This is a genomic window from Niabella sp. CPT15-335-S11, assembly GCF_058792415.1.
Genome location: NZ_JBYTEI010000001.1, coordinates 403,701 through 461,371 on the forward strand (window position 1 = coordinate 403,701; position 57,671 = coordinate 461,371).

The following is a 57,671-nucleotide window of genomic DNA, read 5'->3' on the forward strand; positions in this document are numbered from 1 at the left end:
GTCCTTCAGTACTTTTTCATCCACGTGCGCGATGGCGCCGGAAAGATTTTCTTTTCGTTGGGTTCCATATCCCACTACGACTACTTCATCCAGTGAGGAGTAATTTTCGTCCATCACCACATTCACAACCGACCGTCCTGAAGTTGGAACTTCGAGCTCTTTATAGCCTGTGGCTGAAAACTGAATCAGGTTGTTGGCGTGTTCAATAATGAGTTCATAATATCCCATCGAATCCGAGAGTGTACCTCTCTCAGTATTCTTCTCGCGGACATTTACGTTAGGAATTCCTTTCCCGTTCTTATCGATAATAGTACCAGATATCTTCTGAGAGTAACCGGATATATACGCACCGATACATAGAACAACTAAGCAAAAAACTTTTCTCATGTTTGCAATTTGCTGCGAAAGAAAAGAAAACTTGTTACCAAATCCTTAACGGGTCATTACGTAATCGTTAACATACGGCATTTAAATATATTTATTATTTGAATACGTTCAATTCGTTGAAGAGCATCTTCCATCATCAGGTTAAAATAAAGACACGAAAAAAAACTAATAGGTTCTTCGAACTCGATTTTATTTTTTCAATTAACATACAAGGGGTTATTGGCAAGGTTAATTTTTTTTGAAATATGTGGATATGCGCGTATATTTGAGTTATAGCTCATTGCAAAACTATCCATAAGAAATAACGGTTTGAGCGACCTTAAAAAACTCACAAACAAACGTTATGGCAATAGTTAAAGTCGTTGAAGTTATTGCTTCTTCAGAAAAAAGCATAGAGGGCGCTATTGAATCTGCAGTTGCAGAAGTTTCAAAAACCATCCGCAATATAGATTCGGTGTATGTGAAGGACATTAAAGCCCACGTTAAAGACGGGAAGGTTTCTACCTATGGGTGCATTTGTCAAATTTCATTTCGAGTAGAATCCGTTTAAATAAAATTAGTTGTTGGGAATAGGGCTATTGTTCTGACCTTTTACGACCATATTCCAAACTTTAATAGCAAGTTTCGCTACCTGGGGCGATTACGACTGAGGCTCTTCCCATCTTAAAAGTATTTCTTCTGAAAAAATCTGCCAGCCACCCATCTTTCCGATCAAATTGACTACAATTCGAAATGCGATTTTTAGGCGACTGCTGCCTTTGGGTGTATGATTTGACAGAATTTTGCCGCAGGTTATTTTGTTTCTGGCGAGGGGGCGAAGCCATGAAGTAATTTGCCCGGCAGTTTCAAATTTCCTGATTCCTTCAAACCTATTTGGTATCTTCAACATCTTTTTTTTAATCGCCTTTTGCTACTGGCCTGAGGTATTTTGAATACCACACATACACAAAGCCGCGAACATTAGCGGTCATTGTCGAACTACAATCACAAAAGAATGATAACGATAGACAATTACTTAGACAGTCATTACATAAACCGGAGCAACTGGTTGAGGGCTGCAGTGTTGGGGGCAAATGATGGTATAATCTCTATCTCCAGCCTTGCAATTGGCGTAGCGACGGCACAATCAGACAGACAACCTATTTTATTGGCGACCGTTGCAGCACTTGTTGCCGGCGCTTTGTCTATGGCTGCCGGAGAGTATGTTTCTGTTAGTTCTCAATCGGATATTGAAAATGCCGACATTGAGCGAGAAAGACAAGAACTTAAAGAAATGCCCGAGAATGAATTGAAAATATTGGGCGAGATCTTTGAGAGAAGGGGTTTAAAAAAAGAGACGGCATTGCAGGAATTGTTGAAGGCATCCAGGGCAGAAAATCATCCTGAAGCAACTTTATTTGCAGAGCAACTTATGGATCACGCCAGAATGGAGGAGGTCGTTTCTTACCCGACAGCAATATTGATTGGGGAATATTTAAAGCTGAAGCTGAAATAAATATCACGCTTCACATAAATCACTAAAACAACGGGGTGTTAATTTCGGCTTGGTAATATGGTGGATCGCCAATTATTTATTGCCCTTTAAGTTTTTAAGTTGTCTAACATCCTCCAGGTCTTTATTTCGCCCTAGCGCCTCTTTGTCCATGATAAGGTCCGGGTAACCTATCACATTTATTTCTATATCTTCAAATTTGATGATATCTCTTCTTTTATAAGCATCCATGAATTTTACAGACGCCTTAATTTGCGGGATAAGATCTAAAGAAAAATCATCAAATTTCAGTTTAAAAAATGAAGAAAGCGGGTTTGGGCTTTTTTCACTTTTATATTCAGAAACGTCATAACCCAACTCTTCTATAACCCCAATGAGCTTAAAGTAATTTTGGAAGGAGGGATTATACCAGACGTCAATATCAGGTTTCTCTGTTAACTCTTCGGAATCATTTATTGAAAGCCGGAAATACCCATTTAATGCCACCGCGGTTCCGCCCACTAATAAATACTGCACCTGGTGCTTTTGGAGCAATTTACAAACAGTTAATAGACTATCGGAAGTATTATTTGCCATTTAAAGTAGCGGCTTTGGATGCAATACCTTTACCCGTTTTGGCCATATATATCTTATTTACAAGCATCTCAAAACTGGCATGCTTTCTCAAACTCGCTTTAGTATCTGAAGCAGCTTTTTCAGCGGATTTTAGTCGTTCAAAAGTTTCATATTTTTCAATTGTTTTCATCCAGGTAAACGAGTATCTCTCTAATGCAAAGTTAATAAAAATGTCCGGAGGAAATTGATATTTGAAATTTTATATAAATCCCTTATTGCCAATGCTTATCGTAAAAAATCGTATTCCTTCAAAGGGTCGGTCCCAATAAATATAGGCAAAATAAACTCTTGTCGCATTTGTCCCCAATTTTCAAATAATTCTGCTAATGAAATTACTGTAATGTCAAATAAAGAAAATAAAGCCAACCGGTAATTTGGCTTCGGGAGGAGCTACACATACATCAAAAATCATATCCTAAATAATAGCGTCGCCAGGGATAATGAAATCTCCTTTGCTGGAAAAAAAGTAGGCTTTCTGTTTGTCATACGAAGGCCTCAAAAAGGTTTTCGTTCCATTCCGATATCTGCCAGATAAAGTAAGTCAGGGCCGCAGATTGTCTTCTCACATACTTTCTGATAAACCTCAAACCCTCTGCTACATATTGTTTGACGGTCAAAGGTGTCACTCCCAGCAGACCAGCGGCTTCCGTGTATGTTTTTCCTTTGAGCTTACACATTTCTACAGCCATCTTTTTTCTTTCAGGCAAAAGCGAGAGTGTATTCCAAAATAATTTCCGGTAATCCACTTCATCCATATCATGGCTTTCCGCAATGAGGGATTCCGGCTCTCTTAAAGTCTGCGTATATTCTTTCTCCTCCACGGTAAACTTCAGATAGTCCAAAGAACTCCTGTTGCTTGCTCTAATTAACCAGGATTTAGCATCCTCAACGTGATGAAATTTATCGCGGGTGTCCCACAGACCAAGAAAGACGTCCTGCACGATATCTTTGGCCTTTTCTTCTTCCTGCACCAGTGCAAAAATATTATCCAGAACTGGGTTGTAAAAGTGATTGTACAAAGTTTCAAACGCCGCCTGCTCCTTCCTCAAAATATCTCCCGTCAGTGCCTTTTCCATCCGATAACCTTTTTGGCCAAATCTAGGGAACCAGATGGTATCAAAAGCTATCGGCACTATAAATTATTATTACCAAATCATTAAAAAATTGTTATCCCACCAGGAGATTCGAGGGGCATGCTCATTATTTAACAATCATGGGTGGGGTGCCGTCGAGGCTTTATCATGAAAAATCCTGTCATTTCCACTCAAACCACAAACAGGTTTTCGGCAAAGCGTTCACTGACTAAAGATCTTTTCCCGTCCACTTCAATTTCCAGGGAATTATCAAATTTCTGCCGATGGATCAGTTTTATTTTGCTGCTGAGCCCCAGTCCAACCTGTACCACATACTGCAAAAAGGTATGGCTATTATCTTTTACGGCAACGATTTTGTAGGTCTTTCCAGGCTCAGCCTGCGCCAGTGTTATCCGTACATGCGTTTTAAGCACACCCTTAGCATTCGGGATCGGATCACCGTGCGGATCAAGTTCAGGAAAGTTTAAGAATTTTTCGAGCTGCGCGATCAGTTTGGGCGATTGAATATGCTCTAACTGCTCCGCCACTTCATGTACTTCGTCCCAGCTAAATTCCAGCTTCTCGTACAGGAAGGTCTCCCAAAGGCGATGCTTTCGAACCACTTCGATGGCAAGTCTTTTTCCAGGATTAGTTAAAGAAATTTTACCATATTTCTCGTAGTTAATCAATTTCTTTTCCTTCAGCTTTTTCAGCATGTCATTGGCGGTCGCAGGCTTCACGCCTAATGAACCAGCCAGCTCATTGGTACCCACTTCCCGCTTTTCGGCAGTCTCCGAAGTAAGGTGAAATAAGGATTTTAGATAATTTTCTTCGGTTTGTGACAACATAACCCAAAATTAATCAAATTTCTTGAACAATTTTGTTAGGTCAGTCTAACTTTGTATTTTCGCCTGTTTAACTTCTACTATAGATGAAAAGTATATGTTCCATTTTCGTTTTTGTTTTTTCCATGCTGCCGGCAGGCGCTCAGGATATCGTTATCACCGGTATGGTATCTTCACTGGGGGTGCCTGTACCTGGCGCAACCCTGACGCTGGCAGGAACCCGTTTTGGAAGTATTAGCGATTCCCTTGGGAACTTTATCATTGATGCCGTTCCGAAAGGGAGGTACACGCTGAAGGTCACCGCGCTCGGCTTTGAGGGTTTTGAAAAGCACATATACTCATTCAGCGGAGACACAATATGGGTGCTACTCTCATTAACTACCGAATCCACGCTTTTGAATGAGGTGGTCGTCACGGGCGTTTCAAAAGCTACGCGCATCCGGGAAAACCCCATACCTGTCGCCAGCGTATCGACTGCACAGATAGAACAGGGTGCTGAAAGTAATCTCGTCGATGTACTGGCGAAGAATATTCCCGGTTTAACTGTGGTGAAAACGGGTTCAAACATCTCCAAACCCTTTATCCGCGGGCTGGGTTACAATCGCGTACTGACGCTGTACGATGGTATCCGCCAGGAAGGCCAGCAATGGGGCGATGAGCACGGCATCGAAATTGACGCCTACAACATGGGACGCGTAGAAGTCATAAAAGGCCCTGCCAGCCTGATGTACGGCTCTGATGCCCTGGCCGGGGTCGTGAGTTTTATTCCTGCTGTCGCAACTGGTGGAATCCAAAAACTAAGCGGTAAGTACATCACTGAATACCAGACCAATAATCGTCTTTTGGGGAACGGACTACGTGTGGATTACGGCCATGGAAATTTTCTATTTGGCGTCCGCGGCTCCTACCGGCGTGCAACGAATTACCGAAATCCCGTTGACGGCCCGGTCTACCTCACAGCATTCTCCGAAAAGAATCTTTCTTTTCTTGCCGGGCGCCGCTCGGAGAAAGGCTATTCAAACCTCAATTTCACCTTGTACGACAACCGTCAGGCTATTCCTGATGGCAGCCGCGATTCGGTGACTCGTAAATTCACCTATCAGGTATTTGAAGGTGATGAGGACGATATTAAGAACCGGCCGTTAGTATCGCAGCAAATGCTGATCTCTCATAAAATACCGGTTCTTTCACAGCATATTCAGCACTACAGGTTATACCATCAGAGCAATTACCAGGTAGGAGGCGGTGGGATCCAGGTGTTGTTTGGTTTGCAGCAAAATATTCGCAGGGAATACAACCACCCTACCATGCCACAGCAGCCTGGTATGCATGTAAGGCTAAATGTGCTAAACTATGGGGTGCGTTATAATGCGCCCAAATATGGGAATCTTGAAAGCACAGTTGGTGTAAACGGCATGATCCAAACCAACAAGAGTCTGCATGCCACTGATTTCCCCATCCCCGATTATCGTTTAGCCGAAGGGGGTATGTATATTCATTCCAAATGGAAAAAGAACAAATGGACGGCCAGCGGCGGCATCCGTTATGACCTGCGCCGCATCAGTTGGGATGATTTTTATACTGCCACCGATTCCCGGACAGGATTTGCAACACATGTTGCCCTACCCGACGCTCCGGGCGCAGAGCTTTTGTTCCCGGCCTACAGGAAACTGTTCCACGGCCTAACAGCCAGTGCCGGCGCCACACTGCAGGTGAACAGCCGGATCAGCCTGAAGGCCAATATTGGAAGGGCTTACAGAGCCCCAAACATAAACGAAATGGCGGCCAACGGCCTGGATCCTGGGGCCCACATGATTTATCTGGGAAACAGAAACTTCAACCCGGAATTTTCGCTGCAGGAAGATATCGGTCTGATCGCACGCTTCAAAGACTTGTCGGCAGACCTGAGTCTGTTCAACAATCATATTCAAAATTACATTTACCTGAGCCTTGTAACCGGCAACGATGGCCAGGCGATCGTAGATGCACAGGGTAACAGAACTTATCAATACATTCAGTCGGTCGCACAACTGTACGGCGGCGAATTTTGGCTGGCGGTACATCCAGCGGCAGTTCAGGGTTTTCGTTTCGACAATAGCCTGAGCACCGTCTATGGGTTCAACAGGAGTGCGGAAAACCGGGGCAAAAAAACCGATGGAGAATATTTACCCCTCATCCCTCCGTTCAAATTGTTGAGCGCTGTTTCGCAAACCATCAAACCCGGCAGAAGGGATCATCTCTCGCTGACTCCAAAATTGGAACTGGAATACGCTGGGGCGCAAAAGCGCTATTTTGGGGTCAACAATACGGAAACATATACGCCATCCTATGTCCTCTTCAATATCGGTATATCATCAGCAACCAGCTTTGGCGGAAAGCATGACCTGTCTTTTCACTTGCAGGTGAATAATTTGCTGGATAGAGCCTATCAGTCGGGATTAAGCCGTCTTAAATACTTTGAGCATTACGCCTCGTCTCCAAATGGCCGAACAGGTATTTACAATATGGGAAGGAATATCTCATTTAAAGTCATCCTCCCATTCTGACCTGTTCCGTAATCAGCGGATCTCAAATTGATAGCTGGTATGTGACTTAAACTTTTTCCCGGGCAACAAAACAGTAGAAGGGAAGTTAGGGTGATTGGGTGAATCGGGAAAGTGCTGTGTTTCAAAACAGAGACCTGCATATTTGTCAATGGGCTTGTCATTTTTTCCTTTATCCAGCCCCTTAAAACTATTAGCGGTAAAGAACTGAACACCCGGCTCGGTTGTATATGTTTTCATTAAGATACCAGTCACCGGACTAAAAGCCGAAGCTGCGAGTCGCGATTTCCTTCGCGGGGTTGCCAGCACGAAATTGTGATCAAACCCGCCGCCGGCAATGGCAAGCTGAGGGTCATTCCCACTTATCCTTTCGGAGACCTTGACGGGCTTACGAAAATCGAACGGCTGTTTGTCCGTGGGTTTTATTTCTCCGGTCGGCACCATCCGATCTGTTACTGGCGTGAAAAAACCAGCGTCGATAAACACCTCATGATTGAGGATATTCCCATCACCGTTCAAATTAAAGAAACTGTGATTCGTCAGGTTAATAATGGTCTTCTTATCTGTTCTTGCCTCGTATTGAATACCCAACCGGTTCATTTTATCCAGGCTATAGGTCACGCTTACCTGCAAATTCCCCGGAAATCCCATTTCACCATCTGCTGAAAAATAGGCTAGCTTGATTTTCTTTTTGTTCGCTTTTACTATTTTCCAGATCCTTTCATTAAATCCTTTTGGCCCACCGTGGATATTGTTCCCATTATTATTTTTCTCAAGCTGATAACTTTTCTCATCCAGCTCAAACCTGCCATTGCCGATCCTGTTTGCGTAACGGCCCATCACGGCCCCGTAACCCCGGCTGCCTTTGGCATTCAGATACTCGTCGATCGTATTAAATCCGATAACGACGTCTACCGGCTTGCCCTCTTTATCATTAACGACGAGGCTCACGATCCGCGCCCCAAAATTGGTAATAGCCACTTTAGTACCCTTCCTGTTCTTCAGGAAAAGCAGGTCTGTTTGTTGTCCATCCACGGTTTTTTGAAAGTCCACCCGGGCGGGCAATTGAGCGAACCCCTGCGTAATTATTAGCATGGCCGGAACAACGGGTATCAACTTGTTTAGAAGGTAACTTCTCATATGTGCAGACTAAAATATTTCCGGCAAATATAGGTCAACCACATGAAAACACCGGGTTGTAGCTTCAATTCTGATGCATAAGGACCTATTCTATTTGGGTGAGCGAGACAAAATCATAAGTATTTCTTCAATTTCAGAAAATTGCACCAATCGATATATGCACTCGGTTTCAAATGTATTCCATCCATCGTGAATTCAGGCTTGAGTATACCATTTTCATCCTGAAATAAAGGGCATATGTCTATAAAAGTGACCTTTTCTTCGGCCGCCAATAGTTTCAACTTCGCGTTCAGCTCATGCACTAGTATATTGCGACCCTTTGTATAGGCTTCTACGGTCATCGATTCGTTAATGGGCAAAGCCGTTTGAATATAGATTTTTGTACGCGGAGATTCTGCTTTGATTCTTCTGATAATTCGGCGATAATTATTGATACTCACTTCCTGCGGCAATTTTCTGAACTGATCATTAACGCCGTCCATCAAAAATATAGCTCTCGGGCGAAACCGCAGCACCTCCCCCAACCGTGCCAGTATGCCAAAAGAATTGTCGCCCCCAATGCCACGATTGATAATGGGATACTTAACTTTTGCCAGTATCTCCTGCCACCCACCTCTTTCAGTAATGCTGTTCCCTACAAAGACGATCGCTCCTTTGATCGCGGGCATTCTTTCAAAATATTCCAGCCTCTGTAAATAATACCAATTAGCATAACTGGAATCAACTGCCGGCAATTCCTGCGCTCGGGCCGATGTTAGCATCACCAAAAGCGCTGTAAAAAGTATCACAGTTTTCGACATTTTTTTATTGTGTTATTCGAATTTAATAATACAGTTGTCATCCATAGGTACCACTTTAAAACATTCTAGAACTCCATTTAATTTAGTTCGACAGGTATAAAAATCAGCGGCGTCGGAAGGCATGAAGCCCCGGGAGGTGAATACGTAAGTTTCAGCTCTTGTATTTCCTTAGTCAAATCCGGTTTAAAAATTTGAACGAGAATAGCGTCAGGATCAGCCTTTACGCGCAATTCATTGGAAGGCAATTGAATGATTCCCCCAGGAAACTTACCTTCACTAACCACCATTGTGTTTGCCATTCCCCCACACCATTTGTTATCACCGGCGCGTGAGTTCCAGGTGACCAAAGCCAGGCCCTTACCATCTGTACTTTTCCATTTCATTTCTATATGATATAAAACACCATAATTACCAGCGTTTCTGGTCGTTATACCGGTGCTGCCTTCTGTTCCTTCGATCCAGGGATCAGACTCACCGTCCGCAACGATTAACTGCCTGGTGCCCCCAGCTGTTACCAAAGTATCCTTAGCACGAACCAGATAGTTCGATACGCCAAACAGTCCGCGGCCAGCATTTGTACCCTTTGGTGGGTAAACCGACTTAATTCTTACCAATGCCGTTGGGCCGCTCGTACCCGGATCAGTCTGGATTACACTCACCTGCGCTGGCTGATCAACCAAAAATTCATAAAATCCATGGACAAGCTCATCATACTTAACAACGCTCTTCTCAAGTTTAGGGTCAATGGGTATCGCTGCTCCCGGCTTCACTGTATAAACTTTCGTGACCGTCACCGGATTGAAAAAATCACGCAGACCATTCTTGCCCGCTAAGAAATAATTTGTAGTTGGACTCTGAGAGGAGTAACGTAACATTCTCAGCTGCATTGTCTGTTTTCCGAGATTTCGAATCACCGCGGTTATCTTTCTGTCAATTTTCTTTGCTTCCTGAACGCCATTTACATTATATAAGTAGAGCCGCACCGTTCCCGGGTTCACGGCCTCCTGCAGGACAATTGCTTCTGGCACCCTTATATACTCCGGGTCATCAGAAATTAAAAATTGGGGTCCCGGCTGAACAATTTTTTTATACGCGACCTTTGGCAGTTTCTCAGTCAGGAAATTTTCCAGTTGCACAATAGTTCCCTGCGCTGCAGCATTCAGTGACTTTTGCATTTGATTTGTCACCTGCTGTGAATGAACGGTCGCAGACATAAGGGAAGTAGTAATCAGCGCCAATAAGATTTTCTTTTTCATAACTATCAAGATTTCCAGTACAATTTCCTACGGGTAAAAAAAACTGTAATTATTGAAACAATAAGTGTAAAAATAACCCCTCTTAAAAATCCCTGAAACGCATTAGCTGCCAAAGCATTAAACGCGAAATAAAGTCCCGTTAGCTTCAATACAGGTAAGACCAGCAGATTTCCCGCTGTATAAGCAATCATTGGATTCTTTCCGTTAAGTGACAAGTAGCCCACAATTTTGCCAAAAAACCTTTCTTTTTCGGCAACCAAGAAAAAGGACAAACAAAAGAATGCGAGCCCGGTTGTCACAAAATAGTAACTATACCCTGACGGGTCCTTTTTTATTCCTCCCTGAAATGCTTCAAAAAATAATCCCAGCATCAGCAAATAAACGCCCGAATTAACCAATCTTTTCAAAAACACATCTTTACTAGTTCTTGCTGACAGAAGAAGCAACACTATACAAATACCAAGACTAACGAACAAGTTTGGCAATAGTTGCCTGGAAAAGAGTCCTATGATATTTGTTACTACGAGGGTGAATGACAGCACGGCAATCCACTTGTCCCCTTTAGCGTAGTCAACCACCCTGCCCGACCCTTTAAGCAACCAATCACCTGCAATGGTTCCGGGGATAATAATAAACAAATACTTCAGAAAATGAAACTTGTAAAGCCAGGGGGCCGGAGAGTAGTGGAAGACCCAGCTATTCCATGAGTCTGATGCGTCGGATGCGAGCATGATCGCCATTATGAATGGTAGTAGGCCAATACGCAACCAAGGTCGTTCCCGGGTAAACATCCACAGCAAACTTCCAAACAAAGCCATGTTGGCCAGAACCAGTATAATAATATCATTCTTCTGTAACTGAAACCCTCCGTTATAGAAAGGATAACTAAAAAGAAAAATCAAGGCCATCAAAATACCAACATACTGCAATATCGCTGCAACTCTCCCTTTGACGAGTTTTCCCCAATTGCCATAAATCAAAAACAAAAGAATGAAACAACCCAACGACAAAAGCTGCTCGGTCGCTGTTGGGTCCTTCTTCATTACCCATGCACGTGCATGCATGGTGAAAATAGCAAAAAATGAAAGCAGGGCAAATCTCTTTACGATGTCGATTACCGTATTTAATCGGCCTTGCTGCATAATCTTCTTTTGCAAGGACAACGGCATCGCCATACCCATTGAAAACAAAAAAAGAGGGAACACGAGATCTACCCAGGAAATACCGGGAATTGAGGGATCAAAAACATGATTGGGTGGGGGCACCTGCGCATGATACATCCATGCCGGAAGAACGCCACCAAAAGCAATACTTCCCGACAAAACCATTAGCAGAATCGAAGCGCCCCGCAACGCATCCAGTCCTAAGAATCTCTCGGAAGTCATATTGTTATGTGTCGTCATAGGTTCTGCTTGTACTCCTGGTAGCGGTTAAAAAGATGATGAGCCTGTAAATATGCACTTTGTGGGCTCATAAAATGTGAAAACTCAAAGGTGATTGCTTTGTCATACCCTGCTCTTGCTGCGGCCTCAAGCTTCAGCTTCAATTTTTCAAACTTAATAGGCAAAAACTTAATAGGCATATCGCGATCGAAAGTCTCTGCGTTAGTCCAGCATTCAAAACCAAATTCATCTGCCAGTTTTTTATTCACCGAGAAAAAAGTATCCAGTTCATCATAGTCAATATGCCCGTCCTGAAAGGCGACCGCATCTACCGCACTTTGCAGCCCGCTAAAAATTTCGCGCCATTCCCTTTCATGTTCTTCGACGCTTACCTTTTCTGTTTTTGTAAGGTCGGATGACGAAGCTAATACCGCCTTCTTTCCATCAATCCATGGGGACATGAATGTAGGGAGTCCATTGCTCATTTCTTTACATTGTACCCCTAGTGCCCGGAATGCTTCTGTAGCACCAATTGTACGGCGGCTTATTTCCATACTCAAATACCACCCCTTAAACGAAGGGTGATGCCCGTACTCCTTCCAGGCTTCTTCGATAACAAACTTGTTGTCTTCGATTTCGTGCTTCAGATCCCCAGTATCCCAATACATGCCACTGTCATATAATCCGAAATAAAAGTTCATTTCATACTTATCAGCAAGTGAGAGAAACAAATCGATTAAATCAACCGGAGGTTTGAAACAGCCTCTTTTCTGAATCAGATATTTCGATGGATATGTAACGAACTTCCGGTAGCCGCAGCGAATCACAACTACCGTATCAATTCCCGCCTGTTTCATAAGCCGGAAATCCTGCTCCCACTCCTTAACACCCCAATTCTGATGCGGGATATCATGGCTTATTTCGTCAATAAATGTCCCTGTAATAAGCATCTTCTACTTTTTTAATTCATTGTTATTTTCACATCGGGCTAGCCAACCAGCCGACCCTCAAATAAAAACCCCGTCCAACTTTAGTTCAGCGCCCAACTACTCCCTTTGGTTCATCTCCATTGAAGTTGCAAAATCATTGGGACTGGCAGACTCCGCATGGTCAAGCGCCTCAATTTCTGACTTTGACTTTAAGGGCACCAGCCAGGAAACGACGAATGCCGGAATAGTGCAGATGAGGACCCAGATGAAAAAATTCCTGTATCCCAAATAATCACTGATGACTCCACTTAACATCGAGGGGATCATGAATCCCAGATTCATAATCCCACCCCCAAAAGCATAGTGTGCCATTTTATATTTTCCTGGTGCTACATTTTGCATAATAAACAGAATGAGACCAATAAACCCAAAACCATAACCGAAATATTCAAATCCTACGGCGGTTCCAATGGCATACATGTTTTGAGGTTGTGACCAAGCCAGGAAGGCATACACAGCAAATGGAAGATTGAACACTGCACAAAGTGTGAGCAGCGTTTTTCTTGACAATCCTTTGCGCGAAACATAATAGCCCGATATGATCGAACCGAAAACAAAAGCTACTGCGCCGATCGTCCCGTATAAAAAACCAATCTGATCTGTCGAGAGCCCAAGTCCTCCTTCCGCCCTGGTCGCTTTGAAAAATAAGGGTGCTATTTTGATAGCATGCCCTTCTGCGAATCGATAAAATACGATAAATAGCAGCGCAAACCAGATATTCTTCTTCTGAAAAAATGTGACAAACACGTCTCTCAGCGTCTTTGCAATGTCTTTAGAACTTTCTTTCCTAACGGCTTTACCTCCCGTGGGTAGCACTCTGCTGTTATAAATACCCATCAACAACATAATTCCCCCAAACACTAACATGATGATGACCCAAGCCTGTGTAATGCCCGCGCTTTTCTCGAGCATCCCAGCGAAGTAAACTAAAACGCCTCCGGCAACAATTTTTGCAACATTGTAAAATGCCCCCTGCCAACCCGCGTATCTTGCCTGCTCCTTAGAATTCAGTTCATTTAGGTACACGCCATCTGCAGCTATGTCATGTGTTGCCCCACTTATAGCAATGATTTGCAATACGGCAATTGAAACGGCGAAAAATGCACTCAGATGGAGGCTCAACGCAACCAGACCAAAAAGCACTCCCGTCAAAATTTGGGTACTTACTACGAAAAACTTTTTGGTTTTGTAGAGCTCCATAAAAGGACTCCACAACGGTTTGAAAGTCCAAGGCCACATAATGACTGATGTCCAGATTGCAATTTGCGTGTCGCTGATCCCCATGCTTTTGTACATAATGGCCGCTGAGGTTGCCAATGCTACAAAAGGAAGCCCCATTGCAAACCAAGTGGAGGGTATCCAGAAAAATGGATTTCTTTTTTTTAAGTCAGACATCAATTTCACTTTACCAGGCAAATAAATTCGTTCAATACAAGTTGAAAAATCTTACTGTAACGCTTTATCAATACCTTGTTTCACATATTGCCACTGGTTTGCCAGCTTCAGGTGGATCATATCAAACAAAAAATACCCATCACATTCATCCATACATGCTTTCACTGAGCTTACAATTGCCTGATTTTCCTGTTCCTGTGTAGCGTTGTTTCCTGGATCCCAGTTGCCCACGTCTGGCCCGGCTGCAACCATCGGGCAATCATTGTAGATTTTCTCCTTTGCCAGTCTGGAAAATCCCTGCATGGTCCATTCACCAGTGCCAAAGACCTTTAATGGCGATGCATAAGCACCAATCAGGGTTTGATCCATCAGAGCCGCATACCCATACTTATAATAATTTGCGCTAGCCCATTTATAATACCTTGAAGGATCATATTTTGAGCTAGCCCAATTTACACCCACGTCGTAGTATGAGGAATACCATCCCCCCACATAGACACCAAATTTTATTTTCGGATTCACCGACTTGATGCCATTCCGTGCCTTTTCCATAAACTCATATATCGTTTTTACTCTGAACTCCAGCCATTTTTTAAAGAGAGGCGGATAAACCGTCATTGCCGAAATGGTTGCCACGGTTGCGCCAGCCGGCATAATATCACCGGGATAGTTGGTAACGGCTGCACCCCCATTAAAATCCTGAAACTTCTGCTTGCTAATCTCTGAAAAGTCTGCATCGATCCCGTTATATCTGCCCCGGTCAATAAATATCCCATCCAGATCGTACTTCGCAAGATCTTTCAACAAGCCAACCAGGTAATCCTGAACCTGCTCGTTAGCCGGATTCAAGAATTTTGTACCTGCACCTAGGTCCATGGTGTTCATTATACCTGAACTTGTATTCAGTGAGGTTGCCCACGATTTTTTTGCAGCCTCTCTAAACAAGATGCCCTGACTGCCAAGTCCCGAACTCTGACCGCCAACCATCGTATTAAAGCCTGCATGAACCTTCAACCCAATTGTTTTGCCGGCGTCTAGAAATGCCTGGAGGTAATCCCAATCCGCCGTGCGGTTCACTTTTGTGTAAACCCCATTCACCCAGGCGGGCAACCATTCTACTTTTTGCACTCCTGGGACCGCGGAATTATACAGAATGTCTCCTGAGGTAGGCCTTATATCTACGACAACATCGGTAAACCCAGCGTTCTTCGCTAATGTGAGATCCCGGGATATTTTATTCTTATCGTTTGCGAAATCATTGAAATTCGCAGCAGCATCAATCCAAAGGAACCTTGGTTTCTGAGTATTAGATTTTGGAGGGTCAGGAAACGTATGAGTTGGAGCGCTTTTTTTTCCACATGAACCAGTCAATACTCCAAAGACTATTGAGAAGAAAAATGCTAATACCCCCGACTTGTTTGTCATAAATAGAGCCATAATCAAATCCATTTAATCTATCATCACATATCAATACAATCGTACTGAACACAAACTACCTGACCATTAGTAAACATAAAGTACAGGTACAAATAATATCCATTCTCCGAAACCTGCAGCGCTACATCACCCGTCCCATTTGCATTCTGTCCGCCATTGTCCTTTCCGCCGTAGGTACCAATGGGAGCACTCCAGATCGGTGAACTAAATGCGGTTGTTGAACTGGCATCGTACAAGTACACAGCATCATCGCTTCCCCAGGTAAATGAATTGACTGAATTCTGAACTGCATAAGCGTTGTTATTGAATACCGCGAAATCAACCGCGTTTGATAGCCAATTCGAGCTGAGCGCAGGTCCCCAGGCTTTAACTGTATTTGTTAATCCATTCACCCATGCAAACTTATATGGCGTTGCGTAATATGCTACAAAATAATCACTGGTAATATTCGTTGCACTCGTTTGAACCACGTCGGCATTATTACCCCATCCGCCTCCAATACCGGAAACAGCTATAATGTCCGGCGTCTGTGATTGCAATACACCACCTACAACCCTCCATCGTGCGAACTTGTTTCCCGTACCCAATATAGTGCCGGTGATGATGGCGTCAGCATCCAGGCTTCCTTTTACTGAGAGTTTCCTTCCGATCGCCTGTCCACCGCTCCAGTCTATATACAACTCCGGTGTACCAAGAACATCCTTTATGCGCCAGACTTTAAAAGATCCTGCATTCGGAGAAAGATTACAAACCAGAATATTATTGTTTTCATCTGCCGTACTATAGAAGTTAGTGAGGTTTCCTGCAACTGAACCCAGATTTACACTACCCGCAATCTCTCCCGTTCTTCGGTCAAGATAAATACTATTTAGCGTTCTAGTGTTTACCACCAGATAATTTTTTGTTGCGGCAATTCCAGTGGTCAGATTCATTACATTAATGCCCAGTTCAGAACCCAACTTCTTAGCCCAAAGAATTTTAGCGCTTCCGGGCCGCATTCCAAAGGCTGTCTTTTTAGGCACTGCCTTTCTAACATTATAAATACTTTTTGTAACCCCGTTTTGAGCGGTAACCGTTAATTGGAAGTGCGCATCGTAGTCTTGGGCCGTTGTCGCCGGATCGGGACTTATTGACGCTCCATGAGATATAACAACCTTTGCCAGAGCTTTCCCCAATGCATCAATCGAAATGATAGAAATAGTTTTCGAGTTTTCGTCAATGATTCCATTCAGTCCTAATCCCGGAAGTTCAAACCCCGTAATTTGTGCCTTGTCGCTCTTTCTTATTTCAGCAACAATTTTGTATTTCCTTGAAATTTTTGTCTGATCGGTTACGTTGACAAAATTTTCTTTTGTCAGATCCAGGTACAGCAATCCTGGAGACAATGTCACGTTATCATCAAGATTTGCCTTGACTCTAACGTTCGTCAGATCGCTCATTTTCAGAACATTATTTGACGTACGTGGATAATTATAAGGAAACACAATCGTAATCACTTTCTTTTCATGATCAATCTCGCTCGAAAAAGCATTTTCTGAGCTTTCATCATTCGTAAAGCTGGCAGTGATGCTGTTGATTCCTTCCCTCGAGGTTGAAGGTGTAAGGTCTGCAACCTTTTGGCAACTATAAAATCCAAAAAGTAAAATGGGAATCAAAAAAGAGATATAAAATTTTTTTGTTTTCATAACGCTGTTTTTTTCTTTATTTCCATTGATCTACCTGCTGTATCAGCGAATTGTTCTCAAGCTCGCTCAAGGGAATGGGGAGGATATAGGTTTTTTCGAAGAACTTCCGATCTTGATAGTCAACATCAATATACTCGTAATTCGATCCTGTAATCTTGAAACCATGGGCCCGGTAATTGTTGTATTCAATATGAGCCAGCTTCCATCTTCGCATATCCCAGAACAGTTGCCCCTCATAGGCTAATTCCACCTTACGTTCATTCCGGTAATCCCGGAAAAACTCTTCACCTCCTGAGGTTTTGGCAGGTAAGCCGACACGGGCTCTGACCAGATTCAAAGCAGCCCTTGCTTCCGTCATCTTATTCAGCTTATAGGATGCCTCGGCTTTATTCAACAGAACCTCAGCAAACCTTAGCTCCACCCAGGTCTGCGTGCTGGGCTTACCCTTGACATCTATTAGACTTTCATCCAACAGTTTCCGTAAAAAATAACCGGTCGTTGTATAGCCATATGTATAAGGTTGCGCCCGGTATGCCATAAAAGTCCCATTGGTGCCGTTCACAGCGTTTTGCATAACTTTCCCTTTCCACTGGGAGCCCGGATAAATAATAGTGGCTTTAAATCTCGGCTCCAGATCTTCGTAAGGGGGCCGACTGGCACTTGCAACATGGTAGGGGGCCCAATCCATTTTTGTTCCATCAGCTTTCTCGTAACTCTCTACCATCTCCTGTGTGGGCGTACCTAATCCGCCAAATTCATACCCATCACTTAAGGGAACATAGTCTTTATCAAATGTGTGATTTGGACCTGTAGTACCGTATTGGAACTCCAGGATCGACTCACTATTGCCGCCCTTGTACGATTGTTTGTAGTCGTTCACCAACGAGTATAGACCGGAATTCACTACTGAATCCGCTGCATCATTAGCTGCCTGCCAACGCTGTGCGTACAACATCGCACGTGACTTGAAAGCAAATGCTGCGTATTTACTCACCCGACCTTTGCTGGCCGCAGGCCACACCGCCGGTAAATTAGCAATGGCAAAATCAAGGTCTTTGGCCACCAGGTCCCAGGTTTCTTCTGCAGTACTCAGTGGCACATCCTTCTTCATATTTGCGATATCCGTATAAATAATTGACCCGCCGTGTCTTTTAGCAATTTGGAAATACATGAAGGCCCTAAAAAACCTCGCCTGCGCTTCCCACTGATTATTTTGACTTTCGGTATATCCTGAGTACTTTTTCATGGAGGCCAAAAATTCATTCAACCGTCTGATTTTATTGTAGCCATCGGCCCAGTTATCATAAAAGCAACCCGCAGGCGTTATAATAGAGGGATCAAAAACGTAATTATTCGGATGACCCGCCTTGTGCCCCAATGCATAAGAACCATATTTAAATGTGTTTGTGAGGCTCTCCGTCAGGCTGCCCTGAAACTGTTGATTTCCAAACTGCCCATATTGGTGCAAATAAGTATAAAACCCGTTAACATAAAGATTGACGTTATCCGCGCTTTCCCAGATTACCTTATCACTGAGTTGATCACGCGGCGTTAGGTCAAGCCATTTTTTGCAACCAGAGGATGTGAATGCCACCACAGTCGCCAAGAATATTATAGATATTGTTGTTTTCATATCATTCAATTTAAAGAGTCAGATTGATACCGAAGGATAATGTCTTTTGTTGAGGATAGTACCCATTATTGACACCGGGCTGTTCCGGATCAATATTATACTTCGTCAGCTCACTAAAAGTGAGAATATTAGAACCCTGCAAAAAGATCCGGAGTTTTTCGATTCCAGCAGCCCTTATAATTTTTTTATTGAATGTGTACCCCACTTGAAATGATTTCAGTCTCAAATAATCCCCGGATCGGTACCAAAAGGTTGAAGCGAAACCATTATTGTTGCTTACATTCACTAATGACAACCGCGGGAATTCTGCATTTGTATTCTCTGGCGTCCATGAATTCTCGGCCAGAAACTGAGGAGAATTTCCTCCGTGATAAAATAACTTTGTGAACGCAGTATTATCCATCACGCCGCTAGAACCCGATGCCGTATAAACGCCGGTTAGCGCGACATCCCTTCCGAATCCGGCCTGCAACAAAATATCAAAATCTATTCCCTTCCAATCTCCATTAAGATCCATCGAGGTTTGAAATTTGGGATAGGGGCTTCGACCCACATAGGCCATATCCTGTGCATAGGTGATCTTGCCATCGCCATTCAAGTCCCGGTACTTGATGTACCCCGGCAAAACTTTGTACCCTTCCACTAGCGGGGAGGCATCGATTTCCTCCTGCGACTTGAATAATCCCTCTGAAATGAATCCTAACTGTGCTCCAACTTCTTTACCGGTCAGTTTTCGATAGTCTGGTGTGTTTTCAGAATCGCCAGCGTAATACAGCCATTTTCGTTTTACGTAAGATCCGACCAAACGCACGCCATACCTGAAGTCGCCCAAGCGCTTATTATGAGTCAATGTGAAGTCCAAACCCCGGTAATCAATTTTATTCACATTTGCGGTTGTGAAATAGTAACCACCCATTGAAGGGGGATAGGCTCCTGCTATAGCACCTAATAAATCATACTGATATTTATAAAAAAGGTCGAATTCTAAGCCCAGTAGGCCCTTCCATGCAACAAGATCCAAGCCAGCGTTATAGGATATCGCTTTTGCCCAGGTCAGATTGGGATTTCCCAAAGTTCCTGAGTACACCATACTCTGGCTTGATCCGCCAATGATAACCTGATTTGAAGAAAGCGTCATCAAATTCAAATATTGGAACGGGCTAACCGCCGAAGTCGCCGTCTTACCAACTCCTCCCCTTAGTTTTAAAGTGTTAATCCATCCCGACTCAAACCAATCTTCATTGTCTATTCTCCAGCCCAGAGATGCAGCAGGTAAATTAACCCATCTTGCTCCATTCATCCCACTAAATAGGTAGCTGCCGTCTCGCCTGACAGAAAACTCAGCCAGATACCTGCTATCGTAGTCATAATTCACCCTGCCGACATAACCGATGAGGCGCGATTGACTGCTTGAACCACTTAACGATGGAATCTTCTCGCTGCCATTTCCTGAAAGATTTGTGATCTTACTTAGTTCATCCAACTGCAGAAAATCCAAACCAAAGCCAGTTACGCCAAGTGAATTCCCAAAAGCATTTCTTGTTTCAGCTAATCCAAGGAATGTTACTTTATGTTTTCCAAATGCCCTTTCAAAATTGGCACTTGATTGGGTGACTACGTTAGTTGAGTTGTACGCAGATTCTGTCAATGAGACATTTCCGGAATTGTCTGTAAACAACCGGTAAGCGATGGATTGGCTCGTTGCTGTCGGAAGACTAGCCAGCATGGTTTTATAGGGGATAGCCAAAGATTTGGCAAACTGAAATAGCTTGTCGTAAGCTCCCATAAACTTCAACGAAAGACCTTCCAACCAGGGTGCATCATACTCAAGTGTAAAGTTCGACTGCACAAAATTATTATTTGATCTGGCATAGCCCGATTCATAGATAGCCGCCAAAGGACTCACTGGCGAAGAGGCCGTCGGTGTCGATGTGAAATACCCGACTCCGTCAATTGTCATTCTCTCCGGAAAGTAGGGAAGTGCCCTCACAACCTGTTGAGGAATATTGTGCCAATCGTTAGGATTTGCACTGTATCTGGGATTGTCTCTATTCTCAACCCGGCCACTAATGCCAAGCGCCATTTTGAAGCTCTTTGAGATATTGGCATCGATGTTCGCCCGAAGGTTGTATCTGTCGTAATTGAATTTCGCTACATTCCCATTCTGAGTGAAAGCGCCTATTGAAGTGAAAAACTTTATTTTTTCATTGCCACCCGCCGTTGTGACGTTGTGTTGGGCCGTGTTACCCGTTCCAAAAACTTTCTGATACCAATTCGTATTGCCCCATCCATCAACTCCGTCTTTCATTTTCTGAACCATATCTGCGTTAAACAGGGGCTGGTCCCCATCAAGAATTCTTGCCTGGTTATAGTAATAAGCATATCCTGGTCCATCGAGCCATTTGAGCTGGTTTGCGTTTTGACTGGTACCATAAGAACCATTGTAAGAAATATTGAGCTTCTGTCCCAGCCCTCTCTTTGTGGTAACAATGACAACGGATGTCGCATTCAAGCCGTACACGGAAGCGGAAGTCGCATCCTTCAGGACCGAAATAGACTCTATTTCATTTGGATCTATTTCATTTATGCTACGCACGACTCCATCTACTATGTAGGTGGCACCCTCACCACGAATCAGGAGTGATGCCGCATCGCTTCCCGGCTGTCCGGATTGTTGCAGCATGGCTACCCCCGCAACCCTCGATCCCAAAATATTTGTGATTCCGACGGGAGGGGCCTTCAGTATTTCTTTGTCCGTAATAGAGGAGATGGCTCCGGTAATACTTCCTTTTTTTTGGGTGCCGTAGCCAACGACAACGACTTCAGCCATCGATCTCCCCCCCGGAGCAAGCGTTACAGACACGTTTGGGCCATTTACCGTAATTTCTGCAGGAGCATAACTAACGCTAGTAACCTGCAATACCTCGCCAATTTTACTCAGGATAGTAAAAGCTCCCTGCTCGTTACTTGTAGTTCCGATTGTAGTGCCCTTTACAATAACCGAGGCCCCCGCTACAGGATCACCCTCTAAATTTGTAATTTTCCCGACGATGTGCGCTTGCTGCGCAAAGACTGGCATACAATTCCATAGAACTATTAAAGCAAGAATTAGTCTTCTCATAATCTATGTTTTAATTCAGAATTTATTTTTAAAGTAACCGTTATAATCTATTTCCTTTTTAAATGGATCGAGAGTCTTGTCTAATAGTACTGCTAACTCCGATCTCTTGATCATCCTTTTGGTATCGAAATTCTCTAATCCCCAGGAAAACCATTTTTCCCTGATGCCTTCCACGGGATAGTTGAGTAGTCGCAAGACATCGATAGCTTCTTCAATCGTCAGATACTGTCTGCTAGAACTATATTTAAAGGAATACATATCCTGCAGGTTCTCCACAAACTCTTTCGTAACCACCGATGAATCAGGATAAAACCAGGTTTGGTTGGCCCATTTGTATGGAATACCTGTTCCTCGCAAAATTCCGGTCGCCCCAATTCGTTGAATAGACTCAAATAAGGGATGAGCCCTCGGGACATCAATATAGGGCATGATGTATGCGCTCGCAGTTAATAATTGCTGTTGAAGCGCGCGAATTCCTACATCTCTTGGTGCGATTTTCCCTGTTGAGCTCATTGCAGCCAGTATTCCAGCAGCCTGACCGGTTAGCAAAACACAAGGTTGCAGGCGTGTAGTTCCGTTTACAACATTGCTCACGGAAATCCCTTTCTCGGCGACAATCAAATTTGAAACATTTTTCGGGATGATGGCTCCCAAGGGAACATTGAATGATGGGATGGGGTGAAATTCCAGGTGTTGGGGCGCGGACAAGTTCTTTTTATGATGATGATCAATTGGATAGTCTCCAACTGAAATTCCGGTTCGGTACAAAGGTTCCTTATAGTCGAAAGGCCTTTCAATGTAAGGCATCGTGAATCTAACTAATCCCTTTGCCCGCCTGCCTTCCCGGTAATAAGGGATGATTGCCAGCTTATCCTTTGTGGGAAACTCATCGTCTGCCAAACCCAGATTCTTGTAACCCAACTCATGTTGGATAAAATATATAAATCTCATGGTGGTTTGACGGGCCGCTTGCAATGCAAACTCCCGCTCTTCACCAGTCATCTCGATCACATTCAAATACGTATCATTCCCCCGAATCGGCCAATTAATCATGTATTTACTTTTTGGCAACTTCCCATACTCCAACATCTTTTTCGCGTTTACGGTGGGAGCCTTTATCGTCTTATCATGATAATAATCTGTATTGGAGCCATCAAACTCCTTAGGGTTGTATTCAGTGGGGCGAGGAATGGTTTTATCAGCGTCCTTGCCAAAATCTTTCAGGATCGCCACGTAGGTCAAATCCTGAATGATATCGTTCGTTTCATTCACACCCACACTCTCTCCTGTTTCCGACCCCGCCTCCATTCCTATATCAAATGGAACTCCAGCAGCTTTGAGCACATCGCCAAGCTCAGTAGCATCAATAACAATGGGTGCCTTTACGATCGTCAATGTCCTGTTCTTTTTATTTTTGAAATATACAGCCGCAATCTTCGTCCCGTCCATCGTAAGTCTTTCAAAACTATTCTCATAGAGAACGGTCAGATTCTTTTCTGCAGCAACCATTTGCTTAAAAATGCTATCAGCCACATGCGGCTCAAATTGTGTCTTACTTACCCATCCCGTCTCTACTTTAGCGGGGCCACCATATACTTTATAGATCTTCTCTCTGAACTCATTCCAAAGACCCGATGCTAACGCATGGTTGCCATCAATTGCACTTACACCCGCCGAAGAAATCATTCCCCCCAACCACACCCCGGGTTCTACAATTACAGTCTTAGCCCCTGACCGCGCACTCTGAATACCTGCTGCGGTTCCACCCGTTCCGCCTCCTACCACTAATACATCTGCCTTGAATACTTTTGAGGGTTGGCAACCATATAAAAAACTTGTCATAAGTATTATGGCGGCAACTGCGAAAAATCGTCCCGGCAAGTTGGCAAAACATATCATGTCAGACATAATATTTCTCTTCATTGCATTTGTTGTATAAAAATACAATTATTTTAATAACAGCCAAAACTTTTTAAAATATTTTTTTAACTGTCTTTCAGTAATATTTTTATCCTACTTTTATTGCCTGATTATTTGTTTGAATTTTTAAGTGAAAAAATGCACCTACAATTAAAAGATGTTTATTCCTCCAGTTCAGAGTCTGCAGGACTGGCTAAAAAAAATAATGCGCTGAAAAGAGCCATCCTTGAGTATTTGGACAACAATGATCAGGCGACAGTTGCCGATTTAAGCAAGGAATTGCATATTAGTTCCCCAAAAGCGATGGCTCTTGTGTTAGAGCTTAGTGAAGAGGGACTGATTACCGAAAACGGCAAGATGGGGTCAACTGGCGGCAGACGAGCTTCCAGTTTTAGCCTGAATCCATCCGCTGCTTTTTTTCTTGGAGTAGACGTAAGAAAGGACGCGATTAACATGGGCTTGATTGATTTTAGAAAGAACGTTGTAGAAGTAAAACTGCAAATCCCTTTCCAGCTTCAAAACGATATCGTTTCCTTCAACAAGCTGGTAACAATAATCCGGTCCTTCATTAGAAAATCATCTGTATCCAAAAAAAAGATACTTGGTATAGGAATAAATCTGTCGGGAAGGGTTAATATAGAAACGGGATATAGCTACAGCTACTTCTACTTTAGAAAAGAACCGGTGGCAATTACGCTGGAGAAACTTTTGGGAATACCTGTATATATTGATAATGACTCCCGCTCCATGGCCTATGGTGAATATTGCCTGGGTGGGGGAAATGAAAAGAATATGCTTTTTATCAATATGGACTATGGGCTAGGTATGGGTGCTGTTGTAAACGGAACTATTTACTATGGTAAATCAGGTTACGGTGGCGAAATTGGGCACATCCCTTTTTTTGAAAACGAGATCATTTGCCATTGCGGAAAAAAAGGTTGCCTGGAAACGGAAGCATCCGGATATGCATTGCTTAGAAGGTTCAAAGAAAAGCTTCGCTCAGGTTCCAAATCACAAATTTCAAAAAAAAATATAGATATTGATGGTATTTTACTACAGGATGTCGTTAATGCGGCCTTAAACGAAGACGTGCTGGCTATAGAACTATTCGCCGAAATAGGTGAAAAGATCGGAAAAGGCATCTCTGCACTAGTAAATATATTCAATCCTGAATTAATAATTCTCGGCGGTGTACTAGCTCAAACAGAGGATTATATACGCTTACCGATTATTACTGCCTTAAAAAAATACAGTATAAATCTCGTGAACAACGACGCAAAATTAAAGATGTCAGTGCTGGGTAAAAGTGCCGGAGTCATTGGCGCATGCTTCATTGCCCGATACAAGGTCTTAAGCTTCCGCTTATTACCTTAATAGGCGGAAGTCAAACTAATGTTCAGCGAAGATTTGAAATTCCGGGCCAACTTCGCCCAGGTGAATCAGCCTCTGACACCAAAGTTTTTGCCTGCCGAATGATTGGCGGTCACTTAGCGCTGTTGTCTAACGATGAGGTTCCCATTTAGTGGTAAAACGTCAATCCCTGGGTTTGACCGGTAGAACCCGATCCTTTTAAGTTCCCCATATGAGGAAGGTAATATGCTCACTTCCGCCCCAGGTACAACCCCACTTCCGCAAGCGTTGGGTTTAGTCGGGATGATTCAATATCAATCTTGATTCTTCGTGCGGTAACAGGATCGAACCGTAGTAATCTTTTGTAACCGATCGTGGTCCCCTGAGTAAATTTTTCCCATTTCCCGCCATCGTCATAATAGGCTGAAAATTTTTCTACGCGCTGGCCAATCCGTATATTTTCCTGCAAGGCCAATATATTGAAGGTGGTATTTTTTCGTAAACTGATAATGATTGAAGTCGACGTATCGCGGTTCTTTGTAGTAAAGAACGTTGCATCATTGCCGTCTGTCAGAGTATTGAGACCGGTACCATTACTGCTGGTCACGCGGGCACCTTTTGCCAGGTTGCTGGAAAACATTTTTTTCCTCATCGTTGTCCAATCCCGAAGGGTCTTCACATCTGCTTCATTGACGAGGCCTCTTCTATCTGGTGGCACATTTAATAATAAGACACTATTCATCCCAACGGATGTAAAATAAATATTATTGAGCACTTCGGGTGACTTCACTTTACTATCCTGATCCTCGTGATAAAACCAACCCGGCCTGAGGGAAACATCGGTCTCCGCAGGATACCAAACCAACCCCCTAGCCCTTAATATTTTCTCCCGGCTGCCCAGGTCATCGCCGCGCATATCGCCCTGGGGTTTAAACGCCAGATCTTTTTGTGATGTCGCAGCAATCGAACTTTGATCCAGATTGTTTGCGGGCACCACACTCCATTCCATTTCACGGCCTACTCCCGTTTCGGTCCCCACCCAACGAACATCAGGGCCCATGATAGCAATCACGGCCTGCGGCTGCATCCTGCGGATCAACGCATACCAACGATCAAAATCGTACACCTGCTTTTTCCCATTTGGACCCTCGCCATTAGCGCCATCAAACCATACTTCATCCACTTTCCCATACCAGGACAGCAGTTCGGTAAGTTGTTGTGTAAAAAAATCGTTGTAGGCATCAGTACCGTAAACGGGCGCATTCCTATCCCAGGGGGAAAGATAAACCCCAAAGCCTATATTCAGCTTCCTGCATGCATCGGCCACTTCTTTTACAACATCTCCACGGCCGCCTTTCCAGGGGCTGCTTTTTACGCTATGGCTAGTGGTTTTAGTAGGCCAAAGACAAAAACCATCATGATGCTTGGCTGTGATAATCACTTGTTTGAAACCCGCGTCCTTCATGGTTTTCACCCATTGTTCCGCGTTCAGCGCTGTAGGGTTGAAAATTTTCGGATCTTCTTTGCCCGTTCCCCATTCCCTGCCGGTAAAGGTGTTTACGCCAAAATGAAAAAAGGCGGTCAGCTCCAATTGTTGCCAGCGAAGCTGCCTGGGCGTGGGGACTATATTTGCAGCTTTGCGAATAATATCCGCCTCCGTGTCGCCCGGATTAATCGTCACGAAATTCGTTTTCTGGGCAGTTGCTGCCGCTTGAATTAGTAGTCCTAATATTAGGATCTTACAATATCTCATCCACATAGTTTTTAAGATTGACCTGATACTTTACCTGTTACTTCTTTTTCAACTGCCCCCGCTCAAACCTTTTGCTGCGGTTGCCAGCAGATGGCTATTTATTATATTGGCGTATTAAATATACGTTTCGCATCCTCGTCTTTATACTTCTCTATCAATTTCAACAGCTCGGGCTTTAATGTTTTGGTAAGCCTATTTCCGAGTTTAGTATCGTATATATTATTTAGTTCCCGCGGGTCTTTCTCCAAATCAAATAATTCCCAGCTTTCTACCCTTTTGTAAAAACGGATGAGTTTATATCGATGGGTTTTGATACCAAAATGCGGGGACACTGAATGTTCGCCATTTTCATAGTAATGATAATACATTGCCTTGCGGGCCGAATATTTCTCGTGTTTTAACAATGGCAAGAACGATTGACCCTGTATCTCTGCGGGTATTTTCGCGTGACCCGCATCCAGCAGCGTTGGCGCCAGGTCGAGGTTCATGATGAAGTCGTTGATCTTGGTTCCGGATTTTATCACGCCAGGGTACTTCATGATCATTGGCGTCCGGAAAGACTCTTCGTACATGAACCGCTTATCAAACCAGCCATGTTCGCCCATGTAAAAACCCTGGTCTGACAGGTAAATGACAATCGTATTTTTAGAGAGATTATTTTTATCAAGGTAATTCAGCACCCTGCCAATGTTCCGGTCGAGCGATGCCGCCGTTGCGAGATAATCGCGCATATAGCGCTCATATTTCCACTCGGTGAGTGAATTCCCTGATAGATTCTTAGCTTTCAGCTCATCGCGGATCCTATCGTAGTGATCCAGAAAGATTTTCTTTTGTTCAGGATCCATTCTGATAATATTTCCTTCCTTGTCGGCATCTGCCCTGGCGTCAAACATCTTCAGATCATAACCCATGCGCATGGTCTTCGCAATCGTCATATCCTGCACCTGTGCTGCTTTCCGGGTAGCATAGTTATCGTAAAAGTCACTCGGGAGAGAAAATTTTTTGTTTTCGAACAGGTTCAGATCCGGCAGATCAGGCATCCAGGTCCTGTGGGTGGCTTTGTGACCGATGACCAGGCAGAACGGCTTGGACTTATCTCTTTTGTCAAGCCATTGTTCCGACAAATCTGAAATAATATTGGTGACATAGCCGGCGTATCGCTGGCGCTTATTGCCGGTTTCGATAAAATCCGGGTTGTAGTAGTGCCCCTGCCCCGGCAGAATATTGTAATAGTCAAACCCTTCGGGAGTGTTCTCGCCCAGGTGCATTTTCCCGATCCAGGCAGTCTGGTAACCGGCGGATTGCAGGCGCTTCACGAAAATGTCCTGCTTGAAGTTGAAGTTCGAATTCTCGTTGTCTTTGAATCCGTTGAGGTGACTATACTTCCCGCTCAGGAAGGTTGCCCGCGCGGGGCCGCAAATTGAATTGGTCACGTAGGCTTTTGTGAACAGCGCGCCTTCGTTTGCCAGCCGGTCGATATTGGGCGTTTGCGTGAACTTACTACCATACGCGCTAATGGTTTGATAGGCATGATCATCAGAAATAATAACCAATATATTGGGTTGCTGCTGAGCAAACAGCGCCCAGCCCCAGGCTAAAAACAACATCAAAAAAAGGCCAGATTTTCTATACATGATTATGTATGAGTTTATGCAATATTACGCTATTTAGACCAGATTTGGAGTTGCCTGAACCGCTCAGAATTTTGTCCCGAATTGTTCTCGCACTTCGGTTAAACTACCGACTTAAGTCTGATTTCAACTATGATGCTGTCTTTCATTCCCATCTTCTGAAATAGTTTGACTACCTACTTGAGTCTGGTAGCAAATCGCTAGTCAATCCGACTTACATCAGCAATTTAGGTCGGAAAATTCTTGAATGTGATTCCTTCAAATAGCCGGTCGCACTCCTATTGCCAAACAATACCACTTTTACACCCCTATTATTTCGACTTTGCCTTTCCCGCTTTTCTGCTTGCTTACCCTAATCTGGACGGGAATCCGCTCGGTCATTTCCTGCACATGTGATATGACGCCCACCTTACGCCCCAGGTTGTGCAGGCGCTCCAAAGCATCCATCGCAATGTTCAGCGTGGTGGGATCGAGCGATCCAAAGCCCTCATCAATAAACAGCGATTCAACCTTCATGCGCCTGGAAGATAGCGAGGCTAACCCCAGTGCCAATGCCAGCGATACCAGAAAAGATTCACCGCCGGAAAGAGAGTATACGCTGCGCTCTTCATCGCCCATATCCTGATCAATCACACTCAGCCCTAACGACCGGGGTATCCTTTTTAACAAGTAGCGCCTATTGAGCGCCTCCAGATGTACATTGGCGTAGCTTATCAATACATCCAGCGTGTATTCCTGGGCGATCTGTCGAAACTTCTTTCCATCGGCGGAACCAATAACATCGTTGAGCTTAGCCCACTTGTCCACGACCAAAGCCTGTTTTTCTATTTCCTGCAAAAGCAGACCGATCCGATCTTTATGTATCTTGTCTTCTCCTATTTTGAAATCGATCTCGCTGACCTTTTTATTGCTTTGCTTCAGGAAAGTCGCAACTTCATTTTGCAGTTCAGCTAATTCTTCAAACGTCTTTTCGGATAATCGTTGTTTATCATGAGATTCCAGGGACTTGTTCCGCTCAATCAAAACTGAATTAGCGCTCATCACCGCATCATCAATCTTGCGCAGTTCATTTCCTTCTCTTTCAATCCAATTCTGGTCAAATGCTAATAAGCGCAATAACTCCGCTTCAGTGAGCATCGTTCCCTGCTGTTGATTAAAATCAGCTAGCCATTCCTCCTGTTGCAACGCTAGCCCGGCTTCCCGCCCGGACAATGACATCTTATCCGTTCCTAACTGTTCGAGCTGAGCAGTATTTCGTGTAATACCACTCTTCAACTGCTCACCCTCTTTGTTCTTATCTTCCAACTCACGTCTGGCAGAGGAAACCGCGGCCCTCAACCCCACTTCTATTTCCTGAACCGGGGACCCGTTGAAAATGGACCCGCGTTCTTTAGAAACTTCATTCCACAGCTCCTGCACCTGATTTAATTTTCTTTCCCGAAGATTCAAATCTCCCCCGATTTCTGTAACCTGTTCTTGCATCTTGTCTATGGTAACAGTGAGAACACTCGACTTCTTCTCATGTTGCTCGAGGGCCTTAAGGTTATCCCTCCAGTCACTAGCAAATTTTTTAATCTGGCTCAGAAACGTTTCTGAATCTTTCTGCCAGTTCTCGAACCACTGCTCCGAAGAAAAATAAGGCGACAGGTTTTGCCTCAGCTTATCCAGGCTATCACTTGCCTTCTGCCTTTCCCGGGTATCAGCCTGCATTAACTCTCCGAGAGAAACAAGTAATCTGTCAACGTCTTTAATATTATTTTCATGTGTTGTCAAATTCCTATCGAGCCCGATCAAAACATCATTTACGTTTTCCAGTTCCTGCTTTTGCTTTTTATAACTGATTAATTGCTCCTGTAACTGATACTGCCTTGCTTTCTCCTCCTGTAATTTCTTCTCAAGCCAATTTTGTGTCGCTATAACTGGGACTGTTTTGGCTGATGCATAAATGCTAAATTCAGACCAGGTTTTCTCCAGTTCCAGCGCCGACGCGGTCTTCCTTGAAATATCTACTTGCTGCGATGCTATTATCTTGCTTAATTGCGCACAAGCTTCAGCCAGGCTACTATGAGATCTCAAAAGCCTTGTATATGCTAATTCCGATTGCTGATAGCTCTCCTTCAATTCGTCAAGGACATCATCAAGCGGCGGTTGATGCAATGCATATGGATGCTCCGTGCTACCACAAACGGGACAGGGTTCGCCCTGCTCCAATAGACCGCGAAGACGCTCTACACTTTCGGCCGCGACCAGCTTCGCTTTCTCAAATATTTTAAGCGATGCATCCCTTTCAATCTTTTTCGCTTCCAATTCTCTTGCTATCTCCTCTAAATTCTCTGTTTGCTGCAGAAGCTCGTTTTTGTTCTGCTCTAAAGATTTCTGGAGTGATTCTTTTTCTTCGATTGTCGTATATAATATTCGCCAATGGGCAGTTGCGGCAACGATATCTCTGACCAGATTGTCTGTCTCCTTTTCATCCGCCTCGATACGATTTACATCAATCCCTAATAAGCTTACCTTAATCGTATTATGATTAATTTGCGTTTGTTTCAAGGAATCGCGAACCGTCACAAGCTCACTTTCCAAACTTATCTTTTGCTGCTCGTGGGCTTTAATTTTATTTTCTGAGTCATTGATGCGGGAATCATAGCGCTTTAGATTTTCGAGTAACCCTGTAGCATCTTCCAGCTTGGATACGATGATACTTTCCTGCTCAGCTATCGCCCTTCGCACCTCGTTGTCGCCTATCCACTGATGAAGCTTTTCAAGCTCCCGTTTCAATCCTTCGGATTCTTCCTGTGTCCGCTTTAATTGATCCTTTTGTAGTTCTTGCTTTTTGCGGATCGCCGCCAGCTCCTCATTAGCCTGCGTAAGCTGCCCTGCTTTCTCGTCTAACTGGACATCCAAGGCTCTTGCCCTGGCAAGTTGTGGCTTTGCGTTTTCCTCATTCTCCGTTTTATTATTCAGGTCATTGGTCAATTCAAGTATCAGACCATTCATCTTCTCTTGCTGCTGTTGCAGATCAGATAACCCGACGCTCAGCTCTTTCGATTGATTTGCATTCATCGCTAGCTGATCCCGAACATCTTTTAACCTGCTAACAATCGGCCTGATTTCCTGCACCCGTATGATTTGCTGTAATAATTTCTGGCGTGGAAGCGCTTCAGTCTTATCAAAACCGGCTGCTTCATACTGCGCCTTGGCTGCCTCAACCTGCTTCTGCAAATTCGTGTGCTGTTCATGCCAGGCCTGCTCTTTCCTTAGACCTTCTGCCTGCTGTTCGCTTGATTTTATAGTCGCCTCCAGGTTTGTTTTTTCTTCGTTTAGTGCTTCGATTTCTTCAGCAGTCAGCGTCGCAATTCCACCTCGTTGAACAGTCAAATCCCTCAGTAACTGCTGCTGTTCGCGATGGTTTTCAAATACTTTTTTTGAAATCTCTGAATAGACATGTGTCCCGGTCAGTTTCTCAAGCAACGAAGATTTCTCATCTTTACCCGCTTTCAGAAAAGCCGTAAAATCTCCCTGCGCCAGCAGCACCGAACGGGTAAATTGCTCGAAATTCAATCCCACCAACCGCTCTAGTTCTTCAAGAAGTTCCGTTTTCCGTCCGGGAATATCCTGGTTGGCGCTAATGTTTTTTAAGGTGATTTCTGCGGCCTGCAAATTGCCATCGGCTTTGTTCCGGGCCCTCCGCACCCTCCATCCTGCGCGGTAAGCCTGCCCATCTACTCCTATAAAATCCACACCCGCAAATCCCTCGGAAGCACCATCTCTTAAAATGCCGCGTACATCGTCCTGTTTGATTGTACTGCCTTTTACGTCTGTTACATCGATGCTATTTTCGGCGGAGCGGTACCTGGGAGCCTTCGCATACAAGGCGAGGCAGAGTGCATCCAGTATCGTTGATTTTCCTGCCCCCGTAGGTCCGGTGATGGCAAAAATACCTGCCGAACTCAGTGGCTCCCTGGTAAAATCAATCTCCGTGATGCCATCCAGGGACGCAAGATTCTTCATTCTGATAGCTAATATTCGCATGACTACGCTTCCATTTCATCGACTTCCCGAACAGTCTGCTGAAATAGCTTCAATAGATCCTCGGGGAGCGCGCTGTTGTATTTGCTCTGATATACTTTATGCAGTACATCCTCAGGTTTTAGATCAGTCAACAAATCGGGTGCAAAGGTCGCAGACTCCTCATGTCCTGTCGATAGTGTTTTGTAACGCAGATCTATTCTCGCGAGCCGTACATTTTTACCCGCGAGCGCAGATTCTATTTTATGACGAAGTCCTGGTTCAGGCCCACCCAATAATACACGAACCTCCAGGTAAGGGGCAGTGTCGGATTTCAAATTAAGATCATCCAATTGTTCTAAAGCATCGATAACCTCAGCGAGTGAACTATGAACCGATGGAATCCGCACCAGAGGCACGGAAACCGGTATTTCAATGGCCTGCAAATTTTCAATCTTGTCTTCTTGTATTTCAAATACGATAACCTGATGTTTGTAATTGATTTCCGAAAAAGACATAGGTAAGGGGCTGCCGCTGTAGCGGATGTGTTCCTTGCCACCAACCCGCTGTGCTTTATGAATATGTCCCAACGCAACATAACTGATATGTTCATCAAAGGCCGATGCGGGGATAGATTCAACGCCACCCATAATAGGTCTTTCGGTCAGATCTTCATCACCTGTTTCTGCCTGCTGCGCGTGCAGGTGACCCATCGCGATAATTGCCTGACCTGGCTGTCTCATCGACAACGCATATTGATAGGCCCCCCGATAAAAAGCAATGATACCCTCCGTATATGTATTAGTCGCGTTAGAAATTGCCGGATAATCTCCGATTCTTAAGAACGGAGCGGCAATGCACCAGGCTCGTATCTCTCGGTCTTTACTTTTTAGCGGCATAATAATTTTGTCGTAATTAATCTCGCCCGTTTCGCTTTTTTCAATAAGGCCGACAATATGAATATTGGACGATTCCAGGAGCGGCTTGGGCGACTCTAATCTTGACGCCGAGTCATGATTGCCGGCTGTGACGACGATCTGCAACGCCGGTGTTGCTTTTACAGCCCGGTTTAAAAAAGCATAAAACATTTTAACAGAAGCCGCAGAAGGGTTCGACAGATCAAACACATCACCACTGATCAGTAAAACATCGATCTTCTCACTGGTAAGCGCCTTCAGCAACCAATCCAAAAACTGCTTGTGTTCGAAAGTCCGGTCGTACTCGTGAAAGAGCTGACCAATATGCCAATCGGCGGTATGCAATATCTTTAAATTCACAATAACGATTCTGTTTTAACGAGTGAAAAAGAACGGATACTCATTTCCTTATTCTGGCTGCCAACCCGCCATTCCGCGCAAGCCTCACTTCAAACTCGTCACCCTTACGTACGATTCTTTCGTTCCGTCGATAATCCATCGCCTGCGTTGGCGCATTAATGCCATCTTCAAAAATAGTCATTTTGTACTCGCTACCGGGGTTAAGGAAATCCAGTTTGATTTTGAATGTTTTCCATTTATCGCCATCATTTCTGATACCTCCAATAAACCATTCATCTCCTTTTCGTTTCGCAACAATTACGTCTTCACCTAACCTGGCCGACAAAACTCTTGTTTCATCCCAGGTGGTGGGCACCGACGTTATGAAATCAGTAGCTTCAGGGTTCTTATAATATTGGGTAGGATTATCAGCCAGCATTTGTATGCCGCTCTCGAATACAACATACAAAGCAAGTTGGTAACAACGTGTCCCGATTGACGCAGAATTTGGCCTCCTGGAAACATACACTTCGGGTTGCATACTGATCATAGCGCCGGGCGTGTAATCCATCGGACCGACCGAATTACGGATAAACGGGAGATACAAACTATTATTGGGCGTTGCGCCCCCCATTTGCTCCATGCCCCTCACACCTTCAAAAGAAAGAACATTGGGATAAAGAAACTCCAAGCCAGACGGCTTAAAAGCCCCATGAAAATCGACAAACAAATGATGCGTAGCGGCTTCTTTTGCGACGCGCTCATAAAAATTCACCATCCATTGATCTGAACGGTCCATAAAATCAATTTTCACCCCCTTCACACCCCAGTCACTAAAAGTCTTAAAGAGATTGAAATTCTTCTCCACGGTCAGCCAGGTCAACCACAGCACGATGCCCACGCCTTTTTGTTTGCCGTAGTCCACTAACTGATGTACATCGACTTTTGGATTCGGCGTAAAAGGATCCCGGGTATTGGCCGCCCATCCTTCGTCCATCAGGATATATTTGATCCCCTTTTTTGCTGCAAAGTCAATGAAATACTTATAGGTATCCAGGTTGAATCCAGCTTCAAAATTGACATCCGGCCCGTAGGGCGATGCACCATTCCACCATTCCCAGCTCACCTGACCAGGCTTGATCCAGGACAGGTCCCCGAGTTGACTAGGGCCTGCTAGCCTGGCGTTCATGGTGTTGGTCAGCATAGCGCCCTCATCTTGAGATATTAAAAAGTAACGCCATGGATACTCTCTGGTGCCTTTTGTCTTAGCAATATAATCAGCTTCTTTAAGTATTTTCACGCTGCGATCACCATCGTCTCCAAAGTCCAATGGCACCTTAGGGAAGGTCGCTCTAATGCTATTGGCAGAGGCGGGAATAAAAAACATTCCGGGGTAGTCGCGCAAATTGGTCTCCGACATAAGGACCTTTACACCTTTCGCGGTTACGCCCAACCAGGGCAACTCAGCCATTTTCCCCGACGTCTGCCATTCATTAATATTTTTCGTAACGTATGGCTCCTCGTAAGAAGTCTTGAAAGACCCTGGTTGCTGCATATGAAACTGAACTTCATCTGCGAAGGTTAATTCCAGTTGCTCGTTCATGACTTCCTGCTCGCCCTTCAGGTTGGTTAGATACCTGTAAGCTATCCCATCGTCAAATAACCTGAATTCAATAGATACACCATTTCTGAATTTTAGCATAACATCCCTGTAATCTGATTTCACTGTCGAAAACTTCATCGGAATTGGAGGCTTTATTTCCTCATAAACTAATCTTTCGCTGGCGTTGCGCAACGCCCAACCTTGCGGTAACGGAGCGTCTTTCATGAACAATCCGATATCAGTCTTCTCTATTACGATGTTTCCCGCTAAAGACACTGAGAAGGAGACTCGGTTAGTGCGTTCTATTACCAAGGTTAAGTTCCCACCCGGAGACTTGTATTGTAGGGGCTGGGATATAGCAAACACGTTAGACAAACAAAAGCAAGCGATTAATAATGCAGTTTTTGTTTTGAACATGTGGTTCTTTTTACTAAATAAAAAATTAGTTTTCATCGTTTAGTTGTGTATTCTTTTATTGACAGTTATTCAAAATAGATAGGGGTTCCCCGGTGGTACATTGTCCACTTTGCAACGTCGTCGGGTGCTAAAATACAAACTTTGAAGGTGATGATCCTATGTAATTTCGATGATCAGGCTTTGCATAAACCCGGCGCCGCCAATCGCCAGGATTGGTTTCCCTCGTTCGGATTTAAGTGCACTGATTTCCTTTGCCAGGTCGCCTTCAAAAACCGGGCTTCAGCCCAGGAAGCAACTGCGCGCGACTGCCCCGGCGTACTTGTGTGTACAGGATCAACCACTGAAAAACCTTTTTTGGTAACGAGCGCCTTGGAGGGATCAGCAATCGTTTTTATCCATGGCTGGTCGGCGACCGGCAGAACCTGAGACGATTAGATTTCCTTTTTTAAAGATAAACTCAAGTTTATTCTTGTTGATTTGCCTGGCTCCGGACTCACTTCTTACCGCCAGGGTTTTGAAGATGATGCCGCCAGAAGCGGCCAAAAACCGCATCCCTAGAATTTACACCAAACTTGCCTCTAATTGAAACCTAGACAATTCCGAAAGAAATTTCAAATGAAGAAAACCTACCTTTACGCAACAAGGAATGATCAACTTACTGGTTTACCGTTCAGGGATGGACAAGCTTTGCCGGCCCTGCACAAGATTGCGTTTTACCCTTATATTTGATGCTGTTTTTATGATCGTAAAACGCGATCCCTAGAAAGCAGACCAACGGAGTGCAATAGCAACTAAGTTTGTAGGATATGGATGAAGCAAAAGACAAGCGATACATTAAAGAGATTATAAAAGAATATAATATCCGGTTTGACTCCTGGAGCTCGTCGGAATTCTGGGATCTTGATCAGTTCAGGACCTTGGAGCATATGATTTTTGAAGCTACCGATATCCATGTAAATGCCAATACGCTCAAACGTTTTTTTCAGCAACGCACCGAGAACCCTCAGTTAGCAACAAGGGACGCACTATGTCGCCTGCTTGGCTACGCCGGCTATACGGATTTTGTTTTAAAAAAGACGCAAAAAGAAGAGAAGGCGCCGGAGAAGCCGGTTGCATTGGAAGATATAATCATAAAAAACAGTCCACCGCCGACAACTAACCCTCAGGTTGTGGAAACGGTAGAAAGACATCCAATAAAGGCAAAAAAAACAACCCGCCTCCCTCTCTATCTAATGGGCACCCTATTACTCATCATTGGCGGGTATGCACTATATGTATATAAAATAGAAGACTTGTACATAAATCGCCTGATATCGAAAATAAAATTCACAGCGGTAAACACAAAGGGCGCCTATCCACTTACGGTTAATGTGTCATATGATATCCCTCATCAGTTACTGGATGATGTGGTGCTAGTTTACCAGGAATCCACAGGCGATACCACTGAAAAAAAGCTGGTAAAACCTACCGGTCGCGTGAATGCCACTTATATTTACGAAGGCGATGGATTCTGCCGCCTAAAGTATAAAGGGCAAACCATAAGAACCATTAATGTTGAAGCTCGCAAGCCAGGCTGGTCAATATTTACCCGGAATGAACGAAAGGGAATCTTCCGTACCCTGCCCATTGAAGAAGCCTATAGTGGTAAAGGATATCTGAATCTACCCCTGGATAGAGTATTGCCGGAGGCCAGACCGGGGCATTTGTTTGTAAGCTACGTTTATTATAAAAAAGACCTTACAGACGGAGATAATTTTATCTTGGAGGCGCGTGTGCGCAACGCCGCCGAGGACAATGCCATTCCGGTCTCTGATGTAATCATGTACCTGCTATCCGACACTGGCATGCATGGCTTTGCATTAAATGAAGCTGGCTACGCATACATGAAGTTCATCGGCAGCGAAAAAACTATAAAAGGCGACGAGTACAACTTAAGCGGCGTGCACTTTAATGCTTCCGTCTGGCATGTCCTGAGTATTAGAGTCGCTAATAAAAGGACTGCTTTTTATATGGATGGAGTTCAATTGCTAAACATTGCCTATCAAAAACCAATCGGCATGGCCAATGAAATAATTCTTCGCTTTAAAGGCTGCGGCGCTGTGGAATATGTAAAACTGCGTAAACTAAATGGAGCGCTGGTGTATCAGGCAAATTTTAACTAATGCGCGCGACAGCCATACCTGGTTAGAATGTAATCACCCTTCAATTTTAGATATATCATAACTCGTTGATAATCTTTAATCTGTAATTTTTGTACACACTTTGTATGTGTTTTGCTCTTGCTTTATCGTCCTTTTCTATTGTATTTCGGGACCGGTTGCCATTACTTTTGAGCATTACAATTATCTCAGTTTATCAGCGTTGTTATGACAAGAATAAGATTCTTCCATCTTCCGGAGACAGCCAATTTTAACGCTGTTTTGCTTGACCCTGCCTCTGCCGAATTTAGCTCCGGCCGTCGGTACCTTTTAAAAAAGGAATTAACCCATCCGCCGCCTTTCAATAAAACAGGAGCACAAGCTTCGCTACAAGAATAAAGGATAAAAGTGAGTAAAAAGAAACAAACAGTGTTCTTTATGTTTTTGCTGCCGTTGTTTTCTTTTCTCTTTTTCTGTTAACTCATGAAAGCACCACCGATGGATTTGCAAAGCGTTTTTTCATTTTAAAATTATAAAGTCATATGAAAATGCAAAAGTTCTTTAATATTGTCCTTATCCTGCTGCTCCTCTCTGGAGGAGGGCAGCAATTGATGGCTCAGGACAAAACAGTAAGGGGACAAGTTGCTTCAGAGCAGAATGAGCCCTTAGCAGGAGTTACGGTCACAGAAACCGGAACGTCAAACAGCGTAACGACGGATGCTAACGGAAAGTTTTTGATTTTGCTTCAAACTACAACATCCACTTTAACCATCACCAGTACAGGTTATTATACCAAGACCGTTCCTGCCAGTAGGGGCAATGAAATGATAAAAATCACGCTATTTCCAGAAACGAAACAACTGGACGATGTCGTGGTGATTGGGTACGGAGTGCAAAAAAAAGCCAATCTCACAGGATCTGTGTCCTCCATCAAAACAAAAGATATTTCCAGAATGGCCGTTTCAGGAATTGGGAACCTCATCCAGGGCCGCGCGGCAGGTGTACAGGTTATCAATTCCAGTGGGGATCCCCGCTCTAACGGGACCATTATTATCCGCGGCGTAGGAAACATCCGCGGCATGGCACCACTCTACGTTATTGACGGGGTGCCTGCAATCGGCAATACCGGGTTTAATATGAACCCAAAAGATATTGAAGACATCCAGGTACTGCGGGATGCTTCTTCATCCGCTATTTACGGATCAAGGGCCGCCGGTGGTGTGATCCTGATAACCACAAAAAGAGGCGCACGCAATGAAAAGATGAATGTTGACTTTTCTCTGAACCAGGGATATAGAACGGCCACCTTTCTGCCGAAACTGTTGGGTACGCCAGCGTATAAAAGGGCCTGGGCAGCCATCATTCCTTCAGCCTCCGGCTGGGACGAGTCCGTGAATACGAATTGGGTGGATTATTTATACCGAAGAGGAAAAGAACAAAATTATAATGTCTCGCTGAACGGAGGCAGCCAGAAGCAAAATTATTATGTATCAGCCGGCTACCGGCGTGTAGATGGTGTTGTCACCAACTCCTGGTCAGAAAAATACAGCATCCGGTTGAATAGTGATTACACGCTTGGAAAAATGTTCAAGGTTGGGCAAAGCCTCAATTTATATTATTACTCGGACCAACCACCTGCAATATCGGGCAATGCTGCCAATGCAGATGCGCTGCCATTCCGGTCCTCACCGATGATGCGTCCGGTTAAAAGCGATGGAGGCTGGGGAGGCCTGCCGGTATCGGGCAACTACAACGGAGGTAACTGGGCCGCACAGGTAAACACAATCAACCGGCGTTATAATTCACTGGAAGCAGAGGGAAACCTATATATTGATTTTGAACCAGTTAAAGGATTGCACTTGCGTAGCACAGGCGGTGGCAGTTGGGGTACGAGTATGGCCCGCCAGTTTGAACCCAAGTGGTTCGTATCTGGGCAAATTAACCAGTCACAGGACAACCTAAAAAAACAAAGCAACCTGTCCATGGCCTACGTGGGCAACCTGGTAGCCTCTTATGATAAAAAGATTGGCGATCATGACTTTAAGCTACTAGCCGGGACAGAAGCCCGAAAGTCCTCTTCGGATTATCTTGCGGGCTCTATTTATGCCATCGGTTCCGCGTATTCGGTGCCGGCGATTCCAGATGCTTTCCCGGTTGGTTTTGCCGAGTCCTCAGCAATCAGCAATGTGCCGGGTAACAGAGCAGGACGGTCTACCGATATGGACTATGGCATATCTCGCATGCAAAGCTATTTTGGCCGGGTAAACTACGTATATAACAATAAATATATTTTTGAGGCAAACGTACGCCAGGACATCAGTGACCGCTTTGCACCAAAGTACAGGAAGGGCGTGTTTCCGTCTGCAGCCCTGGGGTGGAGGCTAGTCGCTGAGCCGTTTATTAAAAACCTCCTCCCCAGATTGTCGGAGCTGAAACTGCGGCTTACTTATGGAAGCCTCGGAAATGACGGGGTAGGAAGCTACGCGTACATCCCTTCCCTGGCCAACTATGAAAAAACCCAGTTCAACGAATTGCCTGGTACGGGGAGTGTAAGCGGCTGGGGCATCGGAAAAGTGGCCAATGAAAATATCCGCTGGGAAACCGTAGTCACTTCCAACCTCGGTCTGGATATCGGGATCCTAAACAACCGTTTAACTTTTACAGCCGATTACTATGTAAAGGATACCCGTGACATGCTGTATCAGCGCCGACTTCCTCTGAGCTCAGGAATGGCCGGTGGGCATAGCTCTTCAGATGTTTATGCCATCGATATGAACCTGGGGAAGATGCGGAACAAGGGGCTGGAGCTTACTATAAACTACCGGGATCATTTTGGAGCACTTGGCGTGGATCTGGGAGCCAATGCCGCATTCAACCGAAACAAAATTCTGTCCTTTGGTGGGGAAACATTGCCAATTGATGCAGGAACCGCAGGTGGCTACTGGGCCGGAACAGTTACTCGAACAGCGCTCAATGCACCCATATCGCAGCTCTACGGATTCAAAACAAACGGACTGATTCCCGATCAGAAAACCATCGATGACCTGAATGCAGCAGCACAAAGCGCAGGAAAGGCCTATTGGTATTCAGCCGGCTCCGGGCCCGGGGATATTTGGTATAAAGATATCAACGGGGACCATGTTATTAACGATCAGGACCGAACAATCATCGGCAACCCCCTGCCCAAAATGACCTATGGGTTCAACATCGGGTTATCGTTTAAAAACTTCGACCTGCTCTCCTTTTTCTACGGTGTTTACGGAAACGATGTTTATAACGGGATGGTAGGATATTATCAGAGTGTGTATAACGATTATAATACTACAAGCCGGGTGTTCAACAGCTCATTCATGTATGGTAATGCTCTTACCGATCAGCCTCGCTGGGGTTACTTAGCGGGGAATGCCTTCCAATATGATCCAAACGGCAACTACAAACGGATCTCGGATTTTCATATTCAAAAGGGATCATTTCTTCGTTTGCAGAACTTGCAGGTAGGATATAACCTGCCTGTGCGGTGGTTGGAGCGCATAAAAATGTCCCGCGCAAGGATCTACTACAGCGGGCAGAACCTTTTCGTAATCTCCAAAGTAAATTATGCAGATCCCGAAGTGGGTTTTGCCGGAGCCAATAACAGCGCCCTGCAACAAGGTATTATATCCCCCGAGCTCTATCCAAAATCCCGCTTGCATTCATTCGGTATAGAATTCGGATTCTGATTATTTACATAAATAAAAATTTTGATAGCAATGAAACAGATTTTTATAGCAGCAATGTGCCTCTTTGGAAGTATTTTTTGCGGATGTAATAAAGGGTTTGTAGATGAGTCTATGCCCTACAATGTGCTAAGCCCGGAGGCATTTCCCGAAACGATGGCACAAGTAGATTATTTTTTGAACGCACCATATGCCAATACTCATAGTGTGGAGTTATTTGGCTATTTAGTGCTGGGCCGATTCTTTTATAATATTGATCATACCGGCGACCTGGCCTGGCTTGGTACCAGTGAATGGAACGAATTGCAGTTGCTACGCATAAGTGCCGCCAACAGCTACTCCGGCGCCCCCTGGCGTGGATTGTATCGTGGCGTACAGCAGGCGCGCACTTTTATTGATCTAATTGTACCCCGCTTTAAGGAAAAAAAGGGGTCATCATTAAGTCCCGCCGATACCATGGCGTTGAGGAACAAACTGGGAGAAGCCTATTACCTCCGGGCCTGGCATTATTTTTTTCTGATGAACCTGTATGCACAGGAAGTAGTAGTTAAAAAAAACGGGGATAACACTGCACCCGGTGTCATCCTGTTTACATCAGACATTAAGATCGGCGACCGGCAGGATGAAATGCGTGCGCGTAGTACGGTAAAACAGTCCTGGGATTACATCATCAATGATCTTAAAAACGCCATGAGCCATCTTTCTGATCCAGCTAACGGGTCAAAGAAAACATGGACAGGAGCAAACCAGGGACGCATAGATTATTATGCAGCCGAGGCGCTGCTGGGCCGCGCCCTAATGTACCAGGAGCGTTGGGAGGAAGCCCGCGACGCCCTCCTTGATGTAGTTCAGCATTCCGGAAAATCACTGATGCGCTTCGAAGATTATTATAATATGTGGAACGGCAATCCGCAGTACTCGCAAACAGAAACCCATAATACAGAAGCGCTGCACCAAATCACCATTGTCCGTTCCGGCGATAATGCTATGGCAGGCCCCTCTACTGCTTCTTCTGTAAGTCTTCTCATTACGCCCTTCTATGATAACGGTACGCCCGGCGGAGCCACACCAGGGTACGGCAATATGTTTCTGCACGACCGCAACCTTGGCCGCTTCGGATTTCCACAAAACTATTACCCTGTGATGAAGAACCTGGGCACACCGGGCCGCACCGTGGATGCCTCTTACGTGGACTCCTGCCGTAATATGAAGACGCTGAAGCGTTACAGCATCGACCCCGACCCACGCCTGTGGGTTGCCGCCTACCAGCCTTGGGTAGACACTGTGATGAATAATACCGCAAAGGTGGCCATACTACCTTATGGTGGAGGCACCGAAACGGAATACCAGCTGAATCAGCGCCAGAGTGCGGACATCATCAAACATGGGTGGACACTCCGCAAGTTCAATCTTTACGATATGCAAGCCAGTCAGAACCCCCGAACGCATGGGGCAGATTTTTATTTTACGCGGTTACCCGAGGTTTATCTCAACCTCGCAGAATGCTACTGGAAGCTGAGCGGAAATAATGCAGATGCCAACGCTCTCGATTATATTAACCGGGTACACCGGCGTGCCTGGAATGTCGCGGATGCGGCAGCATCCGTAGAAGTGGATTACACGGAGGTCGCCTCCAACTCAAAGATTACCAAGGCCACACTAAACCCCAACAAGGCCGACGGCACTTTTAAAGACCAATTGGCATTAAATGCACTCTATTATGAAACCTGGGCAGAAACCTTTGGAGAAGCAAAATGGTGGTTTAATGTAAGAAGATGGGGACTGGGTGCAAACGAGGCAAAAGTATATGAAAAAACAAGGGCCGGGGCGCTTAGCTGGTTCTCAGACAATCAATATGCATTGCCGATCATTCAAACAGAACTAGACCGAAATGCCAACTGTGTGCAGAACAAAGGATATTAAAATGATTAGAGGGGCTCGGAAAATTCTGATCTATAGAGTAAGCGCAGCCTTGTTGCTGGTTCAACTTTTTTGCGGATATCGGCCGGCTCCTCGAATCGTCTGGCTGGATGAACTGGATCTATCCCTCGTGGACCAGTCAGCTGGAAAAGCACTTGCCAATCAGTCAATGTGGAAAACGCCCTTGTACATAGCAGGTGTACATTTTGAGCGAGGTGTGGGAACGCACGCGGCGAGCGTGTTCCGTATCCGGCTGGATGGTAGCGCGCTTCGATTTAATGCCGCAGTTGGACTGGACGATTCCCCACCCGAATTTGAGTTGCAGCAGGCCAGCGCCGAATTTTTAGTGATAGGCGACGGAAGAGTGCTTTGGCGAAGCGGCATCGTGCATGGGCGCGAAAAAGCACGGCCTTTTTCGGTTTCGCTAAAAGGGATCCGGTTGCTAATTTTAAAAGTTGATCATGCGGGTGACGGAATTACGGGTGACCGTGCCGATTGGGTCAATGCTTTTTTTGAAATAGGAAATGCGCCGCCGGTCGCTGTGCAAAGGGCCCGTGAAAAGGAATATATCACAGCTCCTGCAGCATCGAAAAAGCCCCTGATCAATGCTCCCTATGTTTATGGAGCCCGGGCAGGAAGCCCCTTCCTTTTTACCATTCCGGTTTCGGGGCAACGCCCAATGCGTATCATCACCACCGCATTGCCAGAAGGGATCACGATCGACAACAATACCGGTATCCTGTCCGGAGAGGCATTGAGGAATGGCAGTTATAAAATAAAAGTAATGGCATCCAACAGCTACGGTAATGATCGTAAAGAGCTGACTATCGAAATCGGTGATCGCATTTGTCTTACCCCACCGATGGGATGGAACAGCTGGAATGTTTTCGGCGCGGAAGTGACCGACCGGAAGATTCGAAAAATGGCAGACGCCTTGGTGGAGCAGGGACTCACTCAGTATGGCTACTCCTATATCAATATAGATGATGGGTGGCAGGGACAGCGCGGCGGAAAGTTCAATGCCATCATGCCCAACGACAAATTTCCAGATATGAAAGCCTTGGTAGATTATGTACACAGCAAAGGACTTAAAATTGGTATTTATTCGTCGCCCTGGGTACAGACTTTTGCGGGGTTTGTGGGTGGGAGCGCGGACACACGTGAGGGAAAAGTGATCAACCCTTCACGCCGCTATGGTGCTTTCTCATTTGTAAAAAATGATGTGCAGCAATGGGCGGAGTGGGGATTCGACTATGTCAAATACGATTGGGTCACCAATGATATAGCACACACCGCTGAACTCTCCTACCTACTGCGCTATTCAGGAAAGGATATGGTATGCAGCATTTCCAATGCTGCGCCTTTTGAAGAAGCGGAAGATTGGTCGCGATTGACCAATTTATGGCGCACGACCGGTGATATTCATGATTCGTGGTGCAGCATGACCACCATCGGATTTCTGCAAAACAAGTGGCAACCCTTTGCAGGTCCCGGCAGATGGAACGATCCGGACATGCTGGTAGTTGGAAAATTGGGTTGGGGTAAGCAATTGCAACCTACCCGGTTAAGCCCCGACGAACAATATACCCATATATCGCTTTGGAGCCTTCTCGCAGCGCCATTGTTACTAGGGTGCGACCTCATGCAGCTCGACTCGTTTACTTTAAGCCTCTTGATAAATAACGAAATAATTGCCGTAAACCAGGATGTCGCCGGCATCCAGGGTAAGCATGTAAACTCCGACAAAGACAAGGAAACGGAAGTTTGGAGTAAACCTTTGAGTGACGGCCGTCTGGCAGTTGGATTATTCAATCGCTCTGATACCGCTCAGGTTGTTGCCATAACCTGGAAGGAGCTTGAAATCCAGGGAGCGCGATCCGTACGCGATCTATGGAGGCAAAAAAACGTAGGAATATACAAGGATCAATACCGCGCAATGATACCTGCACATGGAGTGGTGGTTGTAACGCTAAGCACGGTCATTAGTGCCGGTACTACCGGCCACAATCTAGCTTCCGACCCGTACGCACATGTAGGACAGGACGGTCCTTATAAACGGCAGGAGACAGGAAAACATTGTCTTGAAAAGATTTTTAACGGTTTAGACGTGGCTTTGTTCCGGTTCCCCAAGTGACCTTAAACAGGGTTGCCGTGCTATTCCATCTTGCAAGGAATATAATAAAATGAATACGTGATGACAATAAAAAAAAGTATTGGATTACTACTGTATGTGGTACTGGCGCTAACCGCGGCAGGGCAAGGTAAGGAGCCACCTGTAGTTAAGATAAAACAAATCGGGGACAAACTGATCCGGGAGACGCCCTTTGCCTACCGGCTGACACTTCCTCACAGGAACCACTTTTTCAATGGCCTGCATTTTGTGGATTTTCGTCGCACATTCGGAACAGGCAAACCCGCGGTGGCCTACGCCTACACCCACTTGACTGTTGATAAAGACACCATTCTTACTGTTGAGATAGAGCATAACGATGCTTGCAAAATATGGAGTAACGGAAAATTGGTATACCAGAGAAAAGGCAGGCGTAACGTACAGATCCAACTCGATGAGCGCAGCGTGAATATGTCGAACGCATTTCAGCTGCCGCTTAAGCGGGGCAATAACAGGCTTCTCATTAAATCGGAGACCGCGGGAAATGATTGGTGTGTGTTTCTGCAGCCACCGAGCGAAAAAGATGCGGTCGTTCTGGGAAAAAGGACCTATCCTCGTATTGGTCTCTCCACTGTTGAGCACGTAGATAACTCGGTGGCCGAGCTTAGTAACTGGCTGGTGGTAGGCCCATTTGCCCCGGGTATTGACTTGGTTCACGGGCCGGAACAGGGAGTTCATTTCGGAATACTATATAATGGGTTGAACGGACCAGTAACCTGGACCATTCCTAAAACGGAAGTGATCGGCGATGTTATTGGTGCAAAACCGTGGGGCACAACTTACCAGTGGAATTACCATAACGGTGGTGTAGCATGGGCCATGCAACAGCTAACCGAGCTGACGGGCGAGCCACAATACCGTAAATGGGCAGTCCATTTTTGCGACTACCAGATGGAGGGGATGCCTTTTGTTGATTATCAGGTGAATCAACTCAGGGCCTACAATGCAGCAAATGCAATGATCATCAATTCCAGTCTGCTGGATTTTACCCTGGCACCTTCCTTGCCGCTAATCTACCGGTTGCGCAAGGAAAAGAATTTTAGAAATGAAGCTATTTACCGGGCCTATGTCGACAAAATGATCCGGTACGCCCGTTCCGGACAGATCCGCAGTCCTGGATATACCAACTACACTCGTACCACTCCGGAAAAATACACAGTTTGGGTAGATGATATGTTCATGGGAATTCCCTTCCTGATGCAGGCCGGTTTATACACTAATATACCCGAGCAGCGCCAGCAACTTTTTGATGATGCAGCAAATCAGGTCCTCGATTTTAACAAGCATGTATGGGATGAGGATTCGAGATTATACATGCATGCCAGCTATTCGCAGCGGCCACAGGTTAAACTGCCGCATTGGTCAAGAGCAAATGGCTGGGCAATATGGGCCATATCGGATGTACTGCTGGCCCTGCCTCCAGATCATCCCAAATACAAGACAATCTTGAAGCAGTACCAGGACTTTGCCAATTCCCTCATCCGATTTCAGAGCAAAGAAGGGTTTTGGCATAATGTGATCGATCGCCGTGACTCGCCCGTGGAGGTATCCGGAACTGCTATTTTTACCATGGCCATAGCTCGAGGGGTACGGCTGGGATGGCTCAACCGGAAAGAATTTGCCCCTATTGTTGAAAAAGGTTGGGATGCCGTAGCTTCCGAGATCGAAGATGATGGCACCGTGCATAAGATCTGCATCGGTACTATGTGCTCCGAGGATGTGAACTATTATATGACCCGACCGTTTTTTGACGATGATACACATGGATCTTTTGCCGTAATTTTCGCGGGGATTGAAGTACAGCGAATGCTTAACCAACTAAACGATTAACGTGAACTGGAAATTAAATGTAGTTTTTCTGGCCGTTTTACTGCTGACAGTCGGCGGTCTCTTCGGACAGGACATTCAAACCCAGCCGCTGCAACTAGCAGCCGAGCAAATAGCACAATTAAAAAAGCAACTGGCCGGCGAAGAAAAACAGTACGATCCGGATAAAAAAATGATCCGGACCATTACAAAGGAAAAACACTACCACAGCGATCTAGACAGCGGTGTAGCTGTACATGATACCCGGGCTTCTGCTCAATATGCTGCTGCCCTGATGCATACAGCCGATCCTGTACTTATCCGGCGATGCGTTGACATAGTAAGCGCCATCCTGCCGTTGCAGGAAAAGGATACCAGCCAACCATATGCGGGTGTATGGCCCTATTATCCGGAAGATCCGCTACAAGGCCGCAAGGCGCCTGTTGATTACAACTGGGCCGATTTTATGTCGGTTGCCCTGATTGATGTAGTCATAAATGGGGCGGCCTACCTTAACCAGGAACTGAAACAACAGATCAAGGAGGCACTCATTCTCGCATCAGGCGCAATAAAAAAACGTGATGTAAAGGCGGATTATACCAATATCTGTATTATGGGGACTTATGTTTGTTATATGGTAGGAAATTTGTATGAATTGCCAGATGTTAAACAATACGCACGTAACAAACTGGCCTACTTTTATCGTTATACAAAAGCTAACAAAGGTTTTACTGAGTATAACAGTCCTACCTACAGCGTCGTGGCGCTCGATGAATTGCTACGCATGAAGCAGGCCATTTTAAGGCCGACAGACAAACAAATGGTGGAGGAATTGTACGAAGATTGCTGGCGCCTGATTGCCCGGCACTTTCACAGGCCATCCGGGCAATGGGCCGGTCCTTACCTGAGGGCATATGCAAATTTGATGACCCTGGAGCTGAAACAATTGTTTTATAACGCTTCGGGTGGCAAAATAGATTTTCCGGGCAATGGAGTGCATGTGCCGCGAGTGCTGGCGCCCCATAAGATGTCGGAAGAGACCGTACAGCAATTCTTACATGCCGCTTTGCCACGGGAAGTAATCGATACTTTCTCCGTAGGCCGGCTGCAGGCCCACAAAGAAGGGACCTACCTGGGCCGGGTTATTGCGGCAAAGGATATTACTGGTAAATTGTATTCGCATCCGCAATACGCGCTTGCCTCAGTCAATACCGGATATTTGTGGAACCAGAGCCGGCCCCTAATAGTACACTGGGGCACACCGGATAAACCTGCCAGCCTTCAGGTCCGCTTCTTACATGATCGATACGATCTTGCTGCTGCGCATATCAAGAACGCCCAGGACTCCTCAACAGTATTATCCATCATTAATGTAGCCTTTGATGGTGGAGACCGGCATCCAGGTATCGACCGCATCCGGGATCGCAGGATCCGCGCTGACGATCTGCGGCTCCGCTTTGAAACAGAGGGCGCCATCACCAATGCTGCTTTTTCAATACTTGACACAGACCAGGTTTTGTTCCGGGACGGGGCGCTGCAATTACTGATCCGGCTGCCCTACTGCCACTGGACGGGTTTAAGCGGGCATTGGGAAACCGGAGGTACGGGAAACCGGAAGTGGGCCGATTATGTACTCTACTCAGGCGCTCCCAAGACTTTCGACCTTTCCGCAATGGAGGAAGCCGTGATCGGTTTTAGCCTGTCGGTATTACCTCCCGGCGGTAAAGGCAGGACCGGTAAGATCCGGCAGACAGCAGACCCTACCTACCTCCATTTGTCCATTAACAGGCTGATGGTGAAAGCACTCAAAAAGCCGGCAGATGTGTTCCGGATAAAAAATGACTTTGAAATCAATACACAATAACATGAGCATTAAAGAACTTGCCGGGGTCCTGCTGCTAGGGTTAATAGCCTTTAATGGAGCGGCCCAAATGAAGGAACCCCAGGACTGGGTAGGATACGAACAAGTACTGGGCGTGAAGAATGGATTACGGAGCTATCAATATGATGTAGCACTAATCGGATCATCAGCTCCAGCCAATGTCTTTTGGCCGGGAGACCCTATCCGGCTGACCTTCCAACTGGTTAACCGGACCAGTGAGCCCATCCGCATTCAGGGAAAAATAAAAGTGATCCGTTATGGGACAAGGGGAATACCCAATGATATTTGGTTGCCCAAAATGGTAAAGCTAGATTATGAAAAGACCGTGCCGGTGTCTATCGATATTGCACCCAACGGGTATACTAATACTGAGTTGCGGATTGATGATATTAAGAAATATGGTGGTTATGCCGTTGTATTTGACTTGGGCACTTTCGGCAGCCGTTTAGGCACCAGCTTTGTACTGAGTATGAAACCTTCCCCTGTTAAGATGCAATATCCCCGGCAGTCGCTGGACTACCTGGGTGTAGATTTCTTACGCCGCATAGGCGCACAAGCCATTCGCTATGGGATACCATATATCGCAACTACCAACCCGGATTACCAGGTCTATATGCAGGAGTTAAGACGACTGATGAAAAACTTTATGGACAACAATATCACCGTCATGCTGATGTTTGGGGAAGGGAAAGCGGCACAGTCCATGCCCCTGGGCACCCCACGCCCCCACCTGGATGAGAAGGCGCAGTTCCTCCGCACGAAACAGGATCTATCCTGGATGCCTGACATGGATGAAGATTTTAAAAAATATGTAAAACAACTATGCATGGAGTTTGGCTGGCCAAAGGGTCCCCTTACTGCGGTATGTTTGTGGAACGAGCCCTGGGAGGGAAGCTCTATCTCCGGGTGGCAGGCGGATATGCTGAGGTATCGCGAGATCTACACAAAGATGTCCGAAGCCGTGTTGGAAGCCCGAAAGCAAAATCGGGATGTGCTGGTAGGTGGCGGAGATTCCAATTCCAATGCGTGGGATAAATTCTTTTCTGACGGAACCAACAGTATGCTCCCCATTTTTGATTTTCTTTCTATTCACTACCAGGGAATGGAATCGCCCGTGCTCTATCCCTCCTGGAACCGGCGAAAAGACTATAAAGGGAGAGTCAAGATCTGGGATACGGAAAGCTGGGTGGGCAATACAGACGACCGCATCGGACTGGTGGTGGCAGCCAACCGCTCTGCCGGCTATGACCGTTCTATGGGCATCTATGGCGGATATATGTACTCGGGTGATCCCAATCGGTCGGCGCAGAGCATGACTATCCGCACAAAAAACGGAACAGAAACCGTATCCAAACTGCACAATACGTGGTCAACGGCCGCTGCCATGGGAGCGGTACAGGGCTTTATTGGCGAGCGCGCATTTAACCGGCTACTATTTACGGCAGGGCTTCCCTGGGTAATGGTTTTTGATGGCTACAGGCAGGATAAGGAAGATGGAACGATTGTAATAACAGGAGACCTGGGCGAGGCCTTTGGTGCAGCCAATGTGTTATTCCGCAATGTGCGTAGCCTTACAGAAGCAAAAAAAAGATATGAATTGTACCAGCGCTTCAAAGCTACTACCGACGCGGCGGAACGTAACGAGCTGGAAACGGCTCTTGACAACTGGAATCCCATTACAGATGGCAAGTTGATCATTAAGGCAGATCCTGCTTTCCGGCTGTTTGATTTTTATGGCAACATCATTGCACCAGCCAATGAGGCTTATGAAATACCGCTGAATTACCAGGGATACTACCTCCGGGTAAATGGGGAAAAAGGCGCTTTTGACCGCCTGGTGGCCAACATCGAGTCGGCAAAGATCAGCGGCTATGAGCCACTGGAGATCATTGTCCGTGATTTTACCGCCCCTATCGAGTCAAAGCCGGCGCTGCAATTGCAGCTTACCAACATTCTTAATCGCCCGGTAAAGGGTCGTTTAGCGGCAACCATTAAGGGACTTGAACTTGAGCAACCGGATTGGCTGTCCTTTAAACCTCACGAAACAAAAACAGTTGCTGTTAAAGTAAATAAGGGCGATGCTAATCATGATAATACCTACCCGCTGGAGGTTTATTTTGATGCAGGAAAAGATGGGTTTACCTGGTACCAGGAGGACATGCATGTAAACTTCATTGCAAAAAGACGGATCACGGTAGACGGTGATTTGTCCGACTGGCAAGGGGTAATTCCTCAAACGATCAAAGGAAGCGCAAAAGCCAGCCTATCGGTAACAGAAGCCGCGTGGCATCCTTACCTGGAGTTTGACCAACATGCAGACGGGCTTGCGCAGACATACCAGGCTTATGATACTGATTATTTCTATTTTGCAGCAAAAGTTGCCGATAAAACACCCAACAGGGGCACCCTGCGTTTCGAAACCCGTGATGATGACCAGTATTTTTATCCGGATACTGCTTATATGCAATCTATTGAAGCTATGCAGGCAGTGCTGATTCGGCAGCCTGTTAGTGCATCGGATCAGTCGGCACTAAAGCTACCCTCCGGGAACGGGCGGGTGTTGAATTATTATGAGAATACAGCCACAACAAAGTCAATAGGTATTGACCTGGATCTGCCGGCAGACCGCCTTACACGCACTGCACTTTATTTTCCCGGCCTGAGCCAGCGCAGCATCGCCGTTACGGTTTACGACCGCGAAACGGGTCGGGAGTTGGTTACCACCCGGGTGGAAAATCTTTGGAACGGCACCTATCTGAATTTTGAACTGAGTGGAAAACTGCGTATCCAATGCGGGGCATATTCCTGGGATGTGTGGCGCAACACCTCGAAACTTGCGGGCATTTTTTTTGATACAGGCACCAACCGAACCGCAGAAACGGGGGCTGCTGCGATTCTTGCCGGTAAAGATTTTGACACCGAAGGTAACTGGATCGGGCATTACGGAAGCATCGGGTATTTTTTGGCGGGCGCCGATACTTCGCTACCTGGGGGCACCCGGCTCAGCATCGTGTCAAAAGATGATTTGATCCCGATGATATGGCCAAAGGGCGTACGAAAATTCTCATATCGCAAAACGGGCACGTTGCCGGACGGGGTAACTGGTGAAAAAACCGATAATATTTTGATCGCTTTTAACCCGCTCCCCATCGGGCAGGATGGGATGGAAGCCGCGGCACCGGGTACCATGCCCCGCTACATCGGCTATAAATGCACTGATTATGAGTATGCGCTTAATACTGTGGCACCGGAATATGGCGGCGGTTTTGAGATCTGGCGCATGCTTGTGCCCGGCATGCCACGAAAACACTTTTATCCAAGGCAGCCGCGCTCGCCCTATGACGGGGCCGTAAAAGGCGGAAAGCTGATAACTCTTCGTAAGGGCAATACCCTTTATACAGAATGTGCTATTCCCTGGAGTGAGATCCCCGAAGTAAAAAAAGCACTGGATCGAGGGGAACCTTTGAAATTTTCGGTACGGATAAATGATGATGGTGCAGCCGGCGCCTGTATGGAGCTTGCGCGTGGCCGCAGTGTGTCTAAGATCAATGCAAGGGCTTTTCACCCGGACTGGAAGGAGCACTGGGCTAATGAAGTGGAATTTGGAGTAGAAAAATAATAGACTATGAGTGGATTTTTCAGGTGGCTGGTGCTGGCGGGCTTATGCTATGTGCCGGACGCAGGCAGAGTCCTGCATACAGTGCCGCTTCCACCGCCGGTGGCATGCAGTGCCCCTGTATTGTGCACTTTGTCGGTTGGGGATCTTTCCTTTACCGTTGCTCCCAGGGAAGGTGGCAAGATCGTCTCTTTTAGATTGAAGGGGCAGGAAATGCTGGTGCCGGATTCCGTCCACCCGATTTATTACGGAAGTACTTTGTGGATCTCGCCGCAGTCGGAGTACTGGCCACAATATCCGGAGGTTGACCGGCTGCCTTATGAAGCGCAGTGTCGGCCGGGAAAGATCCGGCTCACGGGGCGCGTAGATCCGGTAAATGGGATTCAGGTAATTAAAGAGTTCACGGCGGTGCCGGCCGATACCTCTATTGCACTTTGCTACACTATCCGCAACGAAGCGGCACAAACAAAAAAACTAGCTGCGTGGGAGGTCACCCGGGTTTTTGACGGCTTCAGCTTTTTCCCAATTGCCACAGCAGGCGTGGCAGCGGCAACAGACTTAGAAGGATATACGGTTGAAGATGGACTGCTTTCCTTTTTTCCACCTGCGCATGCCAGCAAAAAGGGACAAAAATTATTTGCTGCGGCACAGTGCGGATGGTCGGCTTATTATTATAAAGGGGTGTTGTTTCTCAAATCTTTTCCGGAAGTGGCGGGGGCAAGTGTTCCGCCAGGCCAGGGAGCTGTGGAGATTTACAGGGCACCGAACGGAAGCTATTTGGAACTGGAAACTCACGGAGCCTATACTGAATTGCCACCCGGAGGGACCCTGCAATACCGGCAGCGATGGACCCTGCGTGCCGCCGACGGCAAATCAAAAAAAGGGCTACGATACCTTGCGGAACACCTACATCAAAAAATGAACGACTTGCAGTGATGAATCGATCCCTGTTTTTATAGCAGTTAGTGCTGCAGCATCCATGCTTGGGCACAGATTGAAGGACCCAACGGCGCTCCGATGGACGCGCAGGATTTAAGGTATTACGAAAAAAAATCATACTCGATTACGGATAATCACCAAAAAAGACGAAGAACCAACATATTCAGGTATCTACAAGTGCGTCATGATTTAATTGCCTAACGGAATTTATGCCCGAATTTTTCAAAGAACTTTTCCATCTGGGGTATCACACAAATTCGGAATAACCCTCTAAGTCAAGAAAAAAACTCTCAAAATAATTTACGACAATTTTGTCTGAAATATAAATTTTCCCTTACCTTGGAGCGTGAATTGAAGAACAGATGTTTTCGAAAACCTGCAAATACGGCATAAAATCAGTCTTATTTATTGCAAGAGCGTCTGTCGACGGCTCAAGAGTAAAGGTCGGAGATATCGTTAAAAACGCAGGTGTACCCAAAGCGTTTACCGGAAAAATATTGGGCGAACTGGCACGTAATGCCATAGTGGAATCGTACACAGGGCCTTCTGGTGGATTTGAAATGAGGGCCGATGCTTTGAAAAAAGTGAGGGTAGCAGATATTGTCAGAGTTATCGACGGAGACAATTTGTATAAATCTTGTGTATTGGGTCTTGATAAATGTAACGCAATGAAACCCTGTGCAATGCACCATAAAATGGCGGGAATAAGAGAGCAGCTCAGAAAAGTGCTGGAGTCAACTTCAGTATATGAGTTAGCGAACGATGAAAAGGCGGAGAAATTTTTACTGGAATCATTATAAGGAAATAAATGAAAGCGAGATTAAATTATAACGAAGTGGCCCCCGGGGCATTAAGAGCAATGCTGGAGCTGGAAAAATATGCCAAAAATTCCGGGTTGGAATCTTCATTGTACGAATTGGTGAAAACCAGGGCGTCCCAACTCAATGGTTGTGCTTATTGCATTGATATGCACACCAAAGACGCCCGCAAAGCAGGTGAAACAGAACAGCGTCTCTATGGGCTGAGCGCCTGGAGAGAAACGCCTTTTTATACTGATCGGGAGCGCGCCGCCCTTGCCTGGACGGAAGCTCTGACAGTAATTTCGAATAACGATGTGTCGGACGAACTTTACGCAAATTTATCTGAGTATTTCAGTGAAAAAGAAAGAGTGGATTTAACTATGGCTATAATCGCGATTAACGGGTGGAACCGGCTGGCTATTCCTTTTCGCACTGTGCCTGGATCTTATGAGCCAAAATAGTATGTGAGCAACGATAGCGCTTAGGATTGGTTTTGCAGGTTATCATTAGCAAAGAATCCCTGATCATAAATCAGGTACCCATATAATGATATCTATTTTAAAAGTTTGAAATACTTTTTCTATGCAAACCAATTTATTTATTCTCGCCCTGGTGTTAACTGTGGTGATCATCGTGGTGTTCTCTTATGTCTACTTTAGCAGTCTGGGAAAATATACTAAAGAAGGAGCCGTCGCCAACCCGTTAAGATCACGCTTTTGGTTTATGTTGATCTTGCTCGTAGTAATCGCCATATTCACGTCGGTTACCATTCCTAAGTCTCCCTACTATCTTTTCAAGGATGAAACACCCTCCCGCGTTGTGCACGTGGGTGCCATGCAATATGCATTCTTATTTTCCGATAATGCCATTACTCCCTCAACCCCGGCGAAGCTTCCAACATTTGAATTAAAGGCCAATGAACTTGTAGAGTTCAGGGTAACCAGTCTTGATGTGAATCACGGTTTCGGAATCTACGACCCTTCTCACATGCTTATAGCACAGGTGCAGGCGATGCCGGGCTATGTGAACCGATTGCGATGGAAGTTTGACAAGCCGGGACAATACACCATTCTTTGCCTCGAGTTCTGTGGCCTGGTCCACCAAAGTATGAGGGCGACTTTCACTGTAAAATAAAAACACAATGGAAACAATTAAACTAAAAAAGGAAACCGCTCTCTGGATTATCATTGTTCTGTTATTATTCATTACCGCCATAACATTAGGGATCCTCATGAGGTTGAACCAGGGTGAGGTGATCAATGAATCGCCATATACTTTCTATTCCTTCCTGACTACACACGGACTTACGATGGTCGGCATCTGGTTTGTTGCCGGCATGGCTGCCGTACATTACCTGATGCAGCGATATGTAAAAGTAAAAAGCTGGCCAAATATTGTGGCAATGGTACTTACAGTGATTGGAATATTGATGCTCTGGACTTCAACGTTCATAGGGAAATATCATGCGGGCTGGACCTTCCTGTATCCACTAACTTTCAAAGCAAGCTGGGATGGATGGGCAGTACCATTATTCCTATGGTCATTAGTAGTTCTGGTAGTAGGCTGGCTGGTCTGGACGATTGGCATGATGGCGCAGTTACTGAGGAGTTATTCCATTTCCGAGACATTTGCCTGGCAATACTTGAGAAAAAAGAGACCCGAAAAAGAAACGCCCCCATTTGTCCTAATCTCCATGATAACGCTTGTTGGAATTCTTACCTGCCTGATAGCAGCCGTACTAATGGCAGTGCTGTTTTTTGCTGAATATTACTCGGGCGGTACTTTTAAGAACGATGCATTGTTAATGAAGAACCTTACTTATTTCTTCGGTCATACGATCGCCAATGAGATACTTTATCTCGGACTTGCGGTAGTGTATGAGCTTTTTGGGGAGGTAAGCGGTCGCCCGAAATGGAAAACTACCTGGTATATATCGCTTGGCTGGAATTGTACACTTGTATTTATTCTCACTGCTTTTTTCCATCATATGTACATGGACTTTGTGCAACCGGAAGGGTTCCAGATTGTAGGGCAATTAGCTTCTTATCTTGCCAGTCTCCCGGCGGCAGCAGTTACGGTGTTCAGCGTGCTGATTGCTGTTTACCGGACTAAAATTAAATGGACGATGACCAACCTGCTGTTCCTGATTGGCGTGGCGGGGTGGATATCCGGCGGATTGGCCGCCGTAATTGACGCTACTATTTCTAATAATTTTGTTTTACACAATACGCTTTGGGTTCCGGCACATTTCCACTCTTACAATGTTTTGGGCGCCGTGTTGTTCAGCCTGGCATTCTTTAATTGGTTTAGTCTTCAATTTTCGGAAAAGATCCTGAAAATGCTTTCTAATATTACGATCGGCTTCCTGATCGTTGGCGGGTTAGGCTTTCTTACAGCATTTTTTATAGCCGGTGCGCAATCTGTTCCACGCAGATATAATGTGTACCCTGCGGAGCTTAAAACAGCGCCTTTACTGGCCGTGATTGGAGCAATTTTTGCAATCGTTTATTTAATTGCCATTTTGTTATTTCTATCCGATATTGGTAAAAAATGTTTAAAAATTCTATTCTCACGTGCCTCATAGCCTTTCTCTTTAACCCGGTTTGGGCCAATGTACCGCAGAACGATTTTAAAGAAGAAGTGAACATTTATAAACGGGTGTATGATGCTTCTTTATCTACTACGAAAGGGGAGAAGATTAGCCTATTGCAACTCACCCAAAAAAAACCTGTAATACTGGCGCTGATCTTCTCGAGATGTTCTAATATTTGTTATCCTTTCCTGCTACGTTTGAAAGAAGATTTACAATTCGATAATCCCGCCGGGGATTTTACAGTTGCAGTAGTAAGCTTTGATCCAAGGGACAGTCGGGAGGATATGAAAAAGATGGCCGGGGGGTTTGGGTTGGAAAATGAACCTGGTTGGGTCTTTGGAATAACAAAAGATATCGATT

39 protein-coding genes (2 of these 39 cut by a window edge) are annotated in these 57,671 nt (G+C 45.4%); 18 read left to right on the plus strand and 21 right to left on the minus strand.

The features are described from left to right. Nucleotides 1-387: the start of a SusC/RagA family TonB-linked outer membrane protein gene (locus AC3WS5_RS01725; protein WP_492465466.1), read on the minus strand. 2,844 nt of this gene lie to the left of the window's left edge; the window shows 387 of its 3,231 coding nt (coding positions 1-387); its start codon is at nt 385-387; the stop codon falls past the left edge of the window. Between the two features lie 343 nt (nt 388-730). Between AC3WS5_RS01725 and AC3WS5_RS01730 the strand changes: the two genes are divergently transcribed. Then, complete coding sequence (locus tag AC3WS5_RS01730; RefSeq protein WP_492465467.1) at nt 731-937, plus strand: dodecin family protein; 207 nt, start codon at nt 731-733, stop codon at nt 935-937. Between the two features lie 498 nt (nt 938-1,435). Continuing rightward, nucleotides 1,436-1,882 (plus strand): VIT1/CCC1 transporter family protein, encoded by a 447-nt coding sequence (locus tag AC3WS5_RS01735; protein WP_492465468.1) that lies wholly within the window; start codon nt 1,436-1,438, stop codon nt 1,880-1,882. A 72-nt stretch (nt 1,883-1,954) separates the two neighbouring features. On the opposite strand, the gene AC3WS5_RS01740 is transcribed toward AC3WS5_RS01735, so the two are convergent. From AC3WS5_RS01740 to AC3WS5_RS01755, 4 genes are all read right to left on the minus strand, one after another. After that, a complete protein-coding gene (locus AC3WS5_RS01740; RefSeq protein ID WP_492465469.1) occupies nt 1,955-2,455 on the minus strand; it encodes a hypothetical protein in 501 nt (166 codons plus the stop codon). Beyond that, a complete protein-coding gene (locus AC3WS5_RS01745; protein ID WP_492465470.1) occupies nt 2,445-2,624 on the minus strand; it encodes a hypothetical protein in 180 nt (59 codons plus the stop codon). The genes AC3WS5_RS01740 and AC3WS5_RS01745 overlap by 11 nt, the downstream gene beginning before the upstream one ends. 352 nt (nt 2,625-2,976) lie before the next feature. Beyond that, on the minus strand, nt 2,977-3,570 hold the full coding sequence (locus tag AC3WS5_RS01750; protein ID WP_492465471.1) for a sigma-70 family RNA polymerase sigma factor: 594 nt from the start codon (nt 3,568-3,570) through the stop codon (nt 2,977-2,979). Between the two features lie 188 nt (nt 3,571-3,758). Continuing rightward, nucleotides 3,759-4,415 carry a metal-dependent transcriptional regulator gene (locus AC3WS5_RS01755; RefSeq protein WP_492465472.1) on the minus strand — a complete coding sequence of 219 codons (657 nt, stop codon included), beginning with the start codon at nt 4,413-4,415 and terminating at the stop codon, nt 3,759-3,761. Between the two features lie 83 nt (nt 4,416-4,498). Between AC3WS5_RS01755 and AC3WS5_RS01760 the strand changes: the two genes are divergently transcribed. Then, nucleotides 4,499-6,958, plus strand: a complete 2,460-nt coding sequence (locus AC3WS5_RS01760; protein WP_492465473.1) for a TonB-dependent receptor — start codon at nt 4,499-4,501, stop codon at nt 6,956-6,958. Between the two features lie 12 nt (nt 6,959-6,970). Here AC3WS5_RS01760 and AC3WS5_RS01765 read toward each other — a convergent pair whose 3' ends face one another. The 11 genes from AC3WS5_RS01765 to AC3WS5_RS01815 form a co-directional block, all read right to left on the minus strand. After that, entirely contained in the window at nt 6,971-8,095 is a 1,125-nt protein-coding gene (locus AC3WS5_RS01765) for an aldose epimerase family protein (protein ID WP_492465474.1), read from the minus strand. 113 nt (nt 8,096-8,208) lie between these two features. Then, a complete protein-coding gene (locus tag AC3WS5_RS01770) occupies nt 8,209-8,895 on the minus strand; it encodes a GDSL-type esterase/lipase family protein (RefSeq protein ID WP_492465475.1) in 687 nt (228 codons plus the stop codon). Between the two features lie 77 nt (nt 8,896-8,972). Beyond that, nucleotides 8,973-10,151, minus strand: coding sequence for a copper amine oxidase (locus AC3WS5_RS01775; protein ID WP_492465476.1), 1,179 nt, complete (start codon nt 10,149-10,151; stop codon nt 8,973-8,975). A gap of 5 nt (nt 10,152-10,156) precedes the next feature. Beyond that, complete coding sequence (locus AC3WS5_RS01780) at nt 10,157-11,554, minus strand: DUF5009 domain-containing protein (protein ID WP_492465477.1); 1,398 nt, start codon at nt 11,552-11,554, stop codon at nt 10,157-10,159. After that, nucleotides 11,551-12,483 (minus strand): DUF4434 domain-containing protein, encoded by a 933-nt coding sequence (locus AC3WS5_RS01785; protein ID WP_492465478.1) that lies wholly within the window; start codon nt 12,481-12,483, stop codon nt 11,551-11,553. Before AC3WS5_RS01785 ends, AC3WS5_RS01780 begins: the two co-directional genes overlap by 4 nt. 96 nt (nt 12,484-12,579) lie before the next feature. Further along, nucleotides 12,580-13,917: an MFS transporter gene (locus AC3WS5_RS01790; protein ID WP_492465479.1), complete on the minus strand. Its 1,338-nt coding sequence runs from the start codon at nt 13,915-13,917 to the stop codon at nt 12,580-12,582. A 51-nt stretch (nt 13,918-13,968) separates the two neighbouring features. Then, entirely contained in the window at nt 13,969-15,354 is a 1,386-nt protein-coding gene (locus AC3WS5_RS01795) for an alpha amylase family protein (RefSeq protein WP_492465480.1), read from the minus strand. A gap of 23 nt (nt 15,355-15,377) precedes the next feature. Continuing rightward, the gene (locus tag AC3WS5_RS01800) at nt 15,378-17,039 is read right to left on the minus strand and encodes a DUF5018 family protein (RefSeq protein WP_492465481.1); all 1,662 of its coding nucleotides are present in this window, start codon (nt 17,037-17,039) and stop codon (nt 15,378-15,380) included. Between the two features lie 16 nt (nt 17,040-17,055). Further along, nucleotides 17,056-18,672 carry a RagB/SusD family nutrient uptake outer membrane protein gene (locus AC3WS5_RS01805; RefSeq protein WP_492465482.1) on the minus strand — a complete coding sequence of 539 codons (1,617 nt, stop codon included), beginning with the start codon at nt 18,670-18,672 and terminating at the stop codon, nt 17,056-17,058. Between the two features lie 10 nt (nt 18,673-18,682). Further along, nucleotides 18,683-21,793 carry a SusC/RagA family TonB-linked outer membrane protein gene (locus AC3WS5_RS01810; RefSeq protein ID WP_492465483.1) on the minus strand — a complete coding sequence of 1,037 codons (3,111 nt, stop codon included), beginning with the start codon at nt 21,791-21,793 and terminating at the stop codon, nt 18,683-18,685. Between the two features lie 15 nt (nt 21,794-21,808). Next, nucleotides 21,809-23,635, minus strand: a complete 1,827-nt coding sequence (locus AC3WS5_RS01815; RefSeq protein ID WP_492465484.1) for an FAD-dependent oxidoreductase — start codon at nt 23,633-23,635, stop codon at nt 21,809-21,811. A gap of 180 nt (nt 23,636-23,815) precedes the next feature. Here AC3WS5_RS01815 and AC3WS5_RS01820 point away from each other — a divergent pair, with 180 nt between their 5' ends. Further along, entirely contained in the window at nt 23,816-25,087 is a 1,272-nt protein-coding gene (locus tag AC3WS5_RS01820; RefSeq protein WP_492465485.1) for an ROK family transcriptional regulator, read from the plus strand. Between the two features lie 226 nt (nt 25,088-25,313). Here the strand turns inward: AC3WS5_RS01820 and AC3WS5_RS01825 are convergent, their stop codons facing one another. The 5 genes from AC3WS5_RS01825 to AC3WS5_RS01845 form a co-directional block, all read right to left on the minus strand. Beyond that, entirely contained in the window at nt 25,314-26,816 is a 1,503-nt protein-coding gene (locus AC3WS5_RS01825) for an alpha-L-fucosidase (protein ID WP_492465486.1), read from the minus strand. A 101-nt stretch (nt 26,817-26,917) separates the two neighbouring features. After that, nucleotides 26,918-28,450, minus strand: coding sequence for a sulfatase family protein (locus AC3WS5_RS01830; RefSeq protein WP_492465487.1), 1,533 nt, complete (start codon nt 28,448-28,450; stop codon nt 26,918-26,920). Nucleotides 28,451-28,747: 297 nt separating this feature from the next. After that, complete coding sequence (locus AC3WS5_RS01835; RefSeq protein ID WP_492465488.1) at nt 28,748-32,479, minus strand: AAA family ATPase; 3,732 nt, start codon at nt 32,477-32,479, stop codon at nt 28,748-28,750. A gap of 2 nt (nt 32,480-32,481) precedes the next feature. Beyond that, nucleotides 32,482-33,732, minus strand: a complete 1,251-nt coding sequence (locus AC3WS5_RS01840) for an exonuclease SbcCD subunit D (protein ID WP_492465489.1) — start codon at nt 33,730-33,732, stop codon at nt 32,482-32,484. 40 nt (nt 33,733-33,772) lie between these two features. Further along, nucleotides 33,773-35,767, minus strand: coding sequence for a glycoside hydrolase family 97 protein (locus tag AC3WS5_RS01845; protein ID WP_492465490.1), 1,995 nt, complete (start codon nt 35,765-35,767; stop codon nt 33,773-33,775). A gap of 105 nt (nt 35,768-35,872) precedes the next feature. On the opposite strand from AC3WS5_RS01845, the gene AC3WS5_RS01850 reads away from it, so the two are divergent. The 14 genes from AC3WS5_RS01850 to AC3WS5_RS01915 form a co-directional block, all read left to right on the plus strand. Further along, on the plus strand, nt 35,873-36,157 hold the full coding sequence (locus AC3WS5_RS01850; protein WP_492465491.1) for a hypothetical protein: 285 nt from the start codon (nt 35,873-35,875) through the stop codon (nt 36,155-36,157). 380 nt (nt 36,158-36,537) lie between these two features. Further along, nucleotides 36,538-37,893 (plus strand): hypothetical protein, encoded by a 1,356-nt coding sequence (locus AC3WS5_RS01855; protein WP_492465492.1) that lies wholly within the window; start codon nt 36,538-36,540, stop codon nt 37,891-37,893. A 518-nt stretch (nt 37,894-38,411) separates the two neighbouring features. Beyond that, the gene (locus AC3WS5_RS01860; protein WP_492465493.1) at nt 38,412-41,588 is read left to right on the plus strand and encodes a SusC/RagA family TonB-linked outer membrane protein; all 3,177 of its coding nucleotides are present in this window, start codon (nt 38,412-38,414) and stop codon (nt 41,586-41,588) included. Nucleotides 41,589-41,618: 30 nt separating this feature from the next. Then, nucleotides 41,619-43,508, plus strand: a complete 1,890-nt coding sequence (locus AC3WS5_RS01865) for a RagB/SusD family nutrient uptake outer membrane protein (protein WP_492465494.1) — start codon at nt 41,619-41,621, stop codon at nt 43,506-43,508. Between the two features lies 1 nt (nt 43,509). Then, complete coding sequence (locus tag AC3WS5_RS01870; RefSeq protein WP_492465495.1) at nt 43,510-45,639, plus strand: NPCBM/NEW2 domain-containing protein; 2,130 nt, start codon at nt 43,510-43,512, stop codon at nt 45,637-45,639. A gap of 60 nt (nt 45,640-45,699) precedes the next feature. Next, nucleotides 45,700-47,505, plus strand: coding sequence for a glycoside hydrolase family 88/105 protein (locus AC3WS5_RS01875; protein WP_492465496.1), 1,806 nt, complete (start codon nt 45,700-45,702; stop codon nt 47,503-47,505). Nucleotide 47,506: 1 nt separating this feature from the next. Beyond that, nucleotides 47,507-49,345 carry a DUF8769 domain-containing protein gene (locus AC3WS5_RS01880; protein ID WP_492465497.1) on the plus strand — a complete coding sequence of 613 codons (1,839 nt, stop codon included), beginning with the start codon at nt 47,507-47,509 and terminating at the stop codon, nt 49,343-49,345. After that, complete coding sequence (locus AC3WS5_RS01885; RefSeq protein ID WP_492465498.1) at nt 49,320-52,982, plus strand: DOMON domain-containing protein; 3,663 nt, start codon at nt 49,320-49,322, stop codon at nt 52,980-52,982. The genes AC3WS5_RS01880 and AC3WS5_RS01885 overlap by 26 nt, the downstream gene beginning before the upstream one ends. A 6-nt stretch (nt 52,983-52,988) precedes the next feature. Beyond that, a complete protein-coding gene (locus AC3WS5_RS01890) occupies nt 52,989-53,915 on the plus strand; it encodes a DUF4380 domain-containing protein (protein WP_492465499.1) in 927 nt (308 codons plus the stop codon). 365 nt (nt 53,916-54,280) lie between these two features. Further along, nucleotides 54,281-54,718 carry an RrF2 family transcriptional regulator gene (locus AC3WS5_RS01895; protein WP_492465500.1) on the plus strand — a complete coding sequence of 146 codons (438 nt, stop codon included), beginning with the start codon at nt 54,281-54,283 and terminating at the stop codon, nt 54,716-54,718. A gap of 8 nt (nt 54,719-54,726) precedes the next feature. Next, complete coding sequence (locus tag AC3WS5_RS01900; protein ID WP_492465501.1) at nt 54,727-55,179, plus strand: carboxymuconolactone decarboxylase family protein; 453 nt, start codon at nt 54,727-54,729, stop codon at nt 55,177-55,179. A 121-nt stretch (nt 55,180-55,300) separates the two neighbouring features. After that, on the plus strand, nt 55,301-55,852 hold the full coding sequence (locus tag AC3WS5_RS01905; RefSeq protein WP_492465502.1) for a cupredoxin domain-containing protein: 552 nt from the start codon (nt 55,301-55,303) through the stop codon (nt 55,850-55,852). A 7-nt stretch (nt 55,853-55,859) separates the two neighbouring features. Next, complete coding sequence (locus tag AC3WS5_RS01910) at nt 55,860-57,302, plus strand: cbb3-type cytochrome c oxidase subunit I (protein ID WP_492465503.1); 1,443 nt, start codon at nt 55,860-55,862, stop codon at nt 57,300-57,302. Beyond that, a protein-coding gene (locus AC3WS5_RS01915; protein WP_492465504.1) for a thioredoxin domain-containing protein crosses the window boundary here: on the plus strand, nt 57,269-57,671 show its 5' portion. The gene runs 344 nt beyond the window's last position; only the first 403 of its 747 coding nucleotides appear in the window; the start codon lies at nt 57,269-57,271; its stop codon lies off the right edge, out of view. Before AC3WS5_RS01910 ends, AC3WS5_RS01915 begins: the two co-directional genes overlap by 34 nt.

Coding starts and splice junctions, on each gene's coding strand:
- AC3WS5_RS01730 (WP_492465467.1), top strand. CDS start 731: ATGGCAATAGTTAAAGTCGTTGAAGTTATTGCTTCTTCAGAAAAAAGC.
- AC3WS5_RS01740 (WP_492465469.1), bottom strand. CDS start 2,455: ATGGCAAATAATACTTCCGATAGTCTATTAACTGTTTGTAAATTGCTC.
- AC3WS5_RS01745 (WP_492465470.1), bottom strand. CDS start 2,624: ATGAAAACAATTGAAAAATATGAAACTTTTGAACGACTAAAATCCGCT.
- AC3WS5_RS01750 (WP_492465471.1), bottom strand. CDS start 3,570: ATGGAAAAGGCACTGACGGGAGATATTTTGAGGAAGGAGCAGGCGGCG.
- AC3WS5_RS01755 (WP_492465472.1), bottom strand. CDS start 4,415: ATGTTGTCACAAACCGAAGAAAATTATCTAAAATCCTTATTTCACCTT.
- AC3WS5_RS01760 (WP_492465473.1), top strand. CDS start 4,499: ATGAAAAGTATATGTTCCATTTTCGTTTTTGTTTTTTCCATGCTGCCG.
- AC3WS5_RS01765 (WP_492465474.1), bottom strand. CDS start 8,095: ATGAGAAGTTACCTTCTAAACAAGTTGATACCCGTTGTTCCGGCCATG.
- AC3WS5_RS01770 (WP_492465475.1), bottom strand. CDS start 8,895: ATGTCGAAAACTGTGATACTTTTTACAGCGCTTTTGGTGATGCTAACA.
- AC3WS5_RS01775 (WP_492465476.1), bottom strand. CDS start 10,151: ATGAAAAAGAAAATCTTATTGGCGCTGATTACTACTTCCCTTATGTCT.
- AC3WS5_RS01780 (WP_492465477.1), bottom strand. CDS start 11,554: ATGACGACACATAACAATATGACTTCCGAGAGATTCTTAGGACTGGAT.
- AC3WS5_RS01785 (WP_492465478.1), bottom strand. CDS start 12,483: ATGCTTATTACAGGGACATTTATTGACGAAATAAGCCATGATATCCCG.
- AC3WS5_RS01790 (WP_492465479.1), bottom strand. CDS start 13,917: ATGTCTGACTTAAAAAAAAGAAATCCATTTTTCTGGATACCCTCCACT.
- AC3WS5_RS01795 (WP_492465480.1), bottom strand. CDS start 15,354: ATGGCTCTATTTATGACAAACAAGTCGGGGGTATTAGCATTTTTCTTC.
- AC3WS5_RS01800 (WP_492465481.1), bottom strand. CDS start 17,039: ATGAAAACAAAAAAATTTTATATCTCTTTTTTGATTCCCATTTTACTT.
- AC3WS5_RS01805 (WP_492465482.1), bottom strand. CDS start 18,672: ATGAAAACAACAATATCTATAATATTCTTGGCGACTGTGGTGGCATTC.
- AC3WS5_RS01810 (WP_492465483.1), bottom strand. CDS start 21,793: ATGAGAAGACTAATTCTTGCTTTAATAGTTCTATGGAATTGTATGCCA.
- AC3WS5_RS01815 (WP_492465484.1), bottom strand. CDS start 23,635: ATGACAAGTTTTTTATATGGTTGCCAACCCTCAAAAGTATTCAAGGCA.
- AC3WS5_RS01825 (WP_492465486.1), bottom strand. CDS start 26,816: ATGAGATATTGTAAGATCCTAATATTAGGACTACTAATTCAAGCGGCA.
- AC3WS5_RS01830 (WP_492465487.1), bottom strand. CDS start 28,450: ATGTATAGAAAATCTGGCCTTTTTTTGATGTTGTTTTTAGCCTGGGGC.
- AC3WS5_RS01835 (WP_492465488.1), bottom strand. CDS start 32,479: ATGCGAATATTAGCTATCAGAATGAAGAATCTTGCGTCCCTGGATGGC.
- AC3WS5_RS01845 (WP_492465490.1), bottom strand. CDS start 35,767: ATGAAAACTAATTTTTTATTTAGTAAAAAGAACCACATGTTCAAAACA.
- AC3WS5_RS01855 (WP_492465492.1), top strand. CDS start 36,538: ATGGATGAAGCAAAAGACAAGCGATACATTAAAGAGATTATAAAAGAA.
- AC3WS5_RS01860 (WP_492465493.1), top strand. CDS start 38,412: ATGAAAATGCAAAAGTTCTTTAATATTGTCCTTATCCTGCTGCTCCTC.
- AC3WS5_RS01865 (WP_492465494.1), top strand. CDS start 41,619: ATGAAACAGATTTTTATAGCAGCAATGTGCCTCTTTGGAAGTATTTTT.
- AC3WS5_RS01870 (WP_492465495.1), top strand. CDS start 43,510: ATGATTAGAGGGGCTCGGAAAATTCTGATCTATAGAGTAAGCGCAGCC.
- AC3WS5_RS01875 (WP_492465496.1), top strand. CDS start 45,700: ATGACAATAAAAAAAAGTATTGGATTACTACTGTATGTGGTACTGGCG.
- AC3WS5_RS01885 (WP_492465498.1), top strand. CDS start 49,320: ATGACTTTGAAATCAATACACAATAACATGAGCATTAAAGAACTTGCC.
- AC3WS5_RS01890 (WP_492465499.1), top strand. CDS start 52,989: ATGAGTGGATTTTTCAGGTGGCTGGTGCTGGCGGGCTTATGCTATGTG.
- AC3WS5_RS01895 (WP_492465500.1), top strand. CDS start 54,281: ATGTTTTCGAAAACCTGCAAATACGGCATAAAATCAGTCTTATTTATT.
- AC3WS5_RS01900 (WP_492465501.1), top strand. CDS start 54,727: ATGAAAGCGAGATTAAATTATAACGAAGTGGCCCCCGGGGCATTAAGA.
- AC3WS5_RS01905 (WP_492465502.1), top strand. CDS start 55,301: ATGCAAACCAATTTATTTATTCTCGCCCTGGTGTTAACTGTGGTGATC.
- AC3WS5_RS01910 (WP_492465503.1), top strand. CDS start 55,860: ATGGAAACAATTAAACTAAAAAAGGAAACCGCTCTCTGGATTATCATT.